This window comes from Lipingzhangella rawalii, assembly GCF_031628175.1.
Classification (GTDB): Bacteria; Actinomycetota; Actinomycetes; order Streptosporangiales; family Streptosporangiaceae; genus Lipingzhangella_A; species Lipingzhangella_A rawalii.
Genome location: NZ_JAVLVT010000003.1, coordinates 467,050 through 510,191 on the forward strand (window position 1 = coordinate 467,050; position 43,142 = coordinate 510,191).

Annotated in this window: 36 protein-coding genes and 1 tRNA gene (1 of these 37 running past the window's edge); 23 read left to right on the plus strand and 14 right to left on the minus strand. The window is 69.3% G+C overall.

Annotated features, from left to right (window positions below; genetic code table 11):
• Both RIF23_RS08835 and purE read left to right on the plus strand, forming a co-directional pair.
• Positions 1–916: the 3' portion of a 5-(carboxyamino)imidazole ribonucleotide synthase gene (locus tag RIF23_RS08835; protein WP_407659443.1), read on the plus strand. It extends 215 nt beyond the left edge of the window; only the last 916 of its 1,131 coding nucleotides appear in the window; the start codon falls outside the window, past its left edge; it ends in the stop codon at positions 914–916.
• Positions 909–1,448: a 5-(carboxyamino)imidazole ribonucleotide mutase gene (gene purE, locus RIF23_RS08840; RefSeq protein WP_310911915.1), complete on the plus strand. Its 540-nt coding sequence runs from the start codon at positions 909–911 to the stop codon at positions 1,446–1,448. Before RIF23_RS08835 ends, purE begins: the two co-directional genes overlap by 8 nt.
• Positions 1,449–1,608: 160 nt before the next feature.
• Here the strand turns inward: purE and RIF23_RS08845 are convergent, their stop codons facing one another.
• Complete coding sequence (locus tag RIF23_RS08845; protein ID WP_310912116.1) at positions 1,609–2,940, minus strand: UDP-glucose dehydrogenase family protein; 1,332 nt, start codon at positions 2,938–2,940, stop codon at positions 1,609–1,611.
• A gap of 420 nt (positions 2,941–3,360) precedes the next feature.
• Between RIF23_RS08845 and RIF23_RS08850 the strand changes: the two genes are divergently transcribed.
• Positions 3,361–4,527 (plus strand): acyl-CoA dehydrogenase family protein, encoded by a 1,167-nt coding sequence (locus RIF23_RS08850; RefSeq protein ID WP_310911916.1) that lies wholly within the window; start codon positions 3,361–3,363, stop codon positions 4,525–4,527.
• Positions 4,528–4,865: 338 nt separating this feature from the next.
• Here the strand turns inward: RIF23_RS08850 and RIF23_RS08855 are convergent, their stop codons facing one another.
• The 3 genes from RIF23_RS08855 to RIF23_RS08865 form a co-directional block, all read right to left on the minus strand.
• Entirely contained in the window at positions 4,866–5,708 is an 843-nt protein-coding gene (locus tag RIF23_RS08855) for a hypothetical protein (RefSeq protein WP_310911917.1), read from the minus strand.
• Positions 5,709–6,039: 331 nt separating this feature from the next.
• The gene (locus RIF23_RS08860; RefSeq protein ID WP_310911918.1) at positions 6,040–6,609 is read right to left on the minus strand and encodes a hypothetical protein; all 570 of its coding nucleotides are present in this window, start codon (positions 6,607–6,609) and stop codon (positions 6,040–6,042) included.
• Between the two features lie 120 nt (positions 6,610–6,729).
• Positions 6,730–8,253: an LCP family protein gene (locus RIF23_RS08865; RefSeq protein ID WP_310911919.1), complete on the minus strand. Its 1,524-nt coding sequence runs from the start codon at positions 8,251–8,253 to the stop codon at positions 6,730–6,732.
• Positions 8,254–8,812: 559 nt separating this feature from the next.
• On the opposite strand from RIF23_RS08865, the gene RIF23_RS08870 reads away from it, so the two are divergent.
• Positions 8,813–9,838 (plus strand): glycosyltransferase family 2 protein, encoded by a 1,026-nt coding sequence (locus tag RIF23_RS08870; protein WP_310911920.1) that lies wholly within the window; start codon positions 8,813–8,815, stop codon positions 9,836–9,838.
• Between the two features lie 72 nt (positions 9,839–9,910).
• On the opposite strand, the gene RIF23_RS08875 is transcribed toward RIF23_RS08870, so the two are convergent.
• A complete protein-coding gene (locus RIF23_RS08875; RefSeq protein ID WP_310911921.1) occupies positions 9,911–10,768 on the minus strand; it encodes an RDD family protein in 858 nt (285 codons plus the stop codon).
• 101 nt (positions 10,769–10,869) lie between these two features.
• Between RIF23_RS08875 and RIF23_RS08880 the strand changes: the two genes are divergently transcribed.
• Positions 10,870–11,865, plus strand: coding sequence for a stage II sporulation protein M (locus tag RIF23_RS08880; RefSeq protein WP_310911922.1), 996 nt, complete (start codon positions 10,870–10,872; stop codon positions 11,863–11,865).
• A gap of 197 nt (positions 11,866–12,062) precedes the next feature.
• Here RIF23_RS08880 and RIF23_RS08885 read toward each other — a convergent pair whose 3' ends face one another.
• The 5 genes from RIF23_RS08885 to RIF23_RS08905 are packed head-to-tail and all read right to left on the minus strand — an operon-like array spanning position 12,063 to position 17,384.
• Positions 12,063–13,364 (minus strand): DUF58 domain-containing protein, encoded by a 1,302-nt coding sequence (locus RIF23_RS08885; protein ID WP_310911923.1) that lies wholly within the window; start codon positions 13,362–13,364, stop codon positions 12,063–12,065.
• A 36-nt stretch (positions 13,365–13,400) separates the two neighbouring features.
• A complete protein-coding gene (locus RIF23_RS08890) occupies positions 13,401–14,384 on the minus strand; it encodes an AAA family ATPase (RefSeq protein ID WP_310911924.1) in 984 nt (327 codons plus the stop codon).
• Positions 14,381–15,706, minus strand: coding sequence for a DUF4350 domain-containing protein (locus tag RIF23_RS08895; protein WP_310911925.1), 1,326 nt, complete (start codon positions 15,704–15,706; stop codon positions 14,381–14,383). The genes RIF23_RS08890 and RIF23_RS08895 overlap by 4 nt, the downstream gene beginning before the upstream one ends.
• Positions 15,706–16,401 (minus strand): DUF4129 domain-containing protein, encoded by a 696-nt coding sequence (locus tag RIF23_RS08900; RefSeq protein ID WP_310911926.1) that lies wholly within the window; start codon positions 16,399–16,401, stop codon positions 15,706–15,708. The genes RIF23_RS08895 and RIF23_RS08900 overlap by 1 nt, the downstream gene beginning before the upstream one ends.
• On the minus strand, positions 16,401–17,384 hold the full coding sequence (locus RIF23_RS08905) for a glycerophosphoryl diester phosphodiesterase membrane domain-containing protein (protein ID WP_310911927.1): 984 nt from the start codon (positions 17,382–17,384) through the stop codon (positions 16,401–16,403). The genes RIF23_RS08900 and RIF23_RS08905 overlap by 1 nt, the downstream gene beginning before the upstream one ends.
• A gap of 1,072 nt (positions 17,385–18,456) precedes the next feature.
• Here RIF23_RS08905 and mtrA point away from each other — a divergent pair.
• The 5 genes from mtrA (at position 18,457) to hpf (ending at position 25,402) form a co-directional block, all read left to right on the plus strand.
• A complete protein-coding gene (mtrA, locus tag RIF23_RS08910) occupies positions 18,457–19,134 on the plus strand; it encodes an MtrAB system response regulator MtrA (RefSeq protein WP_310911928.1) in 678 nt (225 codons plus the stop codon).
• A 21-nt stretch (positions 19,135–19,155) separates the two neighbouring features.
• Entirely contained in the window at positions 19,156–20,871 is a 1,716-nt protein-coding gene (mtrB, locus tag RIF23_RS08915) for an MtrAB system histidine kinase MtrB (RefSeq protein WP_310911929.1), read from the plus strand.
• Between the two features lie 35 nt (positions 20,872–20,906).
• Positions 20,907–22,724 (plus strand): LpqB family beta-propeller domain-containing protein, encoded by a 1,818-nt coding sequence (locus RIF23_RS08920; protein WP_310911930.1) that lies wholly within the window; start codon positions 20,907–20,909, stop codon positions 22,722–22,724.
• A gap of 598 nt (positions 22,725–23,322) precedes the next feature.
• The gene (locus RIF23_RS08925; RefSeq protein WP_310911931.1) at positions 23,323–24,009 is read left to right on the plus strand and encodes a ComF family protein; all 687 of its coding nucleotides are present in this window, start codon (positions 23,323–23,325) and stop codon (positions 24,007–24,009) included.
• 643 nt (positions 24,010–24,652) lie between these two features.
• Complete coding sequence (hpf, locus tag RIF23_RS08930; protein ID WP_310911932.1) at positions 24,653–25,402, plus strand: ribosome hibernation-promoting factor, HPF/YfiA family; 750 nt, start codon at positions 24,653–24,655, stop codon at positions 25,400–25,402.
• Between the two features lie 129 nt (positions 25,403–25,531).
• Here hpf and RIF23_RS08935 read toward each other — a convergent pair whose 3' ends face one another.
• Complete coding sequence (locus RIF23_RS08935) at positions 25,532–25,882, minus strand: hypothetical protein (protein ID WP_310911933.1); 351 nt, start codon at positions 25,880–25,882, stop codon at positions 25,532–25,534.
• Between the two features lie 272 nt (positions 25,883–26,154).
• On the opposite strand from RIF23_RS08935, the gene secA reads away from it, so the two are divergent.
• Positions 26,155–29,037 carry a preprotein translocase subunit SecA gene (secA, locus tag RIF23_RS08940; RefSeq protein ID WP_310911934.1) on the plus strand — a complete coding sequence of 961 codons (2,883 nt, stop codon included), beginning with the start codon at positions 26,155–26,157 and terminating at the stop codon, positions 29,035–29,037.
• A gap of 49 nt (positions 29,038–29,086) precedes the next feature.
• Here the strand turns inward: secA and RIF23_RS08945 are convergent, their stop codons facing one another.
• Complete coding sequence (locus RIF23_RS08945; protein WP_310912117.1) at positions 29,087–29,866, minus strand: GntR family transcriptional regulator; 780 nt, start codon at positions 29,864–29,866, stop codon at positions 29,087–29,089.
• Between the two features lie 151 nt (positions 29,867–30,017).
• Here RIF23_RS08945 and RIF23_RS08950 point away from each other — a divergent pair, with 151 nt between their 5' ends.
• The 4 genes from RIF23_RS08950 to RIF23_RS08965 all read left to right on the plus strand — a co-directional run bounded on the left by RIF23_RS08950 (position 30,018) and on the right by RIF23_RS08965 (position 32,804).
• A complete protein-coding gene (locus RIF23_RS08950; RefSeq protein WP_310912118.1) occupies positions 30,018–31,040 on the plus strand; it encodes an SIS domain-containing protein in 1,023 nt (340 codons plus the stop codon).
• 87 nt (positions 31,041–31,127) lie between these two features.
• On the plus strand, positions 31,128–31,778 hold the full coding sequence (locus RIF23_RS08955; RefSeq protein WP_310911935.1) for an HAD family hydrolase: 651 nt from the start codon (positions 31,128–31,130) through the stop codon (positions 31,776–31,778).
• Between the two features lies 1 nt (position 31,779).
• Entirely contained in the window at positions 31,780–32,040 is a 261-nt protein-coding gene (locus RIF23_RS08960) for an HPr family phosphocarrier protein (RefSeq protein ID WP_310911936.1), read from the plus strand.
• A gap of 131 nt (positions 32,041–32,171) precedes the next feature.
• Positions 32,172–32,804, plus strand: a complete 633-nt coding sequence (locus tag RIF23_RS08965) for a hypothetical protein (protein WP_310911937.1) — start codon at positions 32,172–32,174, stop codon at positions 32,802–32,804.
• A gap of 205 nt (positions 32,805–33,009) precedes the next feature.
• On the opposite strand, the gene RIF23_RS08970 is transcribed toward RIF23_RS08965, so the two are convergent.
• Positions 33,010–34,419: a hypothetical protein gene (locus RIF23_RS08970; protein WP_310911938.1), complete on the minus strand. Its 1,410-nt coding sequence runs from the start codon at positions 34,417–34,419 to the stop codon at positions 33,010–33,012.
• A 122-nt stretch (positions 34,420–34,541) separates the two neighbouring features.
• Here RIF23_RS08970 and RIF23_RS08975 point away from each other — a divergent pair, with 122 nt between their 5' ends.
• The 8 genes from RIF23_RS08975 to RIF23_RS09010 all read left to right on the plus strand — a co-directional run bounded on the left by RIF23_RS08975 (position 34,542) and on the right by RIF23_RS09010 (position 42,876).
• Positions 34,542–35,204, plus strand: coding sequence for an HAD family hydrolase (locus RIF23_RS08975; RefSeq protein WP_310911939.1), 663 nt, complete (start codon positions 34,542–34,544; stop codon positions 35,202–35,204).
• A gap of 24 nt (positions 35,205–35,228) precedes the next feature.
• The gene (locus RIF23_RS08980) at positions 35,229–35,735 is read left to right on the plus strand and encodes a DUF6912 family protein (RefSeq protein ID WP_310911940.1); all 507 of its coding nucleotides are present in this window, start codon (positions 35,229–35,231) and stop codon (positions 35,733–35,735) included.
• A gap of 475 nt (positions 35,736–36,210) precedes the next feature.
• Positions 36,211–37,848 (plus strand): L-glutamate gamma-semialdehyde dehydrogenase, encoded by a 1,638-nt coding sequence (gene pruA, locus RIF23_RS08985; RefSeq protein ID WP_310911941.1) that lies wholly within the window; start codon positions 36,211–36,213, stop codon positions 37,846–37,848.
• A 289-nt stretch (positions 37,849–38,137) separates the two neighbouring features.
• Complete coding sequence (locus RIF23_RS08990) at positions 38,138–38,377, plus strand: hypothetical protein (protein WP_310911942.1); 240 nt, start codon at positions 38,138–38,140, stop codon at positions 38,375–38,377.
• A complete protein-coding gene (locus RIF23_RS08995; RefSeq protein ID WP_310911943.1) occupies positions 38,377–39,795 on the plus strand; it encodes an FtsK/SpoIIIE domain-containing protein in 1,419 nt (472 codons plus the stop codon). The genes RIF23_RS08990 and RIF23_RS08995 overlap by 1 nt, the downstream gene beginning before the upstream one ends.
• Positions 39,796–39,797: 2 nt before the next feature.
• Positions 39,798–41,489 (plus strand): replication initiator, encoded by a 1,692-nt coding sequence (locus RIF23_RS09000; protein WP_310911944.1) that lies wholly within the window; start codon positions 39,798–39,800, stop codon positions 41,487–41,489.
• Entirely contained in the window at positions 41,486–41,680 is a 195-nt protein-coding gene (locus RIF23_RS09005; RefSeq protein ID WP_310911945.1) for a helix-turn-helix domain-containing protein, read from the plus strand. Before RIF23_RS09000 ends, RIF23_RS09005 begins: the two co-directional genes overlap by 4 nt.
• Positions 41,680–42,876: a tyrosine-type recombinase/integrase gene (locus RIF23_RS09010; RefSeq protein ID WP_310911946.1), complete on the plus strand. Its 1,197-nt coding sequence runs from the start codon at positions 41,680–41,682 to the stop codon at positions 42,874–42,876. Before RIF23_RS09005 ends, RIF23_RS09010 begins: the two co-directional genes overlap by 1 nt.
• Positions 42,877–42,953: 77 nt before the next feature.
• On the opposite strand, the gene RIF23_RS09015 is transcribed toward RIF23_RS09010, so the two are convergent.
• A tRNA-Ile gene (locus RIF23_RS09015) sits at positions 42,954–43,030 on the minus strand.
• Between the last annotated feature and the right edge of the window lie 112 nt (positions 43,031–43,142).

Genomic DNA, 43,142 nt, shown 5'->3' on the forward strand with positions numbered 1-43,142 from the left:
GCTGCGCCAGTTGACCGCGGAGGAGTTTCGTCTGCGTCCTGGGCGTGCGGCCCTGCGGCACGCCCAGGACAAGCTGCGCATGCGCACCCGCAACACCGAGTTGGGGATGCCCAATCCCCGGTGGCAGGCGGTGTCGAACATCGATCAGGTCACGAGTTTCGCCGCGGAGACGGGGTGGCCGGTGATCATCAAGGCGGCCCGGGGTGGATACGACGGCAAGGGAGTGTGGCCGGTCTCCGACGAGGCGGAGGCGGCCGCGGTGGTGCGTCGTGCCGTCCAGGAGAGCATTCCCCTGCTCGTCGAGGAACGGGTGCGTTTTCGTCGGGAGCTGGCCGTGCAGGTCGCTCGCTCGCCGCACGGTCAGGCAGCGGTGTACCCGGTCGTGGAGACACGGCAGCGCGACGGTATCTGCCACGAGGTCGTGGCGCCCGCCCCCGGACTGGACGACGAGCGGGCCGCCCAAGCCCAGCAGGTGGCGGTTGAGCTGGCACACGCCCTGGACGTGGTGGGACTGCTCGCCGTCGAGCTGTTCGAGACCGACACCGGGGTCGTCGTCAACGAGCTCGCGATGCGGCCGCACAATTCCGGGCACTGGACCATCGACGGGGCTGCGACCTCGCAGTTCGAACAGCACCTGCGGGCCGTGCTGAACCTGCCACTGGGGCGACCGGACGCGCTCGCGCCGGTCACGGTGATGGCGAATGTTCTCGGTGGCCAGGACCCGGACGTGCACGGTCGCCTGGTGCACGTCCTGGCCAAGGATCCGGACGTCAAGGTCCACCTCTATGGCAAGGAGGTGCGCCCGGGGCGCAAGATCGGTCATGTAACTGTCCGGGGAAGCGACCCGGCGGACCTGGTGGCGCGCGCGCAGGACGCCGCCGCCCACCTCAACGGAAACGGAGTCGAGGATGAGTGATCCCCGCCCGCGTGTCGGTGTCGTCATGGGAAGTGACTCCGACTGGCCGGTGATGCAGGAGGCCGCGACGGCGCTACGCGAGTTCGGAGTGGACTACGAGGTCGATGTGGTCTCCGCGCATCGCATGCCGCAGCGGATGCTCGACTACGGGGCCGGTGCGGCCGATCGGGGACTTGCGGTGATCATCGCCGGTGCCGGTGGCGCCGCCCACCTGCCCGGGATGCTCGCCTCGGTGACCCCGCTGCCCGTGGTCGGGGTTCCGGTGCCGCTCAAGAATCTGGACGGGATGGATTCGCTGCTGTCCATCGCACAGATGCCGGCCGGGGTTCCGGTGGCCACCGTCGCCGTGGGGGGCGCCCGCAACGCGGGTCTTCTCGCGGTGCGCATCCTGGCTGCGCAGGATCCCGACCTGCGGAACCGGATGGAAAGCTACCAGCGGGAGCTACGTGAGGCCGCCGAGGAGAAGGGCGAGCGCCTGCGCCGCCAGGCCGCCCGCGAGGCCGAAGGTGTCGGTTTCGGGGTTGGAGGCTGAGGCCGTTCTCGCGCCTGCCCCATTCCGCGGCGCCCCGGGTCACCGGGCGGTCACCGCACCGGGACGGATACGGTTCGTACCCCGGCAGGGGGCCAGTCCGTGGGACCCTGCGCGCCGCACCCGAGGGCGTACCGGGCGGGTACAGGCACCAGGTATCCCGTCAGGGACGTCCCAGGGCCCGGTAGGTCCAGCCGTGGGAGCGCCAGTACTCGGGGTCCAGTGCGTTGCGGCCGTCCACGATGGCGCGGTGGGCAACCACCTTGGCCAGCTCGTCGGGGTCGGCATCCCGGAACTCCGGCCATTCGGTCAGCAGCAGCATGACGTCGGCGTCCCGGGCCGCCTCCACCATGGTGTGTGCGTAGTTCAGCTCCGGGTGCGCCGCACGCGCGTTCTCCAGGGCTTCGGGGTCGTAGACCGTGACATGTCCGCCGTGGGCGTGGATGGTTGCCGCCACGTCCAGGGCGGGCGAGTCCCGCGTGTCGTCGGAGTTGGGCTTGAACGCAGCGCCCAGCACCCCCACCACCCGTCCGTTGAGGTCTCCGCCCACGACTCCGCGGGTCAGGTCGACCATCCGCGCCCTTCGGCGCTGGTTGATCGCGTCGACCTCCCGGAGGAAGGACAGGGCGGGCTCCACCCCCAGCTCGTCGGCACGGGCCATGAACGCGCGGATGTCTTTGGGGAGGCAGCCTCCCCCGAAGCCGAGGCCGGGGCCGAGGAACTTGCCCCCGATTCGGTCGTCGTAGGAGAGGGCTTCGGCGAGTTTCGTCACGTCCGCGTTGGTGGCTTCGCTCACCTCGGCCATGGCATTGATGAAGGAGATCTTCGTTGCCAGGAACGCGTTGGCCGAGACCTTCACCAGCTCCGCGGTCTGTAGGTCTGTGACCAGGAACGGTATTCCGGCGCTGATCTGGCTCGCATAGACTTCCCGAAGCGCCGCCTCGGTGCGTTCGGAGGTGCATCCGGCCACGATCCGGTTCGGCCGCAGCGTGTCCTCGACCGCGAAGCCCTCCCGCAGAAACTCGGGGTTCCACGCGAGTTCGGCCGCCGCGCCGACCGGCGCCGTTTCCGCCAGGTACTCGGCGAGTCCAGCGGCGGTCCCCACCGGAACCGTGGACTTTCCGGCGATGACACAGGGGCGGTCGAGGTGCGGAGCGAGACTGGCGATGGCACTGTTCACGGCGGCCAGGTCGGCTGCGTTGGAGTCCTCCTGCTGTGGGGTACCCACGCACAGGAAGTGGACGTCGGCGAAGGCCGCGATCTCGGCGAAGTCCGAGGTGAACCGGAGCCGTCCCTGTGCAACGTTCCGCTGGAGCACTGGGTTGAGCCCCGGCTCGTAGAACGGTGCCTGTCCGGTGGCCAGCCGCTCCAGCTTGGTTGGATCCACGTCGATCGCGAGCACCTCGAATCCGAGCTCGGCCATACAGGCCGCATGTGTCGTCCCGAGGTAGCCCGTGCCGATGACCGAGAGCCGGGATCGCTGTTGCTCCACCACTGCGTTGTCCTTCCTCCGACTGCCCGTGCTCTGGTCCGGCGCCAGCACCGTGTTCTCGTGCCACGGGGTGCAACACGGTATCGTCACCGTAATTCCATGGTGCGGGCAACCACGCACCACGCCAACCGCACGTGGTTACGCTGCGGGTAACTCCGCGGGAACATCGGCCACAGGCCGCCACGCGTGGGCGATCCCGCACAGCACGGCCCGCCGCGCTCCGTGGCGCCCCAGTGCTCGCGCCGCGCGCGCCGCCCCGGACGGGGAGGGGAGACCGGCGCCGAGTCGTGCCGAATCCCCCGAGGTTGGGCCGCCCGCCGGGGTGGTCGGGTGGTCTCGACAGCACCGCAACTGTGGTCCAGGGCACAGCCTTAGGCTACTGACCAGTAGCAATGCCGGTATTCTCTCCCTTACCATTCGGATATGACCCTGGACACGGCTTTCACAACGACCGAAGAGCACGAGCTGCTGCGCGAGTCCGTACGGGCCCTGGCAGCGGAGCGGATCGCTCCCCGCGCGGCCGAGACCGACGCCACGGGCGAGTTCCCGTGGGAGGTCTACAAGGACCTGGTGGCGTCCGACATGCACGCCATCCATATCCCCGAGGCATACGGCGGGGCCGGAGCCGACGCTGTGGCCACGGCCATCGTCATCGAGGAAGTCGCCCGCGCCTGTGGCTCCTCCTCACTGATCCCGGCCGTCAACAAGCTGGGAACCGTTCCGCTCATCCTCAGCGGCTCACCGGAATTGCAGGAGCGCTACCTGCGGCCGTGCGCCGAGGGCACCGCGATGTTCAGCTATGGCCTGTCCGAGCCCGAGGCGGGCAGCGACGCCGCCGCCATGCGGACCCGGGCCGTCCGCGATGGCGACAGCTACGTCCTCAACGGCGTGAAGCGCTGGATTACCAACGCGGGCGTCTCCAAGTACTACACGGTGATGGCGGTTACCGACCCGGACGCCGGAGCGCGGGGAATCTCCGCCTTCGTGGTCGAGGATGGTGACCCCGGCTTCTCCGTGGGCGCGCTGGAACAGAAGCTGGGAATCAAGGGATCCCCGACGCGGGAACTGTACTTCGACAACTGCCGGATCCCGGCCGACAGGATCATCGGCGCCGAGGGGACCGGTTTCAAGACCGCGCTGGCCACCCTGGACCACACCCGGATCACCATTGCGGCCCAGGCGCTGGGCATCGCCCAGGGCGCGCTCGACCACGCGACGAGTTACGTCAAGGAACGCCAGCAGTTCGGTAAACCTGTCGCGGAGTTCCAGGGCGTTCAGTTCATGCTCGCGGACATGGCGATGAAGCTCACCTCGGCCCGGCAGCTCACCTACGCCGCCGCCGCCAAGTCGGAGCGTGCCATGGCCGGCAACCGGGAGGACGACCTCACCTTCTACTCCTCGGCCGCGAAGTGCGCCGCCTCCGACGCTGCGATGGACATCACCACAGACGCGGTCCAGCTGCTCGGCGGCTATGGCTACACCCGGGACTTCCCGGTGGAGCGCATGATGCGGGATGCCAAGATCACCCAGATCTACGAGGGCACCAACCAGGTGCAGCGCGTCGTCATGGCCCGCGAACTGCTGAAGTAGCGTCGCGCGCCGGACATGTGACGCGACACCCCTGGTCCTGCACCCCCGCCTTACTGCTGGTGGTGGCAGGGCCAGGGGCGGACGTCGCACTGCGCAAACTCGCAGCGCGGCGGCTCCGGGGCCTGTGCTCCGGCCGTGGTCCGGTGGCGGCTGCTGGGGCGCCGCGTCCCGCCCGCATGCTCCGTGGCGCTGGTCAGCGCTCGTTAGCCACCGTCCTACCGAGCCCACGGGACCCGCGCCGGCCCGGAACACGTGCCGGATGCCTCCGCAGACACGTATCCCCTCGCACACTCCCGCCGGGGCAGGGCCGGGCGGACCGCGCTGCGGCCGCCACCGGATCAGTGGCCCGGGCCGTTCCGCGGGTCCGCCGCGTTCGGGTCGATCTGCGGAATCGGGCCGGTCCCGTACAGGTGTGGTTCGTCCGCGCCGGGGTGCTGTGTCGATGAGGGGTAGGGCCCGCTGGCCCGGTCACCACCCGGCGGTGGGGTAGGGCCCCCGGCCACCGGGGGCGGTACGGGGGCACCAGGCCCCGGTGGCGGACCCGCGAGCTGCTCCTGCCCCGCGGCTGGGCCTCCGGCTGGAGGAGCCGGCATCGGTCCGGATCCGGACGGGGCCTGGTGCGCATTCCCGGGGTGGTGCGGCGGCGGACCGGTGGGCTGGGGCCCGGTTCCCGGGTAGGGGGGCTGGGGCGCGGACGGGGGTCCGGCGGGCGCACCCCCGTGCTCCGGAGGGACCATTCCCGGCGGAGGAGGGGCGATGCCCTGTGGCGGGACCCCCCCGGAGCGCGCCGGGTTGGCTGCGCGCCACTGCGATGCGGGCAGTGCGGCCGCGATCAGGATTCCACCCACCAGGACACACGTGCTTCCATCCAGATACTGCCCGGGGAGCGGGATGTCGAACATGACTGGGGCAAACTCCGGGATCGTCATGATCAGTCCGAGGACTGTCAGCACGAGTCCGGGCAGCAACGTGGCCAGCGGGGAGAGTCGGGAACCCGCGCCGAGCCCGATCAGCAGGCCCAGGGCCAGCAACGCCCCGGCCAACGGAAGTAATGTTGCCGTTTCGAATCTGGCGAAGGCCTGGTGGAACTCCGGAATGAGATAGGTCAACCCTCCGAGGATGAGCGGTGTTGCCACCACTCCAACGACCGCCCCCACCAGGTGACGCATCGCGTTCGACATCACTGGCCCCCCCTTGGCTCAGTTCATGGCGACGGACTCTAGCGACCGGCGCTGTTCGCCTGTAGACGTAGCCTGGCACACCCACGGCGGTCACCACCGGCCAACCGCGCCTCCGGCGCTGACGTGCAGGTGGGCGACGGGTCCATGGAACGGTGATCCGTGCCGGGCCCACCTGGCCTCTCGTGACTGCGGGCGGTACCGTAGCCCGTCTACGTTACCGGATCCCGCCACTGTGGGACGGTCCCGGGGTGCGATCCGGTTCCCCCTGCACTCCGTGACGTGTACCTGGCGTAGCCCGATCAGTGTGCTGGTGTCGCGCACCCGTGCGTGGTCAGTGGTCCGGTGGCCGTGCTGGCCGGGGGTCGCGCCGCATGGGAATTGTGGTCCGTTCGGGATCTCCGGCTGGGCGGTCCTGCGGGCCGGGTTCGTCGCTCCGCGGCGGCGGGGTGGTGGGCGGGGTAGTCACATCCCCGGGGGCTGGAGCGGCCGCGGCGGGCGAGGCCCGGTGCCACCGGTTGGGCATCAGCGCCGACACGAACAGGAGGGTGCCGAGCATGGCCTGACCGGCCAGCGCAACACCGCCGGGCCGCAGCGGCGTGGTGTCGGCCCAGGAGGGCAGCATCGTCGCTACCGCCGGTGAGTCCAACAGTGGCCACACGGACAGCCCCAGCAACACACCTCCAGGAAGGAGAGCCGCCAGGGGAGAGATTCGGGAGCCAGCCAGGACGCCACACACCAGCCCCACCGCCATGAGGACGGCCACGGAGCTGAGTAGGAGCGGCCGGTCGAACTGTTCGGCCCGCAGGTGACCGATCGCGGTGGTCATCCCCCAGGTCACAGCGATCCACACCAGTGGAGCGAGGCCCAGCCCCGCCAGGAGACCGAGCGAGTGGCGCCGCACAGTGACTCGCCTCCCCCCGGGCCGTCAGGTCGGTCGTTGCCCCAACTCCAGTGTGGGGTGGTCACGGTACGGCGTCCAACCCGGTGGGGTGCGCTGCCGGGGCGCACGGGTGCCCGGCGGTCAGTCGCACACGTTCTCCTCGGCGGAGTTGACATTCACCTCGTCGCGGCCGCGCTGCTGCTGTTCGGGCTGGCGCTCGGGTTCGGCGTCCGCGCGGGCCTGCGCACTGACCCCGGTGTAGTTCAGGCCCAGGACGACCTGGATCCGGTCGTCGAGACTCTCGTCGGTCACCGTGGTCGAGCCGGGGACGGCATCTTGGACGAGTTCCGCCGCTTCCGTTCGTTGGGGAGCGGCCCGGATCATGGTCTCCTCGACACTGGTCGTGGACCAGTTCGCCGCGTCGTCGGGCAGCGAGAACCCGGCCTGGTTCAGCTCCGCGCGGGCCTGGGCGCCGAGTCCCGGCGTGCCGATACCGTTGTACACCTCCAGCGTCACGTCACTCGGGGCCAGTTCCTCGTCCGTGTCGTCGGTGCCGGATCCGCTGTCGCCAGTCCCGGACAGGGGCTCATCGGAGCGCAACTGGCCGAACAGCTCGGCCGCGGCCCGGTCGTTCCAGCGCACGGCGACGTCACCGTTCGGGGTCTGGAAATTGAGGTCGCTCAGCGGAACCTGGGTGAAGGTGACGTCCTCCAGGTCGAACGTGCCCAGCTGGCTGGACAGCTCCCGGATGGTGCCCGTGTCCAGGTTCTCGTCCACGGTCAGCGAGTCCAGGCTGGTGTCGAGGAATCCGGTGAGTCGTGTGGGCTCGGTCAGGACGTCCGTGCTGATCGCCCGGTCCAGCAGGGCAGCCATGACCTGCTGCTGGCGGTCGATACGGTCCAGGTCCCCGTCCGTGGTGGCGCGGGTGCGGGCGAAGGCGAGGGCCTCGGTTCCGGTGACATGGTGGGTGCCGGCTGCCATGTCCAGGTTGGCGCGGTCATCCTGAAGCGCCTCGGGCAGGCACACCTCGATGCCGTCCACGGCGTCGACAACATTGACGAAACCGGCGAAGTTCACCTCGACGTAGTGGTCGATGTGCACGCCGGTCACACTCTCCACGGTCTGCACGGCCAGGGACGGCCCGCCGAGGAAGTACGCGGCGTTGATCTTGTTCGGGCCGTGCCCGGGAATGTCCACCCACGAGTCCCGCGGGATTCCGACCACCGAGACGTGGTCCCGGTCACTGTTGAGGTGCGCGAGCATGATCGTGTCGGCCCGGGCACCTTCCTCGTTGCCCACGCCGAGTTCACTGCGCTCCGTGGAGTCCAGACCTTCCCGCGAGTCGGACCCCAGGATGAGAACGGTCATCGCGCCCCGCGGTCCGGCATCCGGGCGTTCCTCCGGGGCCAGCCCCCCGAACACATCGTCCCGGTTCAGCTGGCCCGACACCAGCCCGGTGATGGCCCAGGCACTACCGGAGGTCAGCAGCACCAGCGCGGACAGTCCGGCTGCGAGCAGGAGGGAGACCCGCTTGCGGCGAACCCGTGCCGGGGGAATCCCCACCGGACTCCGGGCCCGGGCGGGGCGTTTCGACGGCGGAGTCTGGGGCCGTTGCGGAGTGGAACGTATCCGGCGGAACTCGCCGGACCCGGAATCATGCGGCATCGCGCCTCCCTCCAGCCGGACGTCCGGATGTGGACGGCGCGCATGTCATGGACGATCCCCCAGTGCGTCATGTGCCCGATCCCTCTCAGGGTGCCAAACAGCTCCCGTTGTGCGGGCGAAGGCACCGACCCGGCGTGTTTCGTGGGCGTATCCGCCGACAGTGGCGGCGCTCCGGGGTCGGGGTGGGTCTGGTTTCTCTCTTACCCCGGAGCTGTGCCTCCCACTCCGGGCGACTGGCGTTGCCCGTGCCCCGGTACGGCGTCCGGCACACCGGGATGTCGGGATCCGCGCCGGCCCGGTCGTCGGTGCGGCAACTGGCACGGCTGGTTGGGAGCGGTTTCGGCGACGGCAGGGCCTGGTACCGTGTCTGCGTTGGCCACCGCCGGGTGGATCGGGAGCCCTGGGCTACACCCGGTCCCCGCTGGCGACCAGCCGTCGAGTATGCGCATCTCCACGGCCGCCGTGCGCGCGAGCCCCGCGGCAGGCCCCGGCTTCCCCGGCCTGACCCGGGGAAAGCGTGTGAGCGTCTCCGCACATTCGTGATGAGGAACGATCGTCAATGAACGAGGACTGGCCGGCCGTCTCGGTGATCATGTCGGTGCTGAACGAGGAACGGCACCTCGCCACCGCCGTTCGCCATGCTCTGGGCCAGGACTACCCCGGGGAGATCGAGGTCGTCATCGCCGTCGGGCCGTCCACGGACCAGACCCGTGCCGTGGCCGACCGTCTGGCCGCCGCGGATTCGCGGGTCGTGGTGGTGGACAATCCCACCGGGAGAACCCCGGCGGGTCTGAACGCCGCGATCGCCGCCTCCCAGCACCCCGTTGTCGCGCGCGTCGACGGGCATGCGCTGCTGCCCGTGGACTACCTGCGGCTGGCGGTACAGGCACTCAACGAGCACCAGGCGGACAACGTGGGCGGGATCATGGCGGCCGAGGGCGAGAGCCCGTTTGAGCAGGCGGTGGCCGCGGCGATGACCTCTCGGATCGGCGTCGGAAACGCCAGGTTCCACACCGGGGGCGCGTCCGGCCCCGCGGACACCGTGTATCTGGGGGTGTTCCGCCGGTCCGCACTGGAGCGCGTCGACGGCTATGACGAGGCCTTCCTCCGCGCACAGGACTGGGAGATGAACCACCGGATTCGCACCAGCGGTGGCACGGTTTGGTTCGAGCCCCGAATGCGGGTCTCCTACCGGCCCCGGTCGACAGTCTCGGCTCTGGCCCGTCAGTACTTCCACTATGGACGCTGGCGCCGGGTGGTTGCCCGTCAGCACGCCGGAACCATCAACCTGCGCTATCTCGCGCCCCCGATGGCGGTCCTGGCGATCGCGGTGGGGACCGTGGTGGGCTTCATCTTCTGGCCGGCCTGGCTCATCCCGCTGGGCTACCTGGCCGCGATCGGGGTCGCCGCCGTACCGCTGGGTGGCCAACTGCCCTGGCAGGCCCGCCTGGCGATTCCGGTGGCGCTGGGCACCATGCATCTGGCCTGGGGGGTTGGTTTTCTCACCAGCCCGCCGAGCCTGGGAGCCGACTCCCGGACCATGCGCGCGGGCAGCGCCGCCGGGCGAGGCCCAACCGACCGCTGACAGCACAAGCAGCACCTCCCGGGCGGTCGCGGGGACTCCGAGGTTAACGAGGCCGACAGCCAGCTGGTGTACCTATGCGTGTGGCGACTGCCCCGGCCCCGCGGTGCCGGCCACCGGCCAGGCCCCGCCGGAGGAGACTCCGTTTCCGTCGCCGATGCGTGGCCGTTCGGTGAGGCGCTGCTCGTCGCGACGGCGCCGTTCCGCCAACACCGCGGCCAGGAACTCCACGGGCGAGGTGTTGGCGGGGGGAGGCGGAGTGACATGGCGGGCCACGGCGGTCGCGACGTGCATACCCATCTCGTGGCGCGTCTGGGTGTCCAGCTCCTCGTAGCGTTGCACGTACTGCCGTGCCAGGGCCAGGGTCTGGCCGTCCACCCGTGACAGCTCGGCGGCCTGCGCCCATTCGGCCAGCTGCGGGGGCATCCGCACGGGGTCCCGGGGAGCCTGGGCCGTGCGCTCCTGCACCACGATGGTTCCGGCCAGGAAGTCACCCACCCGACGTCCCGCCGGGTTGATGAGGGAGACAACCAGCGCCGGCACGGCAGACAGCATCCAGATCTCCACGAAGCCGCACAGCCCACGCGCCAGCGCCTGTCGAAAGCGTTCGGGGGAACCGTCGGTTCCGACCACCCGCAGGCCCAGGGCTAGCTTGCCCAGGGAACGGCCGCGAGTGAGGGTTTCGAACGTGGTGGGATAGCCCACCAGGATCAGGACCGACCCCGTGATCGCCACCGCGGCGGTGGCGGCCGGGTCGAGCCCCGTGCCGACCAGGCTCGTGGCCACGGCGAGCAGGAGCAGCAGGAGGAGTTGGACCAGTGCGTCCAGGGCGAGTGCAACGATGCGCGTGGCCACGCCCGCCGGGGTCATGTCGAGCACCACCGCCTCGCCGGTGACGACGGACTGCTGGCCCTCCCCGGTCGGATGCACCACGGTAACCTCCTCGCTCTGCTGCGTCCCCTCCAGTCTGACGCATCCAACCGCGGACGCGGGCCGGTGGTGAGCCCGCACCGCGGCCCAGTAGGGTCGCGGACGTGGATCTCGACGTTTTTGTGGCGACGCACCGGGACGACTGGAAACGGCTCGAACAGCTCGTGCGGCGGCGCCGGCGACTGACTGGCGCCGAGGTTGACGAGCTCGTGGACCTGTACCAGCGCACCGCCACCCACCTCTCCGTGCTGCGGTCGGACCACCCCGACCCCGCCCTGGTCGGGTGGCTTTCGGGGCTGGTGGCGCGGGCCAGGGCGGGGGTTGCCGGGGCCCAGACGCCGGCGTGGCGGGAAGTCACCCGGTTCTTCACCCGAACGTTTCCCGCCACGGTGTACCGCACCCGTTGGTGGTGGCTGGCCGCCGCCGTGGGCACGGTCCTGTTCAGCACCGGCCTGGGTGTGTGGGTCGCCCAGAATCCCGACGTTCAGGCCGCACTCGGCACTCCCGAGGAAATTCGCCAGCTCGTCGAACACGATTTCGCGAACTACTACGTGGAGAACCCCGCGGCGTCCTTCGCGTCCCAGGTGTGGGCCAACAATGTGCGCGCGGCCGCGCTTGCGCTGATCCTGGGGGTTTTCCTGTGCTTGCCCACAGTGATGGTCCTGGCTGTCAACGGCGCCAACGTGGGTCTTCAGGGCGGGTTGATGTTCGCCCACGGCAAGGGGGACGTGTTCTTCGGCCTGATCCTGCCGCACGGACTCCTGGAGCTCACTGCGGTTTTCATCGCTGCCGGTGTCGGGATCAAGCTCGGCTGGACCGTGATTGACCCGGGCGGGCGTCCCCGCGCCCAGGCGTTGGCCGAGGAGGCCCGGGCCGCCATGGCCGTGGCACTGGGGCTGGTTGTGGTGCTGGCCGTCGCCGGACTGATCGAGGGTTTCGTTACCGGCTGGGTGCACGTGACCTGGCTGCGGGTGGGGATCGGTGTCCTGGCCGAAGTCCTGTTCCTCGGTTACGTGTTCACCCTCGGCCGCCGGGCCGCCCGCGCGGGAGAGCACGGGGATCTGGTCGAACGACCGGACACCGCCCCGGTCGCGGCCTGAGTCGTCCCCGGAAACCATCCGGGCCGATGAGGCTGGGCGGGTGACATTCGCGTGGGTACAGCGTCTGGGGCGCCCCCCACGCTGCTACGGGTACGCAATGGCGCGTGGGGCTGGGAACGGCTGATGGGGTGGTGCGCGGCAGGAACCGTGCGCGGGGCGCCCCCGGAGAGCAGCGTTGTCGTCGCCCCAGCTCCGATCTAGAGACGTCCGGCGGCCTTCAGCGCGATATAGGCATCTGCCAGGGCCGGAGCTAGGTGCTCGGGATCAGCATCCACCACCTCGACACCGTGTCGCCGGAGCTCCGCGGTGACCCGGCGGCGCTGCACCCGGGTGCGTTCGGCCGCCGCGGCGGAGTACACGGCGCGGGCGTCTCCACGGCCCGTCGCCATCTCGGCCACGGCGGGGTCGGCCACCGAGGCCACCAGCACCAGGTGACGGGAGGTCAACGCCGGGAGCAGCGGCAGCAGCCCCTCCTCCATGGCGGCCGCGTTGAGGTCCGTCAACAGCACCACCAGCTGCCGTCCCTGGTCCCGGCCCCCCAGAATCGTGGAGACCAGCCCCTGAGCGTCCGACTCCACCAGGGCCGGCTCCAACGGGGCCATGGCCTGGACGAGCGTGGACATCGACATGGACCGGCCCCGGGAGGACACTCGGGCCCGCGGGTGTCGATCATAGGCCAGCAGCCCGGTGTGATCACCCGCGCGGGAGGCGAGCGCAGCCAGCAACAGCGCGGCATCCATCGAGTGATCGAGGCGGGGGGTGTCGCCGACCCGCCCCGCGGAGGTGCGGCTGGTGTCCAGAACCAGCAGGATGCGCCGGTTGCGCTCCGGCCGCCAGGTACGAACCACGATGGACGAGCTCCGCGCGGTCGCCCGCCAGTCGATGGACCGCACATCATCGCCGGGAACATACTCCCGCAGGGAGTCGAATTCGCTGCCCTGCCCCCGGATCAGTGCACGCTGCTGCCCATCCAGCTCCCGCAGGCGTGCCAACTTGCCCGGAAGGTGGCGACGGCTGTGGAACGGGGGCAGGGCCCGCAGGCTGCCGGGAACCTGGTGGGTGCACTGGCGGGCGGCCAGCCCCAACGGTCCGTAGCTGCGCACCGTGACGCCGTGCGGGTGGTGGTCCCCGCGCCGGTTCGGGGTCAGCTCCGTAGCCATCCGGCGGCGGTCCCCCGGCGGGATGTGCAGCCGATGCGCACGAGGCTGCGGGTTGGAGCTGGGAGGCCACGCGTCCCGCACCCGCGCGCGCAGGGTGCGGGCCCCGGGATTGGTGACCTGCACCTCGGTGGTGACGCTGTCCCCCAGACGCACCGAGGTCTCGCCACTGCGGGCGAAACCCAGGCTGCGTGGGCTGGCGGCCAGGCCGAGGTCCACGATCACCACCGCCACCAGCGCCGCGGTCAGGACCAGGACCACACCCCATCCCCAGCCGGCGGCCGCCCAGGCCAGCGGGACGCATCCGAGCGCCAGTAGCGTGGCCCGTCCCGTGAGAATCATGCGTTCCCCCTCGTGCGCCGTTCCTGACTCGCGTCCCTACCGGGGAACCGGAACGGACCGCAGAATGCCCTCCAACAGGCCGGTGGCGCTCGCCCCCTCCAACTCCGCCTCGGGGCGGAGGGCAACCCGATGGCCGAGCGTGGCGGGCGCCAACGCCTTGACGTCGTCGGGTGTGACGTAGTCCCGACCGGACAGCCACGCCCAGGCGCGGCTGGTCGCCAGAAGCGCGGTAGCTCCCCGCGGAGAGGCACCCAACTGGAGGGAGGCCGAGGAGCGGGTTGCCCGGCAGATATCGACGATGTAGCCCAGGACCTCGTTCGCCACGCTCACCTGCGCGACGTCCTCCCGTGCGGTGCGTAGCTCCGCAGCGCCGGCGACGGCCTGGATCTCCGCCGTAACCAGGTTTCCCGGGTCGAATCCCGTGGCGTGGCGGCTCAGGATGTCGATCTCCTGCTCCCGCTGGGGCAGGTGCACGTCGAGTTTCAGGAGGAAGCGGTCGAGTTGCGCCTCGGGAAGCGGATAGGTGCCCTCGTACTCCACCGGATTCTGGGTCGCCGCGACGAGGAACGGGTCGGGAAGCGCCAGGGGCTTGCCCTCGACGGAGACCTGGCGTTCCTCCATCGCTTCGAGCAGAGAGGCCTGGGTCTTGGGCGGCGTGCGGTTGATCTCGTCGGCGAGCAGCAGGTTGGTGAAGACCGGACCCTCGTGGAACTCGAAACGCGCGGTTCGGGAGTCATAGATCTGCGATCCGGTCACGTCACCGGGCATGAGATCCGGGGTGAACTGCACCCGTGTCGACTCCAGGGACAGCGCGGTGGACAGGGTCCGGACCAGCAGTGTCTTGGCGACTCCCGGGACCCCTTCCAGGAGTACGTGTCCGCGGCACAGCAGTGCGACCACGAGACCCGTCACCGTCTCCTCCTGGCCCACTACCGCTTTGGCGACCTCCGAACGCAGGGCGACCAGGGACTCGCGTGCCTGCTGCGGCGTGGGCGCGTCCGATGTGGATGGTGCGGTCAACGGCGTACCTCTCTCTCCAGGGCGTCCAGTTCGTCGGCGAGCCGGACGAGGGCGGTGTCAGTGTCGGCGCGGGCCCCGGTCGCGTCGGCCAGCGACCCGTACAGCAGGTGATGCACCGTCTGGGGATCCCGGCCACTCCGTTCCGCGACTGTGGCGGCCACGGCGGTGGTGTCCGTCTCGGAGCCGGTGTCCATCCCGAGGAGGGGGCGCAACCGGTCCAGCGTGGCGGTGCGTAGCGCTGCGGCTGCCTGATCGCGTGCCCGACGTGCCTCGTACAGTCGGGCACGCCCCTCCGTGGTCTCCGCCGCCCGAACCACCACGGGCAGCCGCTCGACAACCAGCGGCCCCAGCCGACGGGAGCGCCACAGCACCAGCACCGCGAGTGCGACGGTGAGCTGTACGGTCGCCAGGTACACCCCCGAGGGCAGCAGGTCCCACACCGAGGCGGTGCCGTCCGGGGGCGTCGCCGGATCCGGGTACAGCCACACGACTCGGTCGTGCTGGGTCAGGAGGTTCAGCCCGAGTGCGGCATTGCCGTCCGTGGTGAGCTCCGCGTTGCGCAGCGGATCGCCGCTGCCGAGCACGGTGGTGTCCGCTGCGGCGGATGCGCTGGGGTCGGCACTGTCGCCGGAACCGGGAAGGTGCAGCAACATCGCTCCACCGCCGGCGGGGTAGCACTCTTCGACCGCGGCGTGGTCCCGTCCATCGGCGCCATCGTCCGCGGCACCGTTGGCGGCCGGGTCCGCATCCGGCGACGGCGGCGACGACGACACTGCCAGCAACGATCCTTCCATCGTGGTGCTGCCGGCGGCCTGGGCGGCGGGGAGCTCGCAGTCCGCGTCGCGGGGGCCACGGGTGTCCCCGGTGATGTCGATGCCCGGGGTCGTCGTATGCAGGAGGGATATGGGGGGTTCGACGATGAGGCGGTTCGTCGGAAGCTCGGCGAGCCGCTGCGCCTCCTCCGTGGTCAACAGGTGCCCGTTGACCAGCACCACCAGGGTGTCTGTGTCTGCGGCTGTTTCCCCGTCCGCGGGTTGGGACTCGTCGGCCTCGGTGAGTGCCGCCTCGGCCGCGGCCATCCGGGAAACCGTCTCGACCTCGGTTCCCTGGTCGCGGGCGAGCTCCAGTATGGCTCTGCTCCCGTCCGGATCGGGTGAGTCCGGATTCAGGTCACCGACCGGCCTCGGGGTGGCGCCGAGCGATACCACCACCCCCAGAACCGCCAGGACCAGTAGGAACACCACCGGGCCACGCCAAGGCCGCAGTCGCGCTGCCAGGCTCGGAGTCAGCGGCTGGGACTGCGTGGGGGGACTCGGGACCATTACGACCGTCCCTCGTTCGACGATGTGGGAGCCGATGTCGACGCTGGCACCGCCGCGGACGCTATCCGCGTGTCCCGCAGCGCCTCGTCCAGCTGGGTCACCTGGGTGTAGTCCTCGATGGTGGCGGAGCGGTGTCCGTAGGTGACCTCGTTGAACACGCGGGCAGCGGTGTGCAGGGCCGGCGCGTGCTCGGGGAGCTCGGCGGCGAGTTCGTTTGCCAGTTCGGTGGCGGTGCGGCCGGGGCGGATCTGGATGAGCGCCCGCTCCTCGGCATCGCGGTTGATCGCGCGGATCCGTTCGCGGACCGCTGCGGCGGCGCGCCCCGCTGCCGCGTGCTCGGTGGCGTTGCGTCGATGCTGATCGGCGGTCGTTGCGGACTCCGTCCGGTCAAGGACCGCAGTACGACGGGATCGCGGCGACGGTCCGAGATAGACCAGCAGGGCAACGACCAGTGCGGCGAGGAGGACCAGCAGCGGCGCCAGGGTCCACCATCCGCCCGGCACTGTGGCAACCACGCCTTCGGTGAGGCGTGCCAGCCAGGTTAGGACCAGATCCCACAGTCGCTCCACCAGGGAGGGCTCGTGCTCGGCGTAGATCGGCCTGGCCAGTTCCTCACGCGCGAGTCGTCGTGCCTCCTGGCGACCAGTACCTGAGGCGTCGGCAAGGAACGCGACAGCGCCAGCCCCGATAGGCATCACCGCCCCCAGCCGCCGCTCGGAGACGCGGTGCTCGGCACCGCGTAGATCTCCTCGATACGTGTCTCGGTGCTGTCACCCTGGGCGGTTTGGAGCCGCAGGTCCAGCCCTTCCCGCCGGATCCGACGGTCCACGTAGAGCAGAGCGGTGACCCCCACCGTGAACGGGGTGGTCAGCGCGAGGAGAAGCAGCGTCCCCAGGAACAGGAGAGCGGAGGCGACGACGGCGGCCCAGGCGGTGTCGGCTCCGAGGAAGAGGACCGCGGCGGCGCCCAGGGAGAACGGTGTCATGAGAATCTCGGTGACCAGGAAGATCAGTAGTTCCGCGAGGAGAAGGATCCCGAAGATGCGCCACCAGCTGCCGGCGGTGAGATTCCAGGAACGGCCGAGTGCGCGCAGGGGGCCGGCCCGCTCCAGCACCACTGCCGGCAAGGCGAGGGCGAACCGGACATAGAGCCAGACCCCGAGCCCGACGGTGGCCGCGGCCCCGACCAGACCGAGAATCACACCGAGTATCTGATCCACGGCCGTGGCAACGACCACCCCGACCATGATCGCGGCCGCCACCGCGGCAAGCCACACCACCGAGGCGACGAGAACCAGGCCCACCACACCGAAAACCGCTGGAAGGCGGCCCCGTGCGGCCTCCCAGGCCTGGCCCATCGACACGGTGCGTCCCAGGACGGCGCTGCCCACCACCACGGTCAGTAGCCCCACCAGCACGAGCCGCCCGAGGATCTCCAGGAGTGCTCCCCCGTAGCTGAGCCCCAAACCGGCGGTCGGCATCGTGTCGAGTTCCTCGGCGGCCATCGGATCGACCATGATCTGGCGCATCACGCCGAAAAACTCGTCCATCACCGCGGTGAAGGCGATGGCCTGAACCAGACTCGCCACGGCCATGACCAACACGGCCAGGCCAAGAGTCGCCTTGGGGTTGCGCCGGATGTAGGTGAACGCCCCGTTGAGGATGTCGCCCAGCGACATGGGGCGCAGGGCGACAATCCCGGTCCGGGTGCCGGAAGGGTGCTGGTGCGGCGGTGGCCCGTAGCGGCCGAACGACCCATGCGGCCCGGCGGGGCCGCCCGTTGGTGGCCCGCCCGGCGGCGGAGCCCATCCGCCGGGGGAGCCGAATGCTGTGGCGCCTGTGGTGGCGTTGGCCGGGGAGGGTGGGACGGCCGCCCCGCTTCCGGGGGCCTGCCACCCGCCGGAACGCGACGTCGGCTCATCCTCCCCCGTCGGATCCGGCGGCTGTTCGGTGGAGTCGGAGCCGCCAGTGGCGGGGTCGCGAGGCGCGGCTGCGTGCTCGCCACTGCCCGGAGCTCGCCACCCGTGGCTGTCCCCCTGACTCACTACTGCCTCCCAAACTCGACTGTGGCCGGTGTATGACGGCCCGTTGACCCCGTCCCGCGTCGATGCCACGGCGTCGACCGGATGGGCCGGACCGCGCGGCACGCCTGGGTGACGCGGCCCGCGGGCCTGCCGCCTCCAGCAGCCGACGGCCGCAGCAGGGCCGTAAGGGTGGGAACGACAACGCGTCCCCTACGCTACCGGTAGGTCTCGGGCGGTCCTCTCCGGCCGACGGTGCGGTCTTGGGCGTCCGTGCTGAGGATCGGGTCGCGGTGCCGGGAGACGATCCGGGGCCACGGAGATTTGCCACGCGGCGGCCCGATCGCTTATCCGGTTCTTACTCGTGGTCAACTACCGTCCGCGCCCTTTGTATGCTTTCGTTATCTTGGAGGTAGTTCCCCGGATAACACGAACGTCCGTCCAGAGGATTGGTGGGGCCAGCCGGGCGGATAGGGGAACAGGGCAAGGACAGCCGGATACGGACCGGAGGCGTTGGCGATCTGGGGCCGCTGGTGGTCAGCGCCAGTTCCACCAACGCTGTAACGGAGTCCCCGGCCACGAGGGGAGGCTCGGCTGTGGTCGAGACAACGCGACGGTGGCTGCGGAGTTCGGCAGGATCATCAGATGTGCCACCCACGTGTCGGGAAAGGAGCAGGCGCCCCATCCGGTCGCGTGAACGCCACGTGTGCCGGTGGCGCCGGACTGGTCAATGAAGGGACGCGTGCTGGTCGTCGATGACGACCTCGCTCTGGCAGAGATGCTGGGGATTGTCCTGCGCGGCGAAGGTTTCGAGCCGACGTTCGTGCACGACGGGGACAAGGCATTGGAGGTGTTTCGGGAAACCAAGCCCGACCTCGTGCTCCTGGACCTGATGCTTCCCGGCGCGGACGGGATCGACGTGTGTCGACAGATCCGCGCGGAGTCGGGTGTGCCGATCGTGATGCTCACCGCCAAGAGCGACACGGTCGACGTCGTGCTCGGACTCGAGTCCGGCGCGGACGACTACATCGTCAAGCCGTTCAAACCCAAGGAGCTGGTGGCCCGGGTCCGGGTTCGGCTACGCCGCACCGAGGAGCCGGCGCCTGAGGTACTCCAGATCGGGGATATCACCATCGACGTTGCCGGACATTCGGTCCGCCGGGGATCGGAGCCGATCAGCCTCACCCCACTGGAGTTCGACCTGCTGGTGGCCCTGGCGCGCAAGCCCCGCCAGGTGTTCACCCGAGAGGTCCTCCTGGAACAGGTCTGGGGATACCGGCATGCCGCCGACACCCGCCTGGTCAACGTGCACGTCCAGCGGCTCCGAGCCAAGATCGAACGGGATCCGGAACATCCGGACGTGGTCGTGACCGTACGGGGTGTCGGATACAAGGCCGGCACGGCCTGAGGGGTGGTCGAGTCAGCCTCCGTGTCCACACCGGTTTCGGGGTCCGGCCACGAACCGGCCGGTTCTGGTGACGAATCGCGCCGGGCGGGCTGGCAGGCGTTCACCGAGCGGCTCCGCCAGGGGCACACGGCGGCGCAACGCGTGGCACGGCGGCTGGTCGCCACCGTGCACACGCGATGGCGACGCTCCCTCCAGCTGCGCGTCATCACCTCGACGCTGGCGATCTCCGCGACCGTGACCGCGGTGATCGGGTTCTTTCTGATGCAGGAGGTTCTGGGCGGGCTCCTGGACGCCAAACGTGACGCCGCACTCACCGACCATCAGGCTGGTCTCGACTATGCGGTCAGTGAGTTGCAGGGCACCGACGAGCCGGACCGTCAACTCGACCAGATCGCCCACGAACTCTCCGCCCGCAGCGGAGGAATGTACGAGGTGATGATCCTGCCGTCCCGGCGTGGCGCGTCCGGCCGGGTGAGCGGGGGCATATCGGAAGCCAGCGTTCCCCAGCAGCTGCGGGAGGAGGTCCACGACAGTCCGGAACTGGAACAGCAGTACTACCGCTACACGGAGATCGAGGACGGCCCCGAGGGGCCCGTACCGGGCCTGGTGGTGGGGGCTCGGCTGTCCACGGCGCTGGAGTTCTACTACGTCTATCCGTTGGACCATGAGCAGGAGATGCTCGCCTTGGTGCAACGGACCATGCTCGGTTCTGCCGCGGCGCTGCTGTTGCTGCTCGCAGCCATCGCCTCGCTGGTCACCCGGCAGGTGGTCATTCCGGTTCGCCGTGCCGCACGGTCCGCGGAACGCCTCTCCTCCGGGGAGCTCTCGGAGCGCATGCAGGTGCGAGGCGAGGATGACCTCGCGCGCTTGGCCGTGTCGTTCAACGACATGGCCGGCAACCTCCAGGAGAAGATCCAGGAGCTGGAGGAACTGTCCAAGGTGCAGCGCCAGTTCGTCTCGGACGTTTCCCACGAGCTGAGGACGCCCCTCAGCACGATCCGGATGGCCGGCGATCTGCTGTACCAGGAGAAGGAGGAGCTGGACTCCTCCATGCGTCGCCCGGTGGAGTTGCTGCACAGCCAGCTGTACCGGTTCGAGGAACTCCTCGGGGATCTGCTGGAGATCAGCCGGCACGATGCCGGAGCGGCGACGCTGTCCATCGAGTCCGCGGATATTCGCGATGTCGTGATGCGGGCCGTGGGCGACGCCGAACAGATCGCCGAACGGCGAGGGATCAAGGTGGTGCTCCGCCTACCCACCGAACCCTGCACCGCCGAGTTCGACATGCGGCGGATCGGGAGGATTCTGCGCAACCTGATCGTGAATGCGATCGAGCACAGTGAGGGCAAGGATGTCATCGTGACGGCGGCCGGCGACAGCGACAGCGTGGCCGTGGCCGTACGCGACTTCGGGGTGGGGCTCCGCGCGGGGGAGGAGCACCAGTGCTTCGACCGGTTCTGGCGAGCCGACCCGGCTCGGACCCGCACGACGGGAGGAACCGGCTTGGGGCTGTCGATCGCGCGGGAGGACGCACTGCTGCACGGTGGCTGGTTGCAGGCCTGGGGATCCCCGGGGAAGGGATCGCAGTTCCGACTGACGCTGCCACGTCGCTCGGGAACGGAACTCCGCGGTTCCCCCCTGCCCCTGGCGCCTCCGGAGACCGGTGCCGGGCGTCCCCGGCCCGTGGCGCGCGATGGTGAGGACACCCCGACCGGAGGGGAGGTGACCGAGGCGTGAGCCGTGGCCAGGGCAGGAGTCCGTGGAGCCGTGGAGTGAGTGCGCTGGTGGCGGTCGTCCTTCTCGGAGGCTGCGCCTCCATTCCCACTGACAGTCCCGTGTACCCGGGGGAGGGGCAGGACGACGGCGGAGCGCAGGGCGACCCCTACGTTCGACTCATCCCCGTTCCGCCGCGTCCCGGCGCGGGCGAGACCGACCTCGTGCGTGACTTCCTGTCCTCGATGGGTAGCTTTGAGGATGACCACGGGGCCGCCCGGGCCTATCTCACCCCCGAACGTGAGGCCGAATGGGACCCGGACGGTACGGCGCTGGTCTACGACGAACGCGGCACAGTGGACATCGAGCTCGTGGACGGGGCCAGTGACCCGGCGGGGGACGACGAGGCAGCGGCGAGCGCGCAGGTCCGCATGGAGGCGACCCGCACCGCCACGATCAACGCCGACGGACGTTTCGTTCCCGCGGGTGACGATGACCTCCTCGAGGTGACGTTCCGGCTGCGTCAGGTCGACGGGGAGTGGCGTATCGACGAACTGCCGGAGAACCTCATTCTGTCCGGTCAGGCGGTCGACCGGGTGTACCGTTCCCTGAATCTCTACTTCCTCAACCCCGAGGAGAGCATGGTGGTTCCGGACACCGTGCTGCTGCCCGGACATGTCACCAGCAATCTGGCCGACCAGCTGGCCCGGCGGCTGGTGCAGGGGCCGACCAGCTGGCTCGAGCCGGCTGTGTACACGGCATTTCCCGAGGACACGACCGCGGACACGGCCTACCAGGCAGGTACGCTCACCGTGGATCTCAGCCCCGCGGCCGCGATGACGAGCGAGGACGAACGTTTCGGGATGGCGGCCCAGCTCGCCTGGACTTTCCGTCAGGTTCCCGAGGTTCAGGAGCTGCGCCTGCGTATCGCAGGTGAGGATATGCAGATTCCGGGAGCGGACGGCGTCACCGTGGATGTGACCAGCGGACTCTGGGACTCCGTGGACCCCTCGGGTGGGCCGGGGGAGGACGCCCCAGGCCACGTCTATGTCACCCGGGACGGCGCCCTCCTCGCCATGGACGAGGACCAGGCAGAACATCCCGTCCCGGGAGCGGCCGGATCCGGCACCGGGATCGACCGGCACGCCGTGTCCATCACCGAAGACCGGGTTGCCGGTATCGACCCCGAGGCCCAGGAGGTCCGTGTGGCCCCGATGGTCAGTGACGGTGAGTACGGGACGGTCCTTGCCGGTTCGGACTTCCGGGCCCTGTCCTGGGACGGGGCTGGTGATCTGTGGGTGGCGGCGCGGCAGGAGCAATCTGTGGACGAGCCGGACGAGACCGAGCCGGACGTGGGCGGAGTTCCCGGCAGTGAGCTGTGGCTGCTGAACGACGGAACCGATCCGATCGAGGTCGACGTCCCGGAGCTGGACGGACGGATCGGAACCGCCACGGTGGAGCAGCTGCGCGTGGCCCGGGACGGGGTTCGAGCCGCGGTCGTGTTGGGGACCGAGGAGGGATCCCAACTCGCGGTCGGTCGCCTCGTGGAACGTGCCGACGGCCTGGAATTCGGGGAGTTGGTCCCGGTGGCCACGGAGTTCGAGGAGGTTACCGATGTCTCCTGGCGTGGGCCGGACCAGCTGGCCCTGCTGGGCCAGCACGAGGACAGCACTCCGCAGGCCTATCTCAGCCCCTCCGGTGGCGGCGGGCAGGCCACCAGTGCGGGGGCGGCCCCCGGAGTGGAGATGGAGACGATCACCGCCATGCCGAACCGCCCGCTGCTCGCCGGTGCGGACGACAACGAGATCTGGCTCACCGACGACCGGTTGACCTGGCTTCCCGCGGGGGAGGGCAGCGCCCCGACATATCCGGGCTAGGTCAGCCCCGAGATCGGTGTCGGGGATTGTACGGGTCCTGTTCGGCCCCCCGGGGGGCGGCTACGGTGCGCCCCCGCAGTCCCGTTGGTCGTCGTGCGGGGGTGGGCGTCCAGCGCCCGACGCCACCGCCGGCCGACACGGTGTCGGCGGCCGGGCTGCTACCGCTACCAGTACTCTTGTCCTGGGTATCGGAGGGTGCGGGGTTTGCCTGTGGCCTGTTCCGCGAACGCCCATCCGCATCTGGCGGGGCTGCGGCACGCCACGATCAACGCGGATGCGGAGCGGGTGCTGCGGTGGCTTCTGGGCGGATTGGGGCCAGGAGTGCGGGGACTCGGCAACGTCATGAATACCCGCGCTCCGGACGAACGCGGCATGTATCGGAATCACCGTCGAGGCGTCCGGCAGGCAAGCGCCCGAACCGCACCCGCCCATACCTGGCGGCACGATCCTCCCGACACGCTGCCCTTCGGATCTGGTGGGCGCGGCCCCAGCCGCTGGGGCCGCGCCCTGAACCGCAGCTGTTCGGTGCCCCGCGTGCGCTCCACAGTCCGGTCGCGCGGGGATGCGGCGCTCGGTCCGTGCGGTGCACCCTGGGTCCATGGCTGCACAGCCCCTGGCCGTGGCGTTGGACCATCTGCTGGCGTTGGTGCTGGGCCTGGGGTGTGCCGGGTGTGGCACCCGGGTCCGTCCCGTATGCGCGTCCTGTCGGGACGTGCTGCACCAGTCGCCGCGCCGGTGCGCGCCCAGAACGGGATGTCCGCCCCTGTGGGCATCCGGTCCCTACGCTGGCCGGGTTCGCCAGATCGTACTGGCCTATAAGCGGCGCGGCTACCGGGCGGTGGTGCCGGTTCTCGGGGCCGCATTGGCCGTGGTGCTGGTCGCGCAGGTTCGGCTCGTCAGTGTGCCCGGATCGCGGACGCCAACCCTGGTTCCGATTCCCGCACGTGGCGCCACCTACCGGCGTCTGGGCTATGACCCCGTCCTCGAGCTGGCCCGCGCCACGGCCGTGGCGGCTCGGGAGTACGGGTGGGAACCGCAGGTCGCACCGGTGCTGCGGCACCGCCGGCGAGTACGGAGCCAGCGAGGACTCGACGCGCGGAGTAGGCGGGCGAACCGTGCGGGTGCGATGACCCTACGCCGGGTGCCACCCACAGCCGGCGGCAGCGGAGAGGTGATTCTGGTCGATGACGTCGTGACCACCGGCGCGACCCTGGCCGAGGCGGCTCGGAAGCTGCGTGGGGCCGGCGTGACCGTGCACGCCGGCCTGCTGGTCGCCGCGCGGTAGCGGGGTATGTGCATCATTCGGGGGCGGGCAAAGGAAACTTTGCCCGCCCCCGGTCTGTCGGGCGTCGGCGGTCTCCGTCCTTTTCAGACCGGGAACATCGGCATGGATCTCGGCACATCCTCCTGACAACACAGTGATCACGGGCTACCGTTCGAGACATGGCACCCGTCCGGGTCCGTGGTTGCGTCGGGCGATGCGCTCCGCAGACGGAGGCATCGCCTGGCAAGCCGATGCCAGCCGCAGGCGAAACGGCCCACGTAAGGCGACTTCTCGTCGACCGATCACGGTGCGGCTTAGAGGTAAGTCCTGCCCCGGTCGTTGGACCAGATGTCCGACTGTTCTGGGAGAAGGGCAGTAGTGGTCAGTCAAGTCCGCGAACCCCTCAGCAGGCGGATGTGGGGACGAAGACCAGGTCGGCCGGACGGGTGCATCTCCTGGTCGTCGCTGGTGGTTGCGCACGTGATGTCTCGGCGCCGGCTGGGTATGTGCCTAGCCAGGCGAACACGCACCTCTGCCTGCACGACCCACCGGATCCAACCGTCAGAGAGGAGCCCTGCTACCACCCGCGCCCCACGAGTGGCGTGGGGCCACAACAGGAGCCTGGGCTGTCGACGCGCGATGGCCACGCTATGAAGGGGGACTTGTGGACATCATCGTCAAGGGCCGGCGTACCGGAGTCAGCGACAAGTTCCGGAAGCACGTCGAGACGAAGTTGGGCAAGCTCTCCAAGTGGGAGCAGAAGGGCATGAGCGTGGATGTGGAGGTGTCCAAGGAGCGCAACCCCAAGCTGGCCAGCCAGCGGGAGCGTGTCGAGTTGACCATCCACTCGAGCGGTCCCACGATCCGGGGTGAGGCTGCGGCGGACGATCGGTACGGCGCGTTCGACCTGGCGCTGGACCGGATCGAGGCACGCCTACGCAAAGCTGCGGACCGACGCAAAATCCATCGCGGAAACCGCGCCCCCGTCTCGGTGGCGGCGGCGACCGCGGAACTCGGGGGGCCGGCGTCGGCCGGGGCCACACTCGCTCCACCCATCCAGCGGGGCGGCACCCCAGAGTCGGACACGGCATCGGTGTCGCAACCGGCAACGTCCGGTAACGGTGCAGGGCGCGGCACCGCGGCCGGTGCGGACCGTGCCACCAACGAGGGCGCCGAGGAGTCCGACGACCGGGTCCACGAGGACATCGTCGAGTTGGAGACCCAGGGGGATGGCCCGGTCGTTGTGCGGGAGAAGCTGCACCGCGCGAAACCCATGACGATCGACCAGGCACTATTCGAGATGGAGCTGGTCGGGCACGACTTCTATCTGTTCCGGGACGAGGAGCGGGACACCCCGAGCGTGGTGTATCGCCGTAAGGGCTTCAACTACGGAGTGATCCGGCTCCTGGAGTAGCCGCGATCCGTCCGGTCCGCGACGACCAGCCCAGCCGTCGAGCGCGTTGGGGCGAAGTCCCCAACGCGCTCGACGGTCCCCGAGTCCCGGTCCCGCCGTCCGGTGCGACGGGGAGCGTGGACGCGCCGCTCAGCGCTGCCGTTCCACCTCACCCGGGGTCGCCTTGATCCGGTGCAGCGGGGTCGAATGCGGCTCTTCGGACTCTGCCCGCGGCGTGTCCAGGACGACGTCGGTGAAGATGTCGGACAGTGCGCCGACGACGCCACCGGCCACAATCAGGACCAGTCCGGCCGCGAGGAGCATTCCGGAAGGCCAAGCGACCATGGATACCCCGATCGCGACGAATCCGGCGCAGGCCAGTCCCACGGCCATCCACGAGCTTGCGCGTCCCCGGTGGTGTGCGGTCGGGGCCCAGGTTCCCCCCTCCCGCTGATGGCCGAGAATTCGGTGCATCACAGTGTGGATTGGTTGCTCGCTCATGGCATGCCTCCAATGGCCAGGGCATATATCGAGCGATAACCCCGATGTGGGGTGGCTAAACCCGAACATGGCGGCGGGGTGGTTGTCCGCGGCGGGTGTCGGGGCCTGCCCGTCGTTCGGTTTCGCCGGGATGGTGGGCTGTGCCCACGCTGGTCTGTGCGACTGGTGTCCTCGCCTACGATAGGTAGAACGGGAGCCGAACATTGCCGTGGCCGGACGGACAGTGTCCCGGCTCTGCCGGTGGGCCCCGATCGGCGAGGAGCGCATAAGAAGTGCCAGGCATACTCGACAAGGTCCTGCGTGCGGGCGAAGGCAAGGTTCTGCGCAAGCTGAAGCGGATCACACAGCAGGTCAACGCGATCGAGAACGACTTCTCCGAGCTTACTGACGCCGAGTTGCGCGAACTCACCGACGAGTACCGCAAACGGTGGGAGAACGGGGACGACACCCTGGACGACCTGCTGCCGGAGGCGTTCGCGACCGTTCGCGAGGCCGCGCAGCGCACCCTGGGCCACCGCCCGTTCGATGTGCAGATCATGGGCGGTGCCGCGCTGCACCAGGGAAACATCGCCGAGATGAAGACCGGTGAGGGCAAGACCCTCACATCGGTGCTGCCGGCGTATCTCAACGGGTTGACCGGTAAGGGTGTCCACATCGTCACCCCCAACGACTATCTCGCGCGCCGGGACGCGGAGAACATGGGGCGGATCCACCGCTTCCTCGGTCTCGACGTTGGGGTGATTTCCCCGGGGATCGAACGTGCGGAGCGGCGGGCTGCCTACGAGGCCGACATCACCTATGGCACGAACAACGAGTTCGGTTTCGACTACCTGCGCGACAACATGGCCCTGTCGTTGGAGAGTTGTGTCCAGCGGGGCCATAACTTCGTGATCGTCGATGAGGTGGACTCGATCCTCATCGACGAAGCGCGCACCCCGCTGATCATCAGTGGTCCGGCCGAGCACAACACCAAGTGGTATGTGGAGTTCGCCAAGATCGCGCCGCGGCTGGTCCGAGACGAGGACTACGAGGTCGACGAGAAGAAGCGCACCATCGGGATCACCGAGGCCGGTGTGGAGAAGGTGGAGGACTGGCTCGGTATTGACAACCTGTACGAGTCGGTCAACACACCGCTGATCAATTTCCTGAACAACGCGATCAAGGCCAAGGAACTGTACCGCCGGGACAAGGAGTACATCGTCAAGGACGGGGAGATCCTCGTCGTTGACGAGTTCACTGGGCGTATCCTGCGCGGGCGCCGCTACGGAGAGGGGATGCACCAGGCGATCGAGGCCAAGGAGAAGGTCACGATCAAGGCCGAGAACCAGACACTGGCCAAGGTCACCCTCCAGAACTACTTCCGGCTGTACGAGCGCCTCTCCGGAATGACGGGTACCGCCACCACCGAGGCCGCCGAGTTCAACAAGACCTACGGCATCGGGGTTGTGCCGATTCCGACCAACAAGCCGATGATCCGCATCGACCAGTCGGACATGATCTACAAGACCGAAGAGGCGAAGTTCGACGCGATTGTGGATGACATCGCGGAGCGTTACGAGGCCGGCCAGCCCGTGCTGGTGGGGACAACGAGTGTCGCGAAGTCGGAGGCGCTGTCCAAGCAGCTCAAGCAGCGTGCGATCGAGCACGAGGTCCTGAACGCGAAGAACCACGCCCGGGAGGCCTCCATCATCGCGCGGGCGGGCAAGAGGTCCGCGGTGACGGTCGCCACCAATATGGCCGGTCGTGGTACCGACATCATGCTCGGAGGCAACCCCGAGTTTATGGCCGATGAGGAGCTGCACGAGCGGGGGCTCTCCCCGTTGGAGACTCCGGAGGAGTACGAGGAGGCCTGGCCGGAGGCGCTCGCCAAGGCCCAGGCCGAGGTCGAGAGCGAGCATGAGCAGGTCGTCGAGACCGGTGGGCTGTACGTTCTGGGTACGGAGCGGCACGACTCCCGCCGGATCGACAACCAGCTGCGCGGCCGGTCGGGCCGACAGGGAGACCCGGGTGAGTCCCGGTTCTACCTCTCGCTGCGGGATGACCTGATGCGGCTCTTCCACAGCGGACGCATCGAGATGATCATGAACGGGCTGAACATGCCCGATGATCAGCCGATCGAGTCCAAGACGGTCAGCAAGGCCATCATGAGCGCGCAGAGCCAGGTGGAGCAGCAGAACTTCGAAGCGCGCAAGAACATCCTGAAGTACGACGAGGTGCTGAACCAGCAGCGCAAGGTGATCTACGCCGAGCGTCGTAAGGTGCTGGAGGGCACCGACCTCGCGGACCAGGTCCAGGAGATGATTGACGAGGTTCTCGGTGGGTACGTCGCCGAGGCGACCGCCGAGGGCGACGCCGAGGACTGGGACCTGGACCGGCTGTGGACCTCCTGCAAGGAGATCTACCCGGTCAGCTTCACGGTTGAGGAGCTGATCGAGGAGAACGGGGGCGAGCTCGGCGCCATCACTCCCGAGCTGCTCAACCACCGCCTGCGCGAAGACGCCCACGCGGCCTACCGGGCACGGGAGGAAGCGGTCGGCTCCGAGGTGATGCGGGAGGCGGAGCGGCGCATCATCCTCCAGGTGATGGACCGCAAGTGGCGAGAGCACCTCTACGAGATGGACTACCTGCAAGAGGGGATTGGCCTGCGGGCCGTGGCCCAGCGCAACCCGCTGATCGAGTACCAGCGGGAGGGCTACGACATGTTCATGCGGATGCTGGAGGGCATCAAGGAAGAGGCGATCGGCTACTTGTTCAACCTGGAGATCCAGGTCCGCAGGCAGCAGCCGGCCTCGACTGATGCGGAAGCCGGATCCGGGGCCGCGGCGTCGGGCCAGGAGGACGGGTCGGCCGCTGCCCCCGCCGTCGTTGTGGACTCGGACGACGACGGCGCCACGGACACGGGCCGGGACTCCGCAGAACCGGACAGCACAGACTCCGCAGCCCAGCCCACCGACGCCAGCGGCCTGGTGATCCCGGGGCTGGACCGGGGCCGTGCCACCGAGCTCCAGTACAGCGCGCCGGACGAGCAGGGTGGCGTGGAACGGCACAGTTCCAGCGAGGACTCCGGGGTGGAGAAGGTCTCGCGTAATGCGCCGTGCCCGTGCGGCTCGGGGAAGAAGTACAAGCGCTGCCACGGGGCCCCGACGTCGAGCTGAGCCCCGTGCGTACGGCTACTGGCGGGGGCGTGGCTCAGGCCACGCCCCCTCAGTCTGGGTGCGGAGCAACACGTGGGTCCAGGCGGGATCGGAGCTGGTAGCGGTCGGCCCGATAGGTGGAGGCGGCCAGCTCGACGCAGGTGCCGTTGGCGAACGAACGGCGCCGCAACAGCAGGACCGGACTGTTCGGGGCGAGCCCCAGCAGCCGGGTGTCGTTGGCGTCACACACCCCGGCTTCGATCACCTGCTCTCCGGAGTCCAGAATGAGCCCGTACTCCTCCTCCAACAGTTGGTAGAGGGAGCGTCCCGCCAGACTGCGGTGTTCCAAGCCCGGAGCGAGGTCCACGGGTACATGGCTGCGTTCGATCGCCATCGGCTCGCCGTCCGCGGTGCGGAGCCGTTCGATGGAGTGCACCGGACTTCCGGTGTCGATTCCGAGCATGCGTGCCAGGCTGGCCCTGGCCGGTGTCACCCCGCGCACCAGGTCCTCGGCGCCGGGCACGAATCCCCGGTTGCGCATGTCCTCGGTGAACGAGGTGAGTCGCAGCGGCATCTCGATCTTGGGGCGCGCGACGAAGGTTCCCTTTCCGGGAACCCGGTAGACCCGCCCTTCGCTGACCAGGGAATCGATGGTCTGGCGGACGGTCATCCGCGACAGCCCGTAGCGGATCCCCAGTTCCCGTTCGGAGGGCAGGGCGGTGTCCGGGGGTGGTGCCCCGGTCGTGTCGGTGTTCGTGGGGTCACGTTCTGCTCCGCCGTCCATCCATTCCATGAGGATGTCGCGGAGCTGTAGGTACTTGGGCACGGGGGTGTTCGGGTCGATTTCCAGCACGGTGCACTCCGGGGTGCGAATCAGTGTTCGACATATTGGTATAGTCCGGACTAGACCACCTCAGGGCACGTGATATCCGGGACGTGCCGTTGTGACGGCCGAAGGAGTGACCTCCAGGATGGCACCGAACAGTCACGGCTCCAGCACCATGGACGCCGAGATCGCCGAACAGCCCACGGCGCTGGACCGTACGCTGACGAGTCTGCTGCCGCAGATTCCCGAGATCGCGGCCCTGGCAGGTGAGACGCGCCAGGTCCTGTTCGTGGCCCGTGGGTCCTCGGACAACGCCGCTGTCTACGGCAGTTACCTCATCCAGGCGCATGCCGGCCGGCTGGCAACCCTGGCCTCACCGTCCATCGCCACGGCCTACGGCGCCAAGGTGGACCTCTCTGGGGTACTCGCTGTGGGCCTGTCCCAGTCCGGCCAAACCGAGGAGATCGTGGACACCATGCGGTGGGCCACATCCTGTGGCGCACGCACTCTGGCCGTGACGAACGGGCCCGGTTCGGCGCTGACCCAGGTGGCTGACGTGTCCCTGGTGACACAGGCCGGAACCGAGAAGGCCGTTCCGGCGACGAAGACCTACACCACGCAGCTCGCCGCCTTGGCCGTGCTCGCCTTGGGGCTGGGGGCCGATCTGCGCTCGGAGGAGTTGCGGGCGGTGCCCGAGGCGGTCTCGGCCCAGGTGGAGAACCCCGACCCGCGACTGGACGAGATCACCGAGTCCCTCGTCGGTAAGCCGGGCGTCGTGGTCTCCGGTCGGGGCATGGCCTTCTCCACGGCCCTGGAGGCGGCACTCAAGCTCAAGGAAGCCTGCTACCTGCACGCGATGGGACTCTCCTACGCCGACCTCCTGCACGGCCCGATCGCTGTGGTGGACGAGCAGACGCCCGCGATCCTGGTCGCCGCCAATGACGGTCCGACCCTCTCCGGAACGGCCGCACTGGCGCGGCGGGTCACGGATGCGGGAGCGGCCGCCTACGGCATTGGTGGGGGATCCTCCCTGGCTGCGGAGTGCAATGCGGCGGTTTCCGGGCCCGAGCTTCCGGAGTGGCTCGCTCCGCTCGGCCTGATCGTTCCGGCGCAGATCCTCACCGAGCGGCTCGCACGCCGCCTCGGCTATGACCCGGACGCCCCACGCGGACTCGGTAAGGTCACCCAGACCGGATAGCGCGCCCGACGTCTCGGGTGGGGGTCTCGGTTCGCCGGTCCCCATCCCGGTCGGGGCAGGTGCGGCCACATCGGCGAGGATGGAGCCATGGACGCTGCCGACGCTGTGCTGTTCGACCTGGACGGCACCCTGGTGAACACGGAGCCCCGCAACCGGGCGGTCTGGACGCGCTACCTCGCCGAACTGGGAATCCCCCCGGACGGGATCCTCGACGAGCTGATGGGGCGACGTGGCGCCGACGTGTTCGCTGAGCGACCGGAACTCAGCAGGGGGCGAACCCTGGACGAGGTACGGGCCCGGTTGGCCGACCTGCACGCCCAGCCCGACCTCCCACCCGTCACCCTGCTGCCCACCTCCATAGACTTCCTGCGCACCGTACACGCCTCGGGTGTCCCGGTCGGGGTGGTGACCTCGGCCACCCGGCAGGGTGCGGATGCCATGCTGGACTGGCTGGGGGTACGGGACCTGCTGTCCGGGCTCGTGACCGGGGGAGACGTCACTGTGGGTAAGCCGGATCCCCAGGGATACCTGTACGGGGCACGGACACTGGGAGTGTCACCGCGGCGGACCCTGGCCGTTGAGGACAGTCCCGCCGGAGTGGCCGCAGCCCGGGCAGCCGGCATGACCTGCGTCGCGGTCACAACGACACACGCGCGGGAGGAGCTGGGCGCCGCGGACCGCGTGGTCGCTGCGCTGGACGAGATTGACTGGCCCCCACCCGGTCATGGAGGGGGATGAGATGCACCGCCGGGTCACCGTCACATCCGGTGCCGGTCTGCACGCACGCACCGCCGCCCGCCTCGTGGAGGTGGCGACCCAGGCTGCCGAGGACGTCACGGTGACCAAGGTGAGTACCGGCCGATCGGTGTCCGCCCGCAGTATGCTCAGTGTGCTGACGCTGGACGTGCACTGTGGCGAGGAGATCCTGCTCGAGGTTGGTTCCACGGACGGTGCGCCGCTGTTGGACCGGCTGGCTGCCGCTGTCCAGGAGGATGGCTGAGCGGCGCCGCTGGCGAGGATGCCGCGGGAGGGACGTGTCCCAGGGCCGTGGATCCTGGGCGACCAACCCCTGGGGTGAGTGTCGGGCTCCTGCTAGCCTCCAGGCGAGTCGATCCCCGGGAGGCGCGGCCAATGAGTTACCACGGCAGTCGTCCGGGCTACGGTGGCCCGCCCTCGGGGGGCCAGCCGGGCTGGGGCACGGGAGGTGCAGCGACCCCACCGGGCGCTGCGTGGTACGGAGCGGCCGCTTCAGCCGGCCCGCCGGGTCCGGTCCAGGCGGCGCGGATACTGCTGTGGGTGCAGGGTGGCCTCGCACTGGCCTGTGTGGCCGCGCTTCTGTTCATGGCCGCGGTCGTCCTGTTCGTCACCTTCGTTGCGGGAGCCGTGCTCGGCACCGTGTTCCGGGCAAGTTCGGATCCGGGCCAGGAGCTTCCCGACGGTGTTCCGGAACTCCTGTCACAGCTGGTGCTCTACCTCGGTGTGGGCTTGGGGACACTGCTCGTCGTGTTGGTGGCCTACAACGTCTGTGTTGCGATCCTCACCTTCATCCACGCGGCGCGGTTCTCCCAACGGCGGAGTTCGCTACGCGTCTGGGTTCTGGCCGTGCAGGCCCTACTGGGGGGAGTCACGGTGACGGTCGCCCTGGGTCTCCAGTTCATGCTCGGCGATACCTGGGGGGCGTGGGCCGCACTTTTCGCGGTCGTGCACTGGACAACCTTCGGTCTGTTGCTGACCGGGGCGGCACGCAGCTACTTCCACAACTGACACCGATCCACCGCCTGGGGTCGCCACGGCGCAGAATGCCGGTTCTGCGGGCGTGAGGGGGAGGTCCTGGCCGCCTGTGTTTCCCCGGTTCCCGGCACCACGCGGGTAAGGCGCGCGGGGTCGATGGGGCCGGTGCTGGCCGTCCCATCGACCCCGTCGCAGGGGTCAGCGCCGCGGCCCGTGGTGCGGCGGCTCGCACCGTGGATCAGTGGTCGTGGTCATGATCATCGTCGTGATCGTGATCGTGATCGTGATCGTGATCGTGATCGTGATCGTGATCGTGCTCATGATCATGGTCATCGTCGTGGTCGTCGTGCCCCGCGCCGGAGTGTCCCCCGAGGGGCTCCAGCCCCACGACCGCGAGATCTCCTGGGGTGAGGTCCAGGGCGAGATTGCGGGTGCGGTCGAAGCCGTCTCGCCCCGCCTCGGCTTCCACGAGTTCACCGGTGAAGGGATTGGTGACGTAGACGTGGCTCTCCCCGGGCGCGATCGCGGCGCTGCCGGCATCCAGGTCTGCGGGGATCTCGTCGGTAACCTCGGTGGAGCCGGTGAGCTCGGCCTGGTCCGGGTCGACGCCGTGCAGCGTTCCGTCCCGTGTCAGCACCAGTCCCTGTTCCCAGTAGGGGTCCCAGGCCAGGGCGGCCGCCTCGTCCGGAAGGTCGATCGTGGCGATGTCCTGTTCCTGCGGATCGACCACAGCGATGGCGGAGTCCCCGTACTGTCCGAGCGCGGGACCGGCAGTGTGTGTGGGACCGACCAGCTCCGTGATTGTCGACTCCGCATCGGGGGCGGGGCGATGGTCGAGTTGGTCGTCGTCGTGTCCGTGGACGAGCAGTGCGCCGTCCGTGCAGCCGACCATGACGCCCGGCCCGTCCTCGGTTGCCAGGGTGGTGGCGTTCTGGGGTGCGGGGCAGGGGATGGCATCCGTCAGCTCCTCGCCGTCGGTGTCCACGACGCTGACCTCGTCGTCATAGCCGAGCACCAGGTGCTCCTCCAGGGGGGCGGCGGTCTCGGGGGTGCCTGGGGGATCGACGAGAGTGTGGTCGGGGAACTCGTCTGGAACCTCGCCGTCCATGGTGAGGTGGGCAGCGACGGGGTCACCGTCCGGGTCCGCTCCGAATGCGGTGGCGTACCCGGCACCGGTCACCGCCGCCGTGTCGGCCGCGATGTCGAGCGTTCCGGACACCAGCTCCGGGGCCTCGTTCTCGGGATCGAAGTGCTCACCGTGTGCGACCCAGCGGATCCCGGTGTCCAGCATCCCGACCTCGTCTCCGGCCAGCAGCACGGTTGACCCGACGTCGTCGGTGGCGGTGAGGTCGATTGGCTCCCCGGAGTCGACCGTGAGGGTGTCGATGTCATCCCCGCTGAGGACGTCCACCACGGTGATCTCTGCCGACTCTGCGTCGGCGATAACGAGTCGTGGGCGCGGTGAGGCGTGGGACTCCGCCTCCCGCGGCTCCCAGTCCGACTCGATCGTGGGCGGCGATTGGGTCGCGTCGTTGTCGCCTCCGTCGCCCCCGTCGGCGTCGGAGCCGGCACAGGCGCTGAGCAGGAGAACGACCGGGGACGCGGCCGCCGCCGCGCGCAGCACACCGATGTCCTTAATGAAAACCATTTTCATTGTTCTATCATATCTTGGCGGTACATGTCCCCCCGCCGGTTGTTCGTGGGGTTCGGGTACCGGTACCAAGGGAACGACTGGTGTCCCCGTCGGAGCGACAGGCAGGAGCCGAAACCATGGACAACCCCCGCCGCGGCGTCATCGTCGACTGGGCCGGCGTCCTCACCAGTCCCCTCGCGAGCACGATCGAGGCGTGGATCCGCGCCGAAGGGATCGACGCCGAGCACTACTACTCGGTGATGCGCGCCTGGGCGGGCGATGCCTACCGCGGACACACCCCGGATGAGAATCCGATCCGTGCCCTCGAACGCGGGGAGCTCGCTCCGGAGCGTTTCGAGCGCGAACTCGCCGGGGCGCTACGCCGCACAGACGGATCGGCGGTGAACGCTGACGGCCTGCTGCACCGCATGTTCGCCGGCTTCCAACCGGCGCCGCAGATGTACGCGTTGCTGCGCGAGGTGCGCGCCCAGGGGCTGCGCACCTGCCTGCTGTCGAACTCGTGGGGCAACAGCTACCCACGCGCCGAGCTCGCCTCCGTCTTCGACGCCCTGGTGATCTCCGGAGAGGTCGGTATGCGCAAGCCCGAGGTCGGGATCTTCGAGCACGCCCTTGCCGAGATCGGGCTTGCCCCGCAGGAGTGTGTGTTCATCGACGACATGCGCCCCAACACCGAGGCGGCACAGAGCCTGGGTATGCCGGCGATCCTGCACCGGGACCCGGACACGACGCGCCGGGAGCTGCACGAGACACACCGCCTCGCTCTGGCTCCCACCGCATGAGAACGCCCTGCGCTGCACGGAGCCGTGAGCTTTGGCAGACTCGGGGCGATGCGCGTATACCTTCCCAGTACCCTGCCCGCCCTCGGTGAGATCCTCGCCGAGGGCGGCCTGAACCACGTCGGAACATCGGCCTACGCGGTCACCCCCGCGCTGCGGCACGAGGTGGGGGATGACGCCGAGGAGTTGGCCTACGCCGCACTGTGTGCGGCGGCCGACGCGTCGGTAGACCTGGTGGCCGCGGATCCCCAGGCGCCACGCAGGCGGCTCGTGCTTGCGGCGGATGTGCATGACGACGCCGTTCGACCCGGTGCGCAGGATCCGGAGTCCCCATCCGACGCCACCGGGGACCCGGCCGCGGTGACGGTCCACCAGGCGATTCCCCTGAAGCGGATCGTCTCCGGACACGTGGACGCCCCCGATGCGGACGTGATCGCCGCGGTCGAGCATGCGACCACCACTGGGGAGCTGGAGGTGGTGCAGGACTACGAGTTGCTGTGGTACGCCACCCAGGAACTCGCCGAGCTCTCCTGAAAGCCCCGAACCAGGCGGGACCTGCGTATCCGCGAGCATCCGCGGATCCCAGCCAGCCGGCCCCAACGGTCACCCTCGGTTCCGCACCGCCCCCGAACACCGGCACCGGGACGATGTCCGGGACTGCGGGGGAGGTTCGGGCGCTGCACAGCGCTGGTGCGGCCATCGGTGGTGCCATCGACCGTGGCAGCGCGGATCGGTCGTGTCGAGTCCGAGCGTGGCACCAGGACACGGCGCCGTCGGGTGTGGATGCGGCTGTGCCCCGAACATCGGGGGTGGCGGCAGGGTGGGCCGGGGTGCCCCGTTGTCTGTGGGTCCGGCGCGGCCGGTGGGGATCCGGCGGGTTTCTGCGGTGGCCGTCAATCAATGCGGTACAGGTCGGACGTGACGGGTATGCCAACGGGGTAGTCGCGGTGCCGCAGCCACGAGCCCGGGCACCGCGCATCACTGCGATCCAGCTCAGGAGGCCCACATCATGGACGCTGTGACCACTGTCCCCTCCGCAGTGAACGAGCCCAACCTGCACTACGCACCGGACTCCCCGGAACGGGCACTGCTGGAACGGGAGCTGAAACGGCTCGCGAGTCACGAGCACGACCTCACCCAGACGATCGGCGGCGAGCAGCGCTCCGCCGGCGCTGCCGCCCAGACGATCCCGGCGGTTCAGCCGCACAATCATCGGCATGTCCTCGGCCACATGGCGAACGCCCAACGCTCGGACGTACAGCAGGCCGTGGCTGCGGCGAAGGAAGCGGCCCCCGCGTGGCGGGCGATGTCCTTCGACGATCGTGCCGCCGTTTTCCTGCGTGCGGCGGATCTGCTGGCCGGGCCGTGGCGGCAGACCATTAACGCCGCCACGATGCTGGGGCAGTCCAAGACGATCTGGCAGGCGGAGATCGACGCGGTCTGTGAACTCATCGACTTTCTGCGGTACAACGTGGCCTACGCCCGCCAGATCCACGCGGAGCAGCCCTACAGCCCCCGGGGCGTGTGGAACCGGCAGGAGTTCCGTCCGCTGGAGGGCTTCGTGGTGGCGGTGACTCCGTTCAACTTCACCGCGATCGCCGGAAACCTACCGACCGCCCCAGCCCTGATGGGCAATGTCGTCGTGTGGAAACCCGCCCCCACCCAGGCCCTGGCGGCCCACCTGTTCATGCGGCTGCTGGAGGAGGCCGGCCTGCCCCCCGGGGTGATCAACCTGGTCACCGGGGACGGCAGCGCGGTTTCCGAGGTCGCACTGGCCGACCGTGACCTCGCGGGGCTGCACTTCACCGGATCGGCGGCGACCTTCCAGTACCTGTGGAGCCGGATCGGCGAGAACATCGCGACCTACCGGCACTATCCGCGGATTGTCGGGGAGACGGGTGGCAAGGATTTCGTGATTGCACACCGGTCGGCGAATCCGGATGTGTTGCGTACCGCCCTGATCCGTGGCGCCTACGAATACCAGGGCCAGAAGTGCTCCGCGGCCTCCCGTGCCTACATTCCCCGTTCGGTGTGGGAACGGGTCCGAGACGACCTGATCAGCCAGGTCAAGTCGCTGCCGATGGGCGATGTCAGCGACCTCCGCAACTTCATGGGGGCGGTGATCGACGCCCGCGCCTTCGCCAAGCACGCGACTGCGCTCCAACGGGCCACGTCCACAGACTCCATCACGGTGCATGCGGGAGGTGGGGTCGACGACACCACGGGCTACTTCGTGGAACCCACCATCCTCGAGTGCAGTGACCCGGAGGACGAGGTGTTCACCACCGAGTACTTCGGTCCCATCCTCGCGGTCCACGTCTACGAGGACGGCGAGGACAGCTACCGCACCATGCTTGCGCAGGCCGCGGACGTGGCTCCCTACGCGCTGACCGGGGCCGTTATCGCCGACGACCGGGCGGCGATCGCGCAGGCCTCGGAGGCACTCCGCTTCAGTGCGGGCAACTTCTACATCAACGACAAGCCCACCGGTTCGATCGTTGGCCAGCAGCCGTTCGGCGGTGCCCGGGCCAGCGGTACCAACGACAAGGCCGGATCGATGTTCAACATGATGCGCTGGGTCAGTCCCCGAGCGATCAAGGAGAACTTCGTTCCCCCGACGGACTACCGCTATCCACACATGGGCTGAGGCCCACAGCCGAGAGACCCTCAGCCGGAAGATCGTCGGCCAGCACGGTGCGCACGGTGGCCAGATCTGCGGCGGCCTTGGCGGTATCTCGGCCACGGGCCGAGGGGAGCTGGCCCAGCTGCCCGCGGCCCGTACGGTCCCGCAGACTGGCCTCCTCGAACTCGGTGCGGCGGGCCTGTTCGGGAGGTGGGGGGGGGGGGGGGGCGGGGGCGCCCCCCCCCCCCCCCCCCCCCCCCCCCCCCCCCCCCCCCCCAAACCCCCCCCCCGGCGGGCCCCCCTTACGGTGTCGGTGGCGTTGGTGGAACTCGGTGTCCAGATCGCTGATGGCATTGCCGCCACCGCAACGGATCCCGAGGTGCGGCGCCAGGCGGGGCTGGTGGCTGCGGTGGGCCGTGCTCGGCTCGCGGCCGCCCATGCCGATACGGCCGCCCTGGCGGCTGAACACGCCGCAGTCGAGGCACACCGCGCGGTTGCGGCCTACTCCAGCAGCGGTTCTACCCGTGCGCGCCTATCGGGGGGTGGTCGGTGATGGTGCGTGATCGCGCTTCGGTGACCGAGGTTCAGCCCACCACTCCGGTGCCCGCGCATACGATCCGGTTCACCACTCCGGTGATGCCCACCCCAGCCATCCTGATCCTGGCCCGATGGACCGGCCAGCTCGTGCGCCTGGCGGTGCTGCTACCCGTCCGGTTCCCTCTGGCCACCCTGACCGGACTCGGACTACTGGCTCTAGCCCACGCGGGCGGCTGGCTCGCCCTCGCTCTGGCCGGTACGGCGCTGGCGGTGGTGGTGGGGGTGGGGGCCTGGCGCTGGCCTTCCGCGTTCCGGCGTGTGGTGACGCTGCGGGTGCTGGCGGCGTGGCGGTGGTGGTGGGTGTACCAGCGGAACTGGCAACCCGTCCTGGTGGTGGCGGGGCTGGCTGAGTCCTACCACCAACGCCGCTGGCTGCCCCGCATCCGCCAGGTGGCCTGCACCCCGCAGTCGGACCGAGTGCGGGTGACGCTGGTGGCCGGGACTGCTCCGGGTGATGTGGAACAGCGGATGGCCGAACTTGCCCACGGCTTCGGCGCCCCGTCCTGTCGGGTGGAGGTGTGCGGGCCGCGGGATGTGGTGCTGGAGTTCCCCCGCCGCGACCTGCTGGCCGCACCGATCGGCGCCCTCCCGGTCCCCGACGATCCCCAGGATGTGGATCTGGCCGCGCTGCCCATCGGGCGGCGTGACGATGGCTCGCTGTGGCGGCTGCGGCTGCACGGCACCCACGTCCTGACCGTCGGGGTCACCGGCTCGGGGAAAGGCTCGGTCCTCTGGTCCACCATCCGCGCCCTGAGTCCGGCCCTCCACGCAGGAACGGCACAGGTATGGGCGATCGATCCCAAACGCATGGAACTCGCCTTGGGGCGGGACCTGTTCGCGCGCTACGCCGACACCAGCGACCATGCCGTGAGCCTCCTGGAATCAGCGGTGGCCGACATGCAAGAGCGGGCCGAGCGTTACGCCGGCACCCAACGCTGTCATGTGGCCACCACCACGGATCCGTTTGTGGTGGTGGTGCTGGACGAGGTCGCGTTCCTCACCGCCTACCACCCGGACCGGGACATTCGTCGGCGTGCGGAGAACGCGATCGCCACCCTCACGAGTCAGGGTCGTTCGGTGGGGTTCTGTGTGCTGGCCGCGTTGCAGGATCCCCGCAAGGAGGTGTTGAACCTGCGCAACCTGTTCCCCGACAAGATCGCCCTGCGCCTGGACGAGGCCACCCAGGTTGACATGGTCCTCGGCGACGGGGCACGGGACCGGGGCGCCACTGCCCATCTGATCAACCCCACCCACCCCGGGGTGGCCTTCGTGCGCCTGGACGGCTCCCCCATCCCGGCCCGGGTCCGGGCCGCCTACGTCGCAGACACCGACATCACCGCCATGACCCCCACCAGCACACGGGGGGTGGACTAGCCATGCCCACCCCCACCGGAAAAACCACCCGGGCCGAGCGCCTCGCCCAACCCCTCGCCCGGGATGTGGCCGAGCAGATCGCGGCCGACAAAGGCGTGTGCATTCGGCCGGTGGCCCTACGGCGCACCAACACCACCACCGGACAGAGCGACATCGTGGACGTGCCCTGCGGGGCCACCCGCGAAGCCCGCTGTCCGTCGTGTGCGGCCCGCAAGCGCTCCATCCGCCGGAGCCAGTGCGAAGAAGGCTGGCACCTCGCCGAGGATCCGACCATCACGCCGGATCGCCCGTCCGACGTTCAGCGGGCGTGGATGGAGCGCCGCGCCGTGGTCACCGCGCACCGTGACACGCTGGCGGAGTCCGGCGGGGCCGATCCCGACGAGGTGGCCGCGCTCGATCAGGCCATCGCCGACCTCGACGCCGAGATCACCGCATCCGGCCTGCGCGGCACCGTGACCCGCAGCTCCTCCTCGTCGGGCTCGTCGCGTCGGGTGCGCTCGACCAAGCGACGCCAGGACGCGCCGGACCTGCCCAAGCGACAGATGGCCAAGACCACGGTCGGACGCTCCTACGAGGATCCGGCCACGGGCCGCGCCTTCCGGCCGTCACTGTTCCTGACCCTGACTCTCGATTCCTACGGTCGGGTCACAAGCGACGGCACGCCGGTGGATCCCTCCACGTACGAATACCGGCGGGCGGCTCGGGACGCGCTGCACTTCTCCAAGCTGATTGATCGCTTCGTGCAGAACCTGCGCCGGGTCGCCGGGTTCGACGTGCAGTACTTCGCCACCGTCGAACCCCAACGCCGCCTGGCGCCGCACCTGCACATGGCCACCCGCGGCACCCTTCCCCGGGCCGAGCTGCGCCAGATCGCGGCCGCTACCTATCACCAGGTGTGGTGGCCGCAGGCTGACGAGGCGGTCTATGCGGGCGAGAACCTGCCGGTCTGGGATGAGTCGATCGGGAGCTATGTCGACATGGCAACCGGGGAAGTCCTGCCCACCTGGGACGAAGCGCTCGATGCCCTCGACTCCGCACCTTCGGCAGAACCCATGCACGTGGTCCGGTTCGGGCCGCAGGTCGACGCAAAGGGCATGGTGGCCGGCACCGAGGACGCCGACCGGTGCGTGCGCTACCTCGCCAAATACCTCACCAAGGACATCGCCGAATGCCACGCCGTCGACACCGACGCCCAAGCCCGCCACGTCGAACGGCTCGTGGAAGCCCTGCGGTACGAACCGTGCTCCCCGAAGTGCGCGAACTGGCTGCGCTACGGCATCCAACCCCACGACGCGAAAGCAGGAATGACCCCCGGCTTCTGCCGCAACAAAGCCCACCGGCCCGAACACCTCGGCTACGCCGGGCGCCGCGTCCTCGTCTCCCGCAAATGGTCCGGCAAAACCCTCGCCGACCACAAAGCCGACCGGCTGACCTGGGTCCTCAACACCTTGGGGGTGGATCCCGACGCCGACCCCGACGAGGCGCACGGCGACGGCGCCGCTCCCACGCTCCCTTCGGTCTCCTCCGGCGATCACGCCTGGGAACTCGCCCACCCCACCGACCCCGACGTCCCACCCCGCGAACACCGCCTACTCCGCACCGTCGGCGAAGCACTCAAACGACGCGCCCAGCTCGACGCCTCTCGGCAACAGCGATCCGACGACCTTTCGGCAACTAGAGAGGCTGCCGCATGACCCCCCTTCCGACCACGCGACGCCTGCTGACTGTCCCTGAGGTCATGGACGTGCTGCGCCTCGGGCGCTGGAAGGTCTATGAGCTGATCCGCTCCGGCCGTCTGGAGTCGGTCAAGATCGGGCGCGACCGCCGCATACCGACGGAAGCCCTCGACTCCTTCATCTCCGAGCTACGAGAGGAAGCCGCCTAATGGCCGCGCGCAACTCCGCATCCCCCGACGAGCCGGAAGGGCGCAAGGGCAAGCGCGGACGTGCCAACGGAGAGGGCACGGTCTTCCAGCGCAAAGACGGCCGATGGGTCGCGGAAGCCTACGTGCTCGCCTCGGACGGCTCACTGAAGCGCGTCCAGCGCTACGCCCGTACCCGCAAAGAGGCGTACAACAAGCTCACCAGCCTCCAGGAGAACAGCAACCGCAACGTCGCCGTTCCGGACCGTCCGTGGAAGCTGGGGGAGTACCTCGACTACTGGTTGGAGCATGTCGCCAAGCCCTCAGTCCGCGCGACGACCTACGCCAAGTACGAGCAGACCGTCCGTCTGTACCTGAAGCCCACTCTCGGCAGTCAGCGACTCGACCGGCTTCGCGTCGCCAAGATTCAGACGTTCCTCAACGGGCGACTGAAGGGGGGCGATTCGGTCGCCAAGGTTCACGCCATGCGGACCACCCTCAGTTCCGCGCTGACGCGCGCCATGCGGGAAGAGCTGATCACCGTGAATCCCGCTCGGCTCGTCACGCTTCCGGCAGAATCGCCGGAACGGCTCAAGCCCTGGAACGCCGAGGAGGCGAAGCGGTTCCTCAACCACGCGCGGAACCACCACCTGTATCCGGCCTTCGTTCTCATGCTGCTCTACGGCCTTCGGCGCGGTGAGGTGCTGGGGCTCGCCTGGGATGACGTCGACTTCGAACAAGACGTCATGTCTATACGTCGCCAAATCCAGAGGGTTGATGGCTCGCTCGCGCTTGTAGAGGTGAAGACGCGCGCCGGTCGGCGATCGCTGCCGTTGCTGTCGTGGGCTCGGGATGCCCTGATCCAGCAAGCGGAGTGGCAGGCCCAAAAGCGCCGAAGCGCCGCGAGCACGTGGGAGGAAACGGACCTCGTCTTCACCACCAGAACGGGGCGGGCGATCCAGCCCCGCAGCCTGTCCCGCAGTTTCGAGCGGCTGTCAGAGTCGGCGGGCATGCGCCCGATTCGGCTGCACGACCTACGACACTCGGTGGCCTCGTTGCTCAAGCGCTCCGGCGTCGCTCCGCGCGACGCGATGGAGATTCTGGGGCACAGCCGAATTTCCGTCACCATGGAGATCTATACACATAGCGACGAGTCGACACAGCGGGAAGGGCTCGGGCGACTGGGTGGGACACTCTTCGGCGAAGACGACGGCGCCTGAGACGACGATTCGCAACCACGTTGCTGTCACTACTGCTGTCAAAGGCCCCTGCCGGAAATCCGACAGGGGCCTTCAACTGGTGGGCGTACCTGGACTTGAACCAGGGGCCTCATCCTTATCAGGGATGCGCTCTGACCGTCTGAGCTATACGCCCGCGTTCCGGGGAATACTTTACCGCATCTGGCAGAGTGCAGCGAACGCGCACAGGCGCCCCCACACCCCTATACGCTGCGGTGGGCGGGGCCCAGCCCCCCCCCCCCCCCCCG

Bases quoted from the DNA above. Each gene is read 5' to 3' on its own strand.
- RIF23_RS08905 (WP_310911927.1), bottom strand. From the start codon at position 17,384: ATGTCGCTGGGCGACATCCTCAACGGGGCGTTCACCTACATCCGGCGC.
- mtrA (WP_310911928.1), top strand. From the start codon at position 18,457: ATGAAGGGACGCGTGCTGGTCGTCGATGACGACCTCGCTCTGGCAGAG.
- RIF23_RS08935 (WP_310911933.1), bottom strand. From the start codon at position 25,882: ATGAGCGAGCAACCAATCCACACTGTGATGCACCGAATTCTCGGCCAT.
- pruA (WP_310911941.1), top strand. From the start codon at position 36,211: ATGGACGCTGTGACCACTGTCCCCTCCGCAGTGAACGAGCCCAACCTG.
- RIF23_RS08895 (WP_310911925.1), bottom strand. From the start codon at position 15,706: ATGGTCCCGAGTCCCCCCACGCAGTCCCAGCCGCTGACTCCGAGCCTG.
- RIF23_RS09010 (WP_310911946.1), top strand. From the start codon at position 41,680: ATGGCCGCGCGCAACTCCGCATCCCCCGACGAGCCGGAAGGGCGCAAG.
- purE (WP_310911915.1), top strand. From the start codon at position 909: ATGAGTGATCCCCGCCCGCGTGTCGGTGTCGTCATGGGAAGTGACTCC.
- RIF23_RS08900 (WP_310911926.1), bottom strand. From the start codon at position 16,401: ATGCCTATCGGGGCTGGCGCTGTCGCGTTCCTTGCCGACGCCTCAGGT.
- RIF23_RS09005 (WP_310911945.1), top strand. From the start codon at position 41,486: ATGACCCCCCTTCCGACCACGCGACGCCTGCTGACTGTCCCTGAGGTC.
- RIF23_RS08885 (WP_310911923.1), bottom strand. From the start codon at position 13,364: ATGATTCTCACGGGACGGGCCACGCTACTGGCGCTCGGATGCGTCCCG.
- RIF23_RS08965 (WP_310911937.1), top strand. From the start codon at position 32,172: ATGAGTTACCACGGCAGTCGTCCGGGCTACGGTGGCCCGCCCTCGGGG.
- RIF23_RS08950 (WP_310912118.1), top strand. From the start codon at position 30,018: ATGGACGCCGAGATCGCCGAACAGCCCACGGCGCTGGACCGTACGCTG.
- RIF23_RS08970 (WP_310911938.1), bottom strand. From the start codon at position 34,419: ATGGTTTTCATTAAGGACATCGGTGTGCTGCGCGCGGCGGCGGCCGCG.
- RIF23_RS08925 (WP_310911931.1), top strand. From the start codon at position 23,323: ATGGCTGCACAGCCCCTGGCCGTGGCGTTGGACCATCTGCTGGCGTTG.
- RIF23_RS08955 (WP_310911935.1), top strand. From the start codon at position 31,128: ATGGACGCTGCCGACGCTGTGCTGTTCGACCTGGACGGCACCCTGGTG.
- RIF23_RS09000 (WP_310911944.1), top strand. From the start codon at position 39,798: ATGCCCACCCCCACCGGAAAAACCACCCGGGCCGAGCGCCTCGCCCAA.
- RIF23_RS08855 (WP_310911917.1), bottom strand. From the start codon at position 5,708: ATGTCGAACGCGATGCGTCACCTGGTGGGGGCGGTCGTTGGAGTGGTG.
- RIF23_RS08870 (WP_310911920.1), top strand. From the start codon at position 8,813: ATGAACGAGGACTGGCCGGCCGTCTCGGTGATCATGTCGGTGCTGAAC.
- RIF23_RS08850 (WP_310911916.1), top strand. From the start codon at position 3,361: ATGACCCTGGACACGGCTTTCACAACGACCGAAGAGCACGAGCTGCTG.
- RIF23_RS08995 (WP_310911943.1), top strand. From the start codon at position 38,377: ATGGTGCGTGATCGCGCTTCGGTGACCGAGGTTCAGCCCACCACTCCG.
- RIF23_RS08960 (WP_310911936.1), top strand. From the start codon at position 31,780: ATGCACCGCCGGGTCACCGTCACATCCGGTGCCGGTCTGCACGCACGC.
- RIF23_RS08975 (WP_310911939.1), top strand. From the start codon at position 34,542: ATGGACAACCCCCGCCGCGGCGTCATCGTCGACTGGGCCGGCGTCCTC.
- RIF23_RS08865 (WP_310911919.1), bottom strand. From the start codon at position 8,253: ATGCCGCATGATTCCGGGTCCGGCGAGTTCCGCCGGATACGTTCCACT.